We start from the raw sequence: 56509 nt of genomic DNA on the forward strand, positions 1-56509 counted from the left end.
AGCCGAAGTTGCCCACTCCCGAACCGCCGTAGATCTCGGCGTCCGTGTTCAGCAGCTCCTCCCAGCGACCGGCGACCGGCAGGCTCACGCGGTAGCCGTGCACCGGCGACCCCGAGAAGTTGACGATCACCGCGACGGGTCGGCCCTGCTTGTCCTTGCGCAGGAACGAGATGACGTTCGGAGCGGCCGAGCCGCCGTCGATCCACTCGAAGCCGGCCTGGTCGAAGTCGAGCTCCCAGAACTGCGGCGACTCGCGGTAGACGCGGTTCAGAGCGCCGACCAGGTCGAAGAGGCCGCGGTGAGCGGGCTGGTCGAGGATCCACCAGTCCAGGCCCCGCTCCTCCGACCACTCGGAGTACTGGCCGAACTCCTGGCCCATGAACAGCAGCTGCTTGCCCGGGTGCGCCCACATGAAGGCGAGGTAGGCCCGCAGGTTCGCCCGCTGCTGCCAGTGGTCGCCGGGCATCTTCTGGATCAGCGAGCCCTTGCCGTGCACGACCTCGTCGTGGCTGATCGGCAGGACGAAGTTCTCGCTGAACGCGTAGACGAACGAGAAGGTGATCTCGCCCAGGTGGTACTGGCGCCACAGCGGGTCGTTCGCCATGTAGTCCAGCGAGTCGTGCATCCAGCCCATGTTCCACTTGAGCCCGAAGCCGAGCCCGCCCGAGACGGTGGGCTGGGTGACGCCCGGCCAGCTCGTCGACTCCTCGGCGATCATCATGATGCCGGGGTAGAGCTTGTAGGCCGTGGCGTTCACCTCCTGCAGGAAGCTGATCGCCTCGAGGTGCTCGCGTCCGCCGTGCTCGTTCGGCAGCCACTCGCCCTCCTTGCGGGAGTAGTCGAGGTAGAGCATCGATGCCACGGCGTCGACGCGCAGTCCGTCGACGTGGAACTCCTCGAGCCAGTAGAGCGCGTTCGCGACGAGGAAGTTGCGGACCTGCGTGTGACCGAAGTCGAAGACGTAGGTGCCCCAGTCCATCTGCTCGCCACGGCGCCAGTCCGGGTGCTCGTAGAGCGGCTCGCCGTCGAAGCGGGCGAGCGCGAAGTCGTCCTTGGGGAAGTGTCCGGGGACCCAGTCGACGATGACGCCGATGCCGGCCTGGTGCAGCCGGTCGATCAGGTACTTGAGGTCGTCGGCGGTGCCGAAGCGGCTGGAGGCCGCGTAGTAGCCGGTGACCTGGTAGCCCCACGAACCGCCGAAGGGGTGCTCGGCGAGCGGCATGAACTCCACGTGGGTGAAGCCCAGCTCGGTCACGTACTCGATCAGCGGATCCGCGAGGTCGCGGTAGCCCAGGCCGGGGCGCCAGGAGCCGAGGTGGATCTCGTAGACGCTGAGCGCCTGCCCGTGCGGGTCGACAGCGGCGCGCTGCTCCATCCACGCGGAGTCGCTCCACTCGTGGTGCGAGACCGGGATCCGCGAGGCGGTCGCGGGCGGGACCTCCGTGGACCGCGCCATCGGGTCCGCCTTGCGGACCCAGCGGCCGTCCCGCGAGAGCAGGTCGAACTTGTACGGGGCACCGGGCTCGAGACCCGGGACGAAGATCTCCCAGACGCCGGTGACCCCGAGGTTGCGGAGGGAGTGGCCCTCGCCGCTCCAGTCGTTGAAGTCGCCGACGACGCGCACGGCCTGGGCGTGCGGTGCCCAGACCGAGAACGACGTGCCCCAGACGCCCTCGTGCTCGCGGTGCCGTGCACCGAGAGCCTCCCAGAGCCGCTCGTGGCGGCCCTCGCCGATCAGGTAGAGGTCGAAGTCGCCGACCGTCTTGGTGAACCGGTAGGGATCCTCCGCGGTCCACTCGCCGCCGTCGCCGTAGCGCGCCTCGATCGTGTACGGCTGCGGGCCGAGGATGTGGAAGCCCTGCCAGATGCCGTCGTGCAGGTGGGTCAGCTCGACGCGCGCTCCGGTGGAGAGCACGGCGACGACCTTCTCGGCGAGCGGGCGGCGCACGCGCACGACCGTCACCGGATCCACGACGCCCGGCGCCGCGACCACGTGCTGTCCGAGCACGTGGTGGGGGAGCGCGTTGCTGCCCGTCGCGAGCTGCTGCAGGATCCACTCCTCGATCACGGGGAGCTCGATCGCGGCGGAGCCCTCGATCACGGAGTCGGAATCAGCCGCGCCGGACGCGCCGTCCGCCACCTGCGGACCGTCGACGGAGGCGCCGCCGTCCGGCGCGTCGTCCGATCCGGTCGCCGCGGCCGGGACCGGCGCCCCGTCGATGCCGGTGCCGGTGGTCGTCGCCGAGCTCGTGCCCGTGGTCACGACCGACTCGGCACGCGGCTCGAGTCCGGCCTCGTCGGCCGGGGTGGGGACGTCTCCGCCGGGAACAGTGCCGCTCATCGCTCGTCCGCCTTCACGCTCAGGATGTGCACCGGCTCGACGAAGGAGTCCAGGCGCACGTAGTTGTCGCTCGACCAGGTCCAGACGGCCCCGGTGATCAGGTCCTCGACCTCGTAGCTGTCCCCCCACTCGAGCCCCAGGGAGGGGAGGTCGAGGTGCACCGTCGTCTCGCGGGCGGAGTGCGGGTCGGTGTTGACCACGACGATCAGGGTGTCGGCCGTGCCTGTCCCCGTGAACTCCTTCTGCAGGTGCTTCGTGTAGACGATGATCGCGTCGTCGTCGCTGCCGTGCACCTGGAGGTTGCGACGCTGCGCGAGCGCCGGGTGGGCCTTCCGGATCTCGTTGAGCCGCATGATGTACGGCGCGAGCGAGCGTCCGGAGGCCTCGGCCGCCTCCCAGTCGCGCGTCTTGTACTCGAACTTCTCGTTGTCGATGTTCTCCTCGGCGCCCGGACGGGCGACGTTCTCGACGAGCTCGTAGCCGGCGTAGACGCCCCAGAGCGGCGAGGCCGTCGCGGCGAGGGCCGCACGCACCTTGTACGCCGCCGGGCCGCCGTACTGCAGGTACTCGGTGAGGATGTCCGGCGTGTTCACGAAGAGGTTCGGCCGCATGTAGTCGGCCGTCTCGTGCGAGATGCTCGTGAAGAACTCGGCGAGCTCCTCCTTGGTGTTGCGCCAGGTGAAGTACGAGTACGACTGCTGGAAGCCCACCTTGCCCAGAGCGCGCATGATCGCCGGCCGGGTGAACGCCTCCGCGAGGAAGACGACGTCCGGGTGCTCGGCGTTGACCTCGTGGATGATCCACTCCCAGAAGTCGAGCGGCTTCGTGTGCGGGTTGTCGACGCGGAAGATCTTCACCCCGAGCGAGATCCAGTGGCGCAGGATCCGCAGCGACTCCTGGCGGATGCCCTGGGGGTCGTTGTCGAAGTTGATCGGATAGATGTCCTGGTACTTCTTCGGCGGGTTCTCGGCGTAGGCGATGGTGCCGTCGGGGAGCGTCGTGAACCACTCCGGGTGGCTCGTCACCCACGGGTGGTCGGGCGACGCCTGCAGGGCGAAGTCGAGGGCGAGCTCGAGGCCCGCCTCCTTCACGGCGTCGTGGAACGCGGTGAAGTCCTCGACCGTGCCGAGGTCCGGGTGGATCGCGTCGTGCCCGCCCTCGGCCGCGCCGATCGCCCAGGGCGAGCCGGGGTCGGAGGGGCCGGCGTCCAGCGTGTTGTTGGGCCCCTTGCGGAAGGTGCGCCCGATCGGGTGGATCGGCGGCAGGTAGAGCACATCGAAGCCCATGGCCGCGACGGCCGGGAGGCGCTTCGCCGCCGTGCGGAACGTGCCGCTCGCGACGGTGCCGTCCTCGTGGCGCACGGCGCCCTCGGAGCGGGGGAAGAACTCGTACCAGGCGCCGACGCCCGCCCGGGTGCGCTCCACGTGCACGGTGCGCGGCTCGGAGAGGCTCGAGAGGCTCATCACCGGACGCTGGGCGAGAGCGCCGTGGACCGCCGCGTCCTCGGCGGCGGCGAGTCGCTCCTCCGGGGACAGCGAGGTGTCGCCGACGCTCGAGGCGGCCTCGGCGAGCAGCGAGCGCTCGGCGCCGGAGCGCGTGGCGTCGTCGGCCGCCGTTCCGAGCAGCTGAGCGCCGACCGCGAAGGTCACGTCGATGTCGAGACCGGCCGGGATCTTGATCTCGGCGGTGTGCAGCCAGGTCGCCCAGTCGTCGGCGAACGAGCGGATGCGGTAGGTCCAGTCGCCTTCGGCGTCCAGGAGCACCAGGCGTCCGTACCGGTCGGTGCCGGTGGCGAGGAGCGCCATGCGGTGCTGCGACTCGGCGCCGGAGGGCGAGGTCAGGAGGAGGTCCACGCCGATGAGGTCGTGGCCCTCGCGGAACGCGGTGGCGGCGAACGGGACGACCTCGCCGACGAACGCCTTCGCGGGCCAGCGGTCGTCCTCGAGCCTCGGCTGCGGGTCGATGATCGGGATGCGCTCCGCGCGGGTGCGGTAGCCGCTGCCCGCCGGGACCGGTGCCTGTACCGCGGGCGGTGCCTGCTGCTCCGCGACGGGCGCGGGTTCGGGAGGCGTCACCGCCTGCTCGGTCGGGGCGGGACGGCCGCGGGCCGCTCGCCGTGCGTCTTTGCCGTGTGAGGACGTGCCGAAAGGTGTCTGAGCCACGTCACGACAGTAGCGACCCCGGCGCGCATCGGCATGCCGGTTGCGCCCGCCCGCAGCCCTGTGCAAATGCGCCGCGCGGAAGCCCGCGACGAGTCCGCTCGCGGGCCGATCCGGTCCGCTAGGGTGTGCGAGCGCGCGAGAGCCCGGCGCTCTGCGCCCGTGCACGCCGGGGTCCGCGGAGAGTCGAGGAGTCCCGTGAAGGCCATCCGTCGTTTCACCGTCCGATCGGTCCTGCCGCCCGAGCTCGCCGCTCTCGGCGAGCTGGCCGGGAACCTGCGCTGGGCCTGGCACGAGCCCACCCGCCGCCTGTTCGAGCGCGTGGATCCCGAGCTCTGGCGCCGCGGGGGAGCCGACCCCACCGCTCTGCTCGGCGCGGTCAGCCCCGAGCGCCTCGCCGAGCTCGCCGGCGACCGCGGCTTCGTCGAGGACGCGTGGCGGCTGCGCGAGGAGCTCGAGCGCTACCGGAGCGAGCCGCGTTGGTACCAGTCGCTGCCCGCGACGGCCCCGCGCTCCATCGCCTACTTCTCGCCCGAGTTCGGCATCGCGGCCGCGCTGCCCCAGTACTCCGGCGGTCTCGGGATCCTCGCGGGCGACCACCTCAAGGCGTCGTCCGACCTCGGAGTCCCACTGACGGGTGTCGGCCTCTTCTACCGCTCGGGCTACTTCTCGCAGGGCCTCTCGGCCGACGGCTGGCAGATCGAGTCCTACCCCTCCCTCGACCCCGACGGGCTGCCGCTGCGCGTCGTCCGCCTCGCCGACGGCTCGGCCGCCCGGATCGTGCTGGCGCTGCCCGAGGGCCGAGCGCTCTACGCCCGCGTCTGGCGGGCCGAGGTCGGCCGGGTGACGCTGCTCCTGCTCGACACCGACATCCCCGAGAACGAGGACTCGCTCCGCTCGGTCACCGACCGCCTCTACGGCGGCGGAGGCGAGAACAGGCTGCTGCAGGAGCTCCTGCTGGGCATCGGCGGCGTCCGCGCGCTCGAGCTCTGGGCCGAGGTGTCGGGGACCGCGCTGCCGGAGGTGTTCCACACCAACGAGGGTCACGCGGGCTTCCAGGGGCTCGAGCGCATCTCGGGCCTGATCGGCTCGGGGCTCGCGTTCGACGAGGCGCTCCAGGTGGTCAGGGCGGGGACCGTCTTCACGACGCACACCCCCGTGCCGGCCGGCATCGACCGGTTCGACCTGTCGCTGGTGCGGGAGTACTTCTCGACCGAGCTCCTGCCGGGCGTCCAGGTCGACGACGTGCTCGCCCTGGGGGCGGAGTCGTACGACGGCGGCTCCGAGCGGATGTTCAACATGGCGGTCATGGGGCTGCGCCTCGCGCAGCGCTCCAACGGCGTCTCCCAGCTGCACGGCGAGGTCAGCCGCGGCATGTTCTCGGGGCTGTGGCCCGGTTTCGACACCGCCGAGGTGCCCATCGGATCGGTCACCAACGGCGTGCACGCGCCGACCTGGACCGACCCCGTCCTGACGTCCCTGGCCCGCGAGCGGCTGGGCACTGAGGACACCACACGGGCCGACTGGTCCTCGGGCGCGCTCAGCGACTACGACCTCTGGGCGGCAAGGCGCACGATGCGCGAGCAGCTCGTCCGCGACGCCCGGATCCGCGCCGCGCGCTCCTGGGCCGAGCAGAACCCGGGCGGCCTGCCCCCGGCCTGGCTCGACGAGCTCCTGGACCCGGACGTGCTGACGATCGGATTCGCCCGTCGCGTGCCGACGTACAAGCGCCTGACGCTGATGCTCCACGACCCGGAGCGGCTGCGCGCGCTGCTCACGCATCCCGAGCACCCGATCCAGATCGTGATCGCGGGCAAGTCGCATCCGGCCGACGAGGAGGGCAAGCGGCTGATCCAGCGTCTCGTCCGCTTCGCTCAGGAGGCGGACGTCCGGCGCCGCATCGTCTTCCTCCCCGACTACGACATCGCCATGGCGCAGCTGCTCTACCCGGGCACCGACGTGTGGCTGAACAACCCGCTGCGCCCGCTCGAGGCCTGCGGCACCTCCGGCATGAAGGCGGCGCTGAACGGCTCGCTGAACCTGTCGATCCTCGACGGCTGGTGGAACGAGTACTTCGACGGCGAGAACGGCTGGGCGATCCCCTCCTCCGATCGCGCCCTCGACCCCGAGGCGCGCGACACCCTCGAGGCCGATGCACTGTACGAGCTGCTCGAGACGGAGGTCGTGCCGCGGTTCTACGAGCGCGACCACGACGGCGTCCCGAGGCGCTGGGTCCGCTCGATCCGGCACACCTTGGCGACGCTCTCGCCCGAGCTGTCGGCCGAGCGGATGGTGCAGCAGTACGTCGACGCCCTCTACCGGCCGGCGGCCGAGGCGGGCCGCGAGGTCGCCGTCGACCACTTCGAGCCCGCGAAGGAGCTGTCGGCGTGGAAGTCGCGCGTCCGCGCCGGATGGCCGGGAGTGGCGGTCGCCTCGGTCGAGTCGGGCGGGATCGACGCGGTCCCGCAGCGCGGTGATCGGCTGGCGGTGCGCGCCGGGGTCCTGCTCGGCGATCTCGCGCCCGAGGATGTCACGGTGCAGGTCGTCTACGGCACGACCGCGTCGGACGGCTCGCTCACCGATGTGCGCAGTCAGGACCTCGAGGTCGCCGAGGCCGCCGGAGCGGTCGTCCCCGCCGACGCGGTCGGCAGGACCCCCTACGCCGGTGTGGTGGAGCTCGATCGCAGCGGCACCTTCGGCTACACCGTCCGGGTCGTCCCGAAGCACCGTCTGCTCGCCCGCGCGGCGGAGCTCGGGCTGGTCGCGGCCGCCGGCTGAGGCGTCAGCGGCCGATGGCGGCCGTGATCGCCCCGGTCGCCGCGATCAGGTCGGCCGGGGCGAGTTCGATGTCGAAGCCACGGCGCCCGCCCGAGACGAGGACCGTGTCGAAGAGCTCGGCTGTCTCGTCGAGCACCGTGCGGTGGCGCGTCTTCTGGCCGATCGGCGAGATGCCGCCGAGCACGTAGCCGGTGCGGCGCTGCGCGAGAGCCGGGTCGGCCATCGCGGCCTTCTTGCCGCCGACCGCCGCCGCGAGCTCCTTGAGATCGAGCGATCCGGTGACCGGCACGACGCCGACGACGAGCTCGCCGTCGACATCGGCCAGCAGCGTCTTGAAGACGCGGTCGGGCTCGACGCCGAGCGCCTCGGCCGCCTCGGTGCCGTAGCTGGTCGTGGACGGGTCGTGGCGGTACTCGCGCGGCGTGAACGGGATGCCGGCCGTCGTCAGCGCGACGGTCGCCGGCGTGCCGGGGCCGCTCCTGGCCGCCATCAGCCGGCTTCCCCGGTCATCGCTCCGTGCGCCGCGAACAGCTGCATCGACGTCCCCGCGACGCGGATGACCTGCCCGGGCTCGAACGTCTCGCCGTGCTCGAGGGGCACGGCCTCGTCGCTGTTCCAGAGGCGGGTGTACCCGGTCACGCCCTCGCTCTCGGCGAGCACGACGCTCGTCTCGTGCTCGACGCCGTGAACCACGAGCAGCACCCGGTCCAGCTCCTCGGTCTCGGGGGTGGAGGTGGCGAGGTACTGCATCGTCCGGTTCTCGGCCGAGGTCCAGTCGTGCTCGGACATCCGCCGGCCGTGCACGTCGAACCAGTGCATCGTGCTCGCGCTCGGCGTCACCTCGCCCTCCCTGCCGTAGCGGGAGGGTCGCAGCGCCGGGTGCTCGCGGCGGAGCCGGATCAGAGCGCGGGTGTGCTCGCGCAGGTCGAGCTGCCAGTCGCTGCGGCTGTCCCAGCGGAGCCAGGTGAGGTCGGAGTCCTGGCAGTAGGCGTTGTTGTTGCCGCGCTGACTGCGGCCGAACTCGTCGCCCGCGGTGATCATCGGCACTCCGGCCGAGAGCAGGAGCGTGCCCAGCAGATTGCGCATGGCCTTGCGGCGCGCGAGCGTGACGCCCTCGTCGGGAGTGGGCCCTTCGAAACCGTGGTTGAAGGAGCGGTTGTTGTCCGACCCGTCCCGATTCGACTCGCCGTTGCCGATGTTGTGCTTGACGTTGTACGAGACCAGATCGGCGAGGGTGAAACCGTCGTGCGCGGTGACGAAATTGACGGAGGCGAGCGGTCCGCGCTCGGTCGAGAACGTGTTGGAGGACCCGGTCAGTCGGGTGGCGAAGCCGCCGATGCCGACGGGGGCCGTGCCGGCGCGGCGGGCGTAGTCGATGTCCGACAGCCAGAAGTTGCGGACCCGGTCGCGGTAGCGGTCGTTCCACTCCGACCAGCCGGTCGGGAAGTTCCCCGTCTGCCAGCCGCCCATGCCCACGTCCCACGGCTCCGCGATCATCTTGACGTCGGCGAGCTCCGGGTCCTCGACCGCGGCGACGAGCAGCGGGTGATCGGAGCGGAAGTGAGCGTTCTCGTCGCGGCCGAGCGTCGCGGCCAGGTCGAGCCGGAAGCCGTCGATGCCGACCTCGGAGGACCAGTACCGGAGGGAGTCGAGCACCATGCGCTGCGCGACGGGCCGCCCGAAGTCGATCGTGTTGCCGCAGCCGGTGACATCGACGTAGTGGCCCTCGTCGGTCTGGCGGTACCAGCTCGCGTCGTCGATGCCGCGCAGACTCGAGCGCGGGCCGTTCGGACCCTCCTCGGCCGTGTGGTTGTAGACGACGTCGAGGATCACCTCGAGCCCGGCCTCGTGCAGCAGCTTCACCATGCCCTTGAACTCGCGGAGCACGGCCGTCGGTCCGCCGCGCTGAGCGGAGGGGGAGGCGTAGGCGGCGTGCGGGCTGAAGAAGTTCAGCGTGTTGTAGCCCCAGTAGTTCGTCAGGCCCTGACGCAGCAGGCGCTGCTCCGAGACGAAGGCGTGCACCGGCAGCAGCTCGACGGCCGTCACTCCGAGCTCCAGGAGCGAGGACACCGTCGACTCGTGCGCCAGCCCCGCGTAGGTGCCGCGGAGCTCGACGGGCAGAGCCGTGTTGAGCTTCGTCAGTCCCTTCACGTGCGCCTCGTAGATCACGGTGCGGTCCAGCGGAGTGCGCGGCTTCGCGGAGGAGCCCCAGTCGAAGGAGTCGTCGACGACGACCGAGCGCCACTCGTTCTCGGCGACCCGGAGCAGTCCCTTCGAGTACGGCTCGAGGAGGGCGGTGCGCGGATCGAAGCGGTGGCGCGGACCCTCGGGACCATCCACCCGGATCGCGTACCGGCGGCCGATGCTCAGCAGGGCGGACCGGGCGGACCACACGTCGTCCTCGCCGCGCGCGAGCGGCACGGTGCGGGTGACCCAGGCGGGGTCCTTCTCGTCGTAGAGCAGGAGGTCGATCGCGCTCGCGTTCGCCGACCACACGCGCAGCTCGCCGCCCTCCGCGTCCACCCTCACGCCGAGCCGGGACAGAGGGTCGTGAGAGTTCATGCGACTTACAGTAGTGAAGGCCCGGAGACCTCCTCCGCGGCCGCACGCGGACGGGGGACAGCGGTGATCTACCTCGACCACGCCGCGACGACTCCGCTGCGACCCGCGGCGCTCGCCGCCTTCGTCGAGGCGTCCCGGCACTCCGGCAACCCGTCGTCGGTGCACGGCGCCGGCCAGGAGGCGCGCCGCCGGCTCGAGGACGCCCGCCAGGTCCTCGCCGACGCTCTGGGCTGCGAGCCGATCGAGGTGATCCTGACCGCGGGGGGCACCGAGGCCATCAATCTCGCGCTCAAGGGCCTCTACTGGCAGCGCCGGAGCGAGGACGCGACGAGGCGGCGCATCCTGGTGCCGGCCGGCGAGCACCACGCCACGATCGACAGCGTCGAGTGGCTCGCCCGTCACGAGGGGGCGGACGTCGAGTGGCTCCCGCTCGATGCCGAGGGGGTGCTGCTGCCGGAGGTGCTGGCGGCCGCGATCGCCCGCGACCCCTCCTCCGTCGCCCTGGTCTCGGCACTGTGGGTCAACAACGAGATCGGCACGATCGCCCCGGTCGTCGAGCTCGCCGCCGTCTGCGCGTCGGCGGGCGTGCCGCTGCATCTGGACGCCGTCGCCGCGTTCGGCCACCTGCCCCTGGATGTCCGCGCGGTGCGCCGCGCCTCCGGCTCGGGCGGGGGAGCGGGGCTCGCGGCGGTCAGCGTCTCCGGGCACAAGGTCGGCGGGCCGGTCGCGACCGGGGCGCTCGTGCTCGCCCGGGACGCCCGGGTCGTCCCGATCCTGCACGGCGGCGGCCAGCAGCGCGGCGTCCGCTCCGGCACGCAGGACGTGCCGGGAGCGGCCGCGTTCGCCGCGGCGGCCGCGGAGGCGTCGGCCGAGATCGCCTCGGAGTCGGTGCGCCTGGCCGCCCTCCGCGACCGACTCGTCGCGGGCGTGCTCGCGGCGGTGCCGGGGGCGAGCCTCACCGGTCCCGCCGTCGACTCCGGACGCCGCGTGGCGAACAACGCGCACCTCGCGTTCCCCGGCGCCCAGGGCGACTCCCTCCTCCTCCTGCTCGACATGGCCGGCGTCTCCGTGTCGACGGGCTCCGCCTGCACCGCGGGGATCCCCGAGCCCTCCCACGTCGTGATGGCCCTCGGCCGGAGCGAGGACGAGGCCAGGGGCGTCCTGCGGCTGACCCTCGGCCGCACCACGACCGACGCCGACATCGACGCGGTGCTCGCGGCTCTCCCCGCGGCCTACACGCGGGCGGCCCGCGCCGGCCTCTCGAACCGGGCGGTCCTGCCCGCGACCTGAGTGCTCGGACTGCGCGCGCCGCCCGCCCGCTCGTAGACTCGGACGGTGAAGGTTCTCGCGGCGATGAGTGGTGGAGTGGACTCGGCGGTGGCCGCGGCCCGGGCAGTGGAGGCGGGGCACGACGTGGTCGGCGTCCACCTCGCGCTCAGCCGCATGCCGGGCACGCTCCGGACGGGCAGCCGAGGCTGCTGCACGATCGAGGACTCGATGGACGCGCAGCGCGCCGCGAACGTCCTCGGCATCCCCTACTACGTCTGGGACTTCTCGGAGCGCTTCAAGCTCGACGTCGTCGACGACTTCGTGGCCGAGTACTCCGCGGGCCGGACGCCCAACCCGTGCATGCGCTGCAACGAGCGGATCAAGTTCGCCGCCCTGCTCGAGAAGGCGCTCGACCTCGGCTTCGACGCCGTCTGCACCGGCCACTACGCGTCGCTCGTCATCCTGCCGGACGGCGGCCGCGAGCTTCACCGCGCCAGCGACGAGGCGAAGGACCAGTCCTACGTACTGGGTGTGCTGACCGCCGAGCAGCTCGCCCACTCGATGTTCCCGCTCGGGACGACGCCGTCGAAGGCGGTCGTGCGCGCCGAGGCCGCCGCTCGGGGTCTGAGCGTCGCGAACAAGCCCGACAGCTACGACATCTGCTTCATCCCCGACGGCGACACCCGCGGCTGGCTCTCCGAGCGCGTCGCTCCGGAGTCGGGCCCGATCGTCGACCGCGACGGAGCGGTGGTCGGCGCGCACGAGGGCGCGCACGGGTACACCGTGGGCCAGCGGCGGGGACTCCGCCTCGGAGTGCCGGCCGCCGACGGGCGACCCCGCTTCGTGCTCGAGGTGCGGCCGAAGACCAACGAGGTGGTCGTGGGTCCGCGCGAGGCCCTGCGCATCGGGCGGATCGCCGGCTCCCGGTTCACCTGGGCCGGCGCAGCGCCCGAGGACGCCGCCACCCCCTTCCGCTGCGACGTGCAGATCCGCGCGCATGCGGATCCGGTGCCGGCCACCGCCGTGGTGTCGGAGGTCGATGGCAGTGTCGAGCTCGTGATCACCCCCGACTCCCCGCTCGACGGCGTCGCTCCCGGGCAGACCGCCGTCGTCTACCTCGGCACGCGCGTCCTCGGCCAGTGCACGATCGACCGCACCGTCGCCGCCGACCTCGTGGGCGCGCTCTGATGGCCGCCGACGTCCCAGTCGGTCAGCGGGTCGACGAGCTGCGCGAGCGGATCCGCACCGCGAGCGAGAACTACTACGCGGCCGACGCCTCGGTGCTCTCGGACGCCGAGTACGACGCCCTGGTGCGCGAGCTGGCCGCGCTCGAGGCCGAGCACCCCGAGCTCGCCACCGAGGACTCCCCGACCGTGACCGTCGGCGGGATAGCGGCCGCGGGCCTCGCTCCGATCGACCACGCCGAGCGGATGCTGTCGCTCGACAACGTGTTCTCGGCCGACGAGCTGCGCGAGTGGTGCGAGAAGACGGTCGCGTCCGCGGGCCGCGCGATCTCGTGGCTCACCGAGCTGAAGATCGACGGGCTCGCCATCTCGCTCCGCTACGAGCACGGTCGTCTCGTCACCGCCGCCACCCGCGGCGACGGCCGCACCGGCGAGGACGTCACCGTGAACGCGGTGCGGCTGGCCGGCATCCCGGAGCACCTCTCGGGGGAGGGCCACCCGGCCCTCGTCGAGGTGCGCGGCGAGGTCTTCATCCCGGTGAAGGCCTTCGCCGAGCTCAACGCGCTGCAGGAGCGGCTGCGCGAGGAGGCCGTCGAGGAGTCGCGGGCCCGCTGGGCGGCGCGCCCGGAGGCGACCCGCAAGCCGTTCGAGGAGGAGAAGGCCCGCGACAGCGCGCTGCGCCGCTTCCCGACCTTCGCCAACCCGCGCAACGCGGCGAGCGGCGGCCTGCGCCAGCAGCTCGACAAGAAGTCGGGCCTCGATCTGCGGGCCGGCGAGGCGCGGGTGCAGTCCCTCGCGCTCTACGTGCACGGCCTCGGCGCCTGGCCCGATCCGCCGGTGGCGGCGCAGTCCGAGGTCTACGGACTCCTCGCCTCGTGGGGCCTCCCGGTCAGTGCGCACAACCGCGTCTCCGAGTCGGTCGACGACGTTCTCGCCTTCGTCGAGAAGCACGGTCGCGAGCGGCACTCGGTCGAGCACGAGATCGACGGAGTGGTCGTCAAGGTCGACGAGCTCGCCCTGCACGACGAGCTCGGCGCCACCAGTCGTGCCCCGCGCTGGGCCATCGCCTACAAGTACCCGCCCGAGGAGGTGCACACGAAGCTGCTCGACATCGTGGTGAGCGTCGGCCGCACGGGTCGTGCCACTCCGTTCGCCGTGATGCAGAAGGTCAAAGTGGCGGGCTCCGAGGTGCGCCAGGCCACGCTGCACAATGCCGATGTCGTGAAGGTCAAGGGCGTGCTGATCGGCGACACCGTGGTGCTGCGCAAGGCCGGTGACGTGATCCCCGAGGTGCTCGGGCCGGTCGTCGAGCTGCGCGACGGCTCCGAGCGCGAGTTCGTGATGCCGACGGCCTGCCCGGAGTGCGGCACGACCCTCGCCCCCTCCAAGGAGGGCGACGTCGACCTGCGCTGCCCGAACGCCGAGTCCTGCCCCGCCCAGGTGCGCGGGCGCGTCGAGCACATCGGCGGCCGCGGTGCCCTCGACATCGAAGCGCTCGGCGAGGTGAGCGCCGCCGCGCTGACGCAGCCGCTCGTCCCGGCGGAGCCTCCGCTGCGCACCGAGGCGGGCCTGTTCGAGCTCACCCTCGCGGACCTCTTCCCGATCGAGGTCGTCGTCCGCGACTCCGAGACCGGTCTCGAGAAGCTCGACGCCGCCGGGCGGCCCAAGGTCGTCCGGCCCTTCCAGCGCAAGCGGCAGGTCGCGAAGGACGGGCCGTTCGATCCGGCCGCGTCCGTCTTCGCCGGCGACGAGACCTCGGTCCCGTCCACGAACGCGACGCGCCTGATCGAGAACATCGACAGGGCGAAGACGAAGGAGCTGTGGCGACTGCTCGTCTCGCTGAGCATCCGGCACGTCGGGCCCGTGGCCGCTCGGGCGCTCGCGGGATACTTCGGCTCGCTCGACGCGATCCGGGGGGCGAGCCGCGACGAGCTCGCGGCCGTCGACGGGGTGGGCGGCATCATCGCCGACGCCCTCCTCGACTGGTTCGACGTCGACTGGCACCGCGAGATCGTCGACCGCTGGGCGGCCGCGGGAGTGCGGTTCTCGACCCCGGGCCACCCCGGTCCGGGAGCAGCGGAGGCGGCGGGCGGCGTTCTCGCCGGGCTCACCGTCGTCGCGACCGGGTCCCTCGAGGGCTACTCGCGCGAGGGCGCTCTGGAGGCGATCATGCAGGCGGGCGGCAAGGCCGGCTCGAGCGTGTCCAAGAAGACCGACTACGTCGCGGCCGGACCGGGAGCCGGGAGCAAGCTCGGCAAGGCGGAGCAGCTCGGCGTGCGGATCATCGACGCGGCGCAGTTCCACCTGCTCGTGACCGAGGGGCCCGCCGCGATCGCCCTCCCCGAAGCGGAGGAGCCCGAGGGGGCGGTCGCCGAGGACCTCGCCGCTGAGGACGCCGCCGCTCGGGAGCCCGTCGCCGGAGGGTCGGCGCCCGCCGCCGAGGAGCCCCCCGCCGAGACCGCCTGAGCACCGGGCGGACGGCCCGATCGCTGCTGCGGCCGCGTGGTCGGGGCCGTGCGCCCTGGCCGGGCGGCCGGGAGCCGCTCGGTAGACTGGTCGCCGCATCCTCACGAACCACCGATGGAGACGAATGTCCGAGATCACGGCCGAGACGGTCGCCCATCTGGCCCAGCTGGCCAGGATCGACCTCACACCCGAGGAGATCCAGAACATGACGCGGGAGCTCGGCCAGATCGTCGACTCCGTGGCCGCGGTCCAGGCCGTCGCCACCCCCGACGTCCCGGCGACCAGCCACCCCATCCCGCTCGAGAACGTCTTCCGCCCCGACGTGGTCGGCGAGACGCTCACCCGCGAGCAGGCCCTCTCCGGCGCCCCCGAGCACGACGGCAGCCGCTTCCAGGTGTCCGCGATCCTGGGGGAGGAGCAGTGAGCGCGCACGGCCAGGAGATCATCCGCCTGAGCGCCTCGGCGCTCTCCGAGAGGCTCGTCGACGGGTCGATCTCGTCCACGGAGGCGACCCGCGCGCACCTCGACCGCATCGCGTCGGTCGACTCCGCGGTGCACGCGTTCCTGCACGTGGCCGAGGAGGCCGCGGTCGGCACCGCCGCCGAGATCGACCGCCGCCGCGCAGCGGGGGAGTCCCTCCACTCGCTCGCCGGGATCCCGCTGGCCGTCAAGGACGTCATCGTCACGAACGACATGCCGACCACCAGCGGCTCGCGGATCCTCGAGGGCTGGCGCCCGCCGTACGACGCGACCGTCATGACGAAGGTCCGCGCCGCCGGGCTGGTGCCGATCGGCAAGACCAACATGGACGAGTTCGCGATGGGCTCGACCACCGAGCGCTCCGCGTACGGACCCACGCACAACCCGTGGGACCTCGATCGCATCCCCGGCGGCTCCGGCGGAGGCTCCGCCGCGGCCGTCGCGAGCTACGAGGCGCCGCTCGCCCTCGGTTCCGACACCGGTGGCTCGATCCGCCAGCCCGCGCACGTCACCGGCACCGTCGGCGTCAAGCCGACCTACGGCGGCGTCTCGCGCTACGGAGCGATCGCACTCGCGTCGAGCCTCGACCAGATCGGCCCCGTCTCGCGGACCGTCCTCGATTCCGCCCTGCTGCACGACGTGATCGCCGGGCACGACCCGCGCGACTCCACCTCCCTCCGCGACACCTGGCCCTCCTTCGCCGACGCGGTGCGCCGCGCCGACGTCACGGGGATGCGCATCGGCGTCCTCAAGGAGCTCGACGGCGGCGAGGGCTTCCAGCCCGGTGTCCTCGCGCGCTTCCACGAGGCCCTCGCGGTGCTCGAGAAGGCCGGAGCCGAGATCGTCGAGGTGAGCGCCCCGAGCATCGAGCACGCGGTCGCCGCCTACTACTTGATCCTGCCGGCTGAGGCGTCCAGCAACCTCGCGAAGTTCGACTCCGTCCGCTTCGGCCTCCGGGTCACCCCGAAGGGCGGCGGCACGGTCGAGCAGGTCATGGCGGCCACCCGTGAGCAGGGCTTCGGACCCGAGGTCAAGCGCCGCATCATCCTCGGCACCTACGCGCTCTCGGCCGGCTACTACGACGCCTACTACGGCAGCGCCCAGAAGGTGCGCACGCTCGTCCAGCGCGACTTCGACGCGGCGTTCGCCTCCGTGGACGTCATCGCGTCGCCGACCGCGCCGACCACCGCCTACCGTCTCGGCGAGAAGCTCGACGATCCGCTGGCGATGTACCGCGGCGACATCGCGACCATTCCCGCCAACCTCGCCGGCATCCCCGGCATCTCCGTTCCCGCGGGACTCGCCGACGAGGACGGGCTGCCGGTCGGCATCCAGTTCCTCGCCCCCGCCCGCGAGGACGTCCGTCTCTACACCGTCGGTGGAGCGCTCGAGGCCCTGCTCGAGGAGCACTGGGGTCACCCGCTCCTCGCGAAGGCCCCCGATCTCGCTCCCGCCGAGCAGTTCGCCTCCGAGGAAGGTGCCGTCTGATGGCCTCCGCGCACACGTCCGTCCCCGAGCTCATGGACTACGACGAGGTCTTCGAGCGCTTCGAGCCGGTCCTCGGCTTCGAGGTGCACATCGAGCTCAACACGAAGACCAAGATGTTCTCGGACGCGCCGAACGAGTTCGGCTCCGAGCCGAACACGAACGTCACCCCGGTCGACCTCGGGCTCCCGGGTTCGCTCCCGGTCGTCAACGAGCAGGCCGTCCGGTACTCGATCAGCCTGGGGCTGGCCCTCGGCTGCTCGATCGCGCCGTCGAGCCGCTTCGCCCGGAAGAACTACTTCTACCCTGACCTCGCGAAGAACTACCAGATCTCGCAGTTCGACGAGCCGATCGCGTTCGAGGGCTCGGTCGAGGTCGAGCTGGCCGACGGCACGCTCGTCGACATCCCGATCGAGCGCGCGCACATGGAGGAGGACGCCGGCAAGCTGACGCACGTCGGCGGGTCCACCGGCCGCATCCAGGGTGCCGAGTACTCGCTCGTCGACTACAACCGCGCGGGCGTCCCCCTCGTCGAGATCGTCACCAAGCCGATCTTCGGTGCCGGGAAGAACGCCCCGGAGTTCGCCAAGGCCTACGTGGCGACCATCCGCGACATCGTCCTCGCGCTCGGGATCTCCGACGCGAAGATGGAGCGCGGCAACCTCCGCTGCGACGCCAACGTCTCGCTCCGCCCCTGGGGCCAGGAGAAGCTCGGCACCCGCACCGAGACGAAGAACGTCAACTCCCTCCGCTCCGTCGAGCGCGCGGTCCGCTACGAGATCCAGCGCCAGGCGGCGATCCTCGCCGCCGGCGGCACGATCACGCAGGAGACGCGCCACTGGCACGAGGACACCGGCCGCACCTCGGCCGGTCGCCCCAAGAGCGACGCGGACGACTACCGCTACTTCCCGGAGCCCGACCTGCTGCCGGTCGTACCCTCGCCGGAACTGATCGAGGAGCTGCGCGCCGCGCTCCCCGAGAAGCCGGCCGCCCGCCGTCGCCGCCTCAAGGCCGACTGGGGCTTCACCGACCTCGAGTTCCAGGACGTCGCGAACAGCGGTCTGCTCGTCGAGATCACCGAGACGGTCGCCGCCGGAGCGACTCCGCAGGCCGCCCGCAAGTGGTGGACCGGGGAAGTCGCTCGGCTCGCCAACGCGGCGGGTCAGGATCCGTCCGCGCTCGTCACGCCGACGCAGGTGGCCGAGCTGGCCGGGCTCGTCGAGAGCGGGACGCTCACCGACCGCCTCGCCCGCGAGGTGCTGCAGGGCGTCGTCGCCGGCGAGGGCACGCCCCAGGAGGTCGTCGACGCTCGCGGGCTCGCCGTCGTCTCGGATGACGGAGCGCTCATCGCGGCCATCGACACGGCCCTGGCCTCGCAGCCCGACGTGCTCGCCAAGATCCGCGACGGCAAGGTGCAGGCGGCCGGTGCCGTGATCGGCGCCGTGATGAAGGCCATGAAGGGCCAGGCCGACGCCGCTCGCGTGCGCGAGCTGGTGCTGGAGCGCGCCGCCGGCTGAGCCGGTGCGCGAGGAGCGGAGGAGACGATGAGCGACGAGCCCGAGGTCTCCTCCGTTCCCGCGCGGCTCGATCTGCCGAGCGGAGGCTTCCTGCGTCCGCTGGTGTCCAGCGATGCCGAGCTGCTCCGCGGAGTGATCGGGGAGCGGCGGGCGTGGCTCGCGGCGCTCCTCCCCGAGGGCTCCGAGGCCGCCGAGCCCGAGGACGACGTCCGTGCGCTCCGCTCCCTCGAGTCCGCTGCCCGGGACGGACGCGTGCACGCCTTCCTCCTGGTCGACGAGACCTGGACCACAGCGATCGGCGCGCTGAGCGTCGTCCCCGGGCCGGGGCGGACCGCGTCGGCGTCTTGGTGGGTGGTGCCCGAGCTGCGCGGCTCCCGGGTGGAGGAGGAGCTCGACGCGTTCACGCGGCGCTGGCTCCTCACCCGCTGGCCGTTCGACGAGGTCGAGACACCCGACAACCACCCTGAGGATCCGGCCGCCCTGGCCGGCGCGAACCTCCTCGCCGTCCTGCCGGACGAGCCCGAGCGCACCCCGCTGCCCGAGCCCGACCTCGAGGCGGCTCGGCGACTGTGGTCCGAGTACCCCGGCTCCGGGCCCTCGCCCCTGCCTCCCGTCGAGTCGTTCGGCGACTCCGTCCAGCTCGCGGACGAACTCCTCGAGCTGGTCCGGCGCGGGGTCAAGACGGCCACCGCGTCGCTCGTCGGCCAGGAGCCCGTTCCCGCGGCGGGGGACCACTGGATCGTCTGCGACGGCGCGGGCGTCCCCCGCCTCGTGCTGCGCAGCGACGAGGTGCGGGTCGCTCCGCTCGACTCGGTCGACGACGTGTTCGCCTGGGCCGAGGGGGAGGGCGACCGCTCCCGGGAGTCGTGGCTGCAGGGGCATCGCCGGTACTTCGCCCGCGAGGACCCGGAGTCGCCCCTCGACCGGGTCGTCTTCGAGCGCTTCCGCGTGGTCTGGCCCCAGGGCGATGCCGACCGAGCGGCGGCTTTCCTCCGAAGCCCGGCGGCGACCTCCCCGGATCGACGCCCGCCCGGCTGATCTCGGGGTGGCGCACTCGTCTCTCGGGGGTTCCCCGGATGCCGCTCCCAGCGGCCCTGCGCCAGAGTGGAGTCATGTCCACTCTCGTTCGCCCTCGTCAGGGCAAGATCATCGCCGGCGTCTGCGTCGGACTCGCGAACCGCTTCGGCTGGAGCCCGTTCCTCGTCCGACTCCTCTTCGTGCTCTCCTGCCTGCTCCCCGGCCCGCAGATCATCGCTTACCTCATCATGTGGATCGTCATCCCGAAGAAGTGACCGACGGCGGCCCCGCGTGGAGCGTGCACTGAGCGGATGCTCAGGACACGTGGGTGCGCGGGGCCTACGGTGGCGGTGTGCGACCGCCTCCCGGCGGCGCCGAGGAGGAGATCATGGGATTCCTGGACCGACTGCTGGGGCGCGAGGAGCGCCCCGAGGACGCGCGACGCGACTCCGGCTACGGCGCGGCGGCCAACGGGCGGCAGCCTGCGTACGGCACCCCGCCCGGCCGTCCTGCCCGCAGCGAGGACGACATCGCGATCGAGCGCTACCGCTATCTGCTCCGCACAGCCCCGCCCGAAGCGCTCGAACAGGTGCACCGCGAGGCCTTCGAGCAGCTGACCCCCGAGCAGCGCAAGCAGGTCTTCCGCGAGCTCAGCGAGGGCGCTCCCGTGGGCGACGCGCCGCGCAGCGACGACCCCCAGGCCCTCGCACAGTCGGCCACGCGGAGCGAGCTGCGCCAGCCCGGCTTCATGGAGCGCCGCTTCGCCGGCGGTCAGGGCGGCGCGATGGGCGCCGGAGGCATGGGCTTCGGCGGGGTCCTCGCCTCGTCGATGCTCGGCACCATCGCGGGCTTCGCGATCGGATCCGCGATCGCCGGTGCGTTCCTCCCGGACGCCGGCGGCGAGTACGCGGGTGGTGAGGGCGGCGACGGCGGTGAGGGCGGCGACGGCGGTGAGGGCGGCGACGCTGGAGCCGAGGGCGGCGACGCCGGAGCCGGAGCCGACGGCGGTGGCGACTACGGCGGGGACTTCGGGGGCGGTGGCGACTTCGGCGGCGGCGACTTCGGCGGATTCGACATCTGACCCGGCCGCGCCCCAGGGCGAACGACGAGGCCCCCGGCCCGCGCGAGCGGAACCGGGGGCCTCGCGCCGTCCCGCCGGGAGGTTCAGCTCTCGTCGACGAGGCGGGCCTTCACCTCGCGGCGCAGCACCTTGCCGATCATGTTCGTCGGCAGCTCGTCGATGACGACGATCCGCTTCGGCACCTTGTACGGAGTCAGCGCCTCCCGGACCACGGCCCGGGCGTGGGCCTCGTCGAAGTCCGCGCCGGGCTCGAGGACGACGGCCGCGGCGACGATCTCGCCGCTGCGCGCGTCGGGCAGTCCCACGACGGCCGCGTCGTGCACGGACGGGAGCCGGCGCAGCACCTCCTCCACCTCGGACGGCGAGACGTTGAAGCCGCCGGTGATGATCAGCTCCTTGATGCGGTCGACGAGGCTGACGAAGCCGTCCTCGTCGATCGTGGCGATGTCGCCCGTGCGGAACCAGCCCTCGCTCGTGAACGCGTCGGCGGTCTCCTCGGGCTTGCGGTGGTAGCCGCGGAACACCTGCGGTCCGCGCACGATCAGCTCGCCCTGCTCCCCGGGGGCGACGTCGACGGTCGAATTCTCGGGATCGACGATGCGGACGTCCGTCCCGGGCAACGGCAGACCCACGGTGCCTGCACGGCGCGAGGTGCTGACGGGATTGGCCATGAGCACCGGAGAGGTCTCCGACAGTCCGTACCCCTCGACGAGCGTGCCGCCGGTCTGCTCCTCGAAGCGGGCGACCAGCGACGGGTCGAGCGGCATCGCGCCCGAGATCGCGATCTCGATGCCCTGCAGCGAGACGCCCTTCTCCCGGGCCCGGGCGGCCAGGCGCTCGGCGATCGGGGGAACGGCGGGGAGGAACGTCGCCGGGTGCTTCCGCACGACCTTCAGCACGAGGTCCGGGTCGAACTTGGGGAACAGCACGAGGCGCGCCCCCATGCTCATCGCGAACGTGAGGCAGAGGGTGAGCCCGTAGGCGTGGAACATGGGCAGGACCGCGTAGACGACGCAGTCGCCCCGACGCACCTGCGGCACCCATGCGCGCGACTGCGCCGCGTTGGCGGTGAGGTTGCGGTGGGTGAGCTCGGCACCCTTGGGCGTTCCGGTGGTGCCGCTCGTGTACTGGATCACCGCGAGGTCGTCTGCAGTGGGCCGGGGATGGGCGGGATCGATCCTGCGGCGGAGCAGGGAGTCCCACTCCACGGCGCCGCGCACGCGTCCGGTCAGCGCGGCCCGCGATTCCCGTGCCTTGCGGATCGGCAGGCGGAGAGCCGCGCGCATCGGAGCGGGCATGGCGCGCGTGAGGTCGACCGCGACCACGGTCTCGACCCCGAGGTCGGCGGGCAGCTCCTGCACCAGGGGCGCCACGCGGTCCCACGCGATGGCGACGCGGGCTCCATGGTCCTCGAACTGGTGGCGCAGCTCCCGCGGCGTGTAGAGCGGGTTGTGCTCCACGACGACAGCCCCCAGCCGGAGGACCGCGTAGAAGGCGATCACGTGCTGAGGGCAGTTGGGCAGGATGAGCGCGACCGGATCGCCCTCGCGGACGCCGAGTCGGCGCAGACCCTCCGCGACGCGCTCCACGTCGTCGGCCAGCTGCGCGTAGCTGGTGGACCGGCCGAAGAACTCGAGGGCCACCTTCTCGGGATAGCGCTCGGCCGACTCCGTGACGATGTCGAGGAGCGAGCCCTCGGGAGGCTCCAGCTCGGTCGGCACGCCGGGTGCGTAGCTCCGGATCCAGGGACGGGGCGCGTGGCTGCTCACCCGCACCACTCTAGGTGCACGGGCCGGCGCCGCCCCGAGGGCGGACGCCGGCCCGGAGTGGTCAGGCGGTCTGCGCGACGGCGTCCTCGATGGGCACGTCGCCCGAGACCAGCTCCCAGGTCCGCCCGATCGAGGACGGCTGCTCGAGGACGGCGACCACGACGGCGGCGACGTCCTCGCGGGGGATGCTGCCGCGCTCGACCTCCTCGCCCAGCGCGATGCGGCCGGTGCCCTCGTCGGTCGTGAGTCCGCCGGGCCGGAGGATCGTCCAGTCGAGGTCGGTGGCCTTCAGCGCGGTGTCGGCGTCGCGCTTGGCCTCGACGTAGGCGCGCCAGACCTCCTCGGTGTCGTCCGCGAGCGGCTCGTCCACTCCGATCGCGCTGATCTGCACGAAGCGGCGGATCCCGGCGGCGGCGGCGGCCTCCTGGCTGAGGACCGAGGCGCCGAAGTCGACGGTGCGCTTGCGCTCGATGCCCGAGTCCGGGCCGGCGCCGGCCGAGAAGACGAGGGCGTCGACGCCCTCGAGCAGTGCGGCGAACTCCTCCGGTGTCGAGCTCTCGAGGTCGTGCACGAGCGGCTCGCCGCCCAGGCGCACGATGTCCTCGGCGTGCTCGGGATTGCGGATCACTCCGACGGACTCGTGCCCGGCGTCGTACAGCAGGTGCAGGATCTGCTGCCCGACCTTGCCGTGGGCTCCGATGACGGCGACGCGTGTCATGGTCGTTCCTCTCCTCGTCGGGGCGCTGGGCCCCTCTCCTCGTCCGCGCGAGCGGTGGTCCCCTCATCCTGCCCGCGGCGGATGGGAGCGGCGTTCAGGCTGCGAGGCGGTCGTCGCGCCCGGTGATCGCGAGCAGGCGGCGCTGCAGCGGCGCGTCCTCGCCGACGGGCACCGGCGCGGCGAACAGCCCACTGGCCCGCAGGGTGTCCTCCTGCGGGGCGAAGAGCTCCCAGACGGCCGCGACGAGCTCCTCGTCGAGGGTCTCGTCCGCCCCGGTCGCGCGCGCCAGGTCCCACGTGTGGATCGTGACGTCCGAGACCTGCTCCCGGACCAGCTCGAGCGCCGTGACGGAGTCGCGTCCGAGGCGCAGGACCGCGTCGGGGTGGGCGGACGCGGCGGAGGCGCGCGCGTCGGCGGTGACGCGGGTCCACTCGCTGCGGAGATCGCTGGCGACGGGCTCCAGGCGGATCGGGGACTCGTCCCCGCCGGACAGGAGCGTGTGCGCCCGCTGCTGCTCGCGGACCACGTGCAGCACCAGCGCGCGGGTGTCCCACTCGGTGTCGGGAGTCGGGGCGGACCAGTCCTCGACGGCGGCCAGGCGGCTCTCGAAGGCGGCGTGGGCGCGCTGCTGGAGGTCGAGCCAGCGGCTCATCTCGGTGGCGGTGGGGGAGGCGGGCTCGTGCGTCATGTCTTCTCCGGAGCGTCGTCGTCGGTGCTCGGGACAACCGGCGGCGGCCCCGCGCCATTCCCTCGGAGCGGTCGCCGACCGCTCGGGTCCACGATGTCGGGGGTGCGTGCGAGCATGGCAGGAGGGAACGGCGCAGCGGGCAGGACGGTACGTGAGCAAACAGGACGGCAGCGGGCGGCAGGTCACGATCGAGCCCGTCGACGACCCGGGCGCCAGCATCATGCACATCGACATGGATGCGTTCTTCGCGTCGGTCGAGCTCCTCGAGCGTCCCGATCTCCGCGGCCGCCCGGTGATCGTCGGGCACATCGGCTCGCGGTCCGTCGTGACGGCGGCGACCTACGAGGCGCGTCGGTTCGGGGTGAACTCCGCGATGCCGATGGCCGTCGCCCTCCGCAAGTGCCCGCACGCGGTGGTCCTCGAACCGCACATGGACCGCTACCGCGAGGCGTCGCGTCGCGTGATGGCGATCTTCGACTCCTTCACCCCGCTGGTCGAGCGCCTGAGCATCGACGAGGCCTTCCTCGACGTGGCCGGTGCCCGCCGGATCTCCGGCTCGCCCTTCGCGATCGGCACCGCGATCCGCGAGCGGGTGCACTCCGAGCTCGGGTTGACCTGCTCCGTCGGCATCGCGAGCACCAAGTTCGTCGCCAAGCTCGCCTCCGGCCGCTCCAAGCCCGACGGCCTCCTGGTCGTCCCCTCCGACGGCGTGCGCGAGTTCCTCGACCCGCTCCCCGTGAGCGCGCTCTGGGGCGTCGGAGCGAGCACCGAGGAGGCGCTGCTCAAGCGCGGACTGCGGACGGTCGCCGACGTCGCCTCGACCCCGCTGCCCGTGCTGATCGGCTCGCTCGGCGACGCGACCGGGCGTCGGCTGCACGCCCTCTCGAACGGAGTCGACCCGCGGCCGGTCGACACCCGCCAGGTCGAGAAGAGCGCGGGTCACGAGATCACCTTCGCCGACGACGTCGCCGATCCCGAACTGGTGCGTCGGGAGCTGCTGCGACTGTGCGACAAGGTGGCGGTGCGCCTGCGCCGCTCGGGCGTGCGGTGCCGCACGGTCGCCGTCAAGGTCCGCTTCGGCGACTTCAGCACGCTCACCCGGTCCCGCACGCTGCCCGAGGCCACCGACGTGGCGCGGGTGCTCTACGAGGCCTCGTCCGCACTGCTCGAGGCGGCGAACCCCCTGCGCCGACCGGTCCGCCTGATCGGCGTGCGCGGCGAGCAGCTCGTCGACGGCGACGAGGTCGCCTTCTCGCTCTGGAACGACTCCGACGACTGGCGCGACGCCGAGCTCGCGGTCGACGGAGTCGCGGCGCGGTTCGGGTCGGGGGCCGTGCGTCCCGCATCGCTGCTGTCCCGCTCGGCACCGGAGTCGGCGAAGGGGATCGACCTCAGCGACAGCCTCGCTACGCGGAGCCGATCGTCAGACTGACGGGCCGGTGGTCCGACCCGTTCGGCGGCAGCACCTCCACGGTCGAGGCGGGGACGCCGTCGGCGAGAGCGTGATCGAGGCTCACGAGCGGGAGCAGCGCGGGCCACGTGGCGGGGAAGCCGATCCCCGAGGTCCGCACGAGTGCTGCCTGCTCGAGGACCGGGGCGAGGAGGTGGTCGTCGGGAGCCGTGTTGAAGTCGCCGATCACCAGGGTGCGCTCCGACTCGTCCTGAGCGAGGACGTCCGCCAGTCCGCCGAGCATCACGTCCCGCTCCTCGTGGTCGCCGAGGCGGAACGAGGCCAGGTGGACGACGAAGAGCCGGGTCGAGCCGACCGTCGTCCCGATGTCGACCGCGAGGGCGCGGTCCCAGCCCAACCCGAGGTCGAGCGGCTCCGCGTTCGACAGCTCCTCCCGGCTCCACACGCCGACGGTGCCGACGACGAAGGAGTGCGGGTAGGTCCCGGACAGCTCCGCGTCCACCGCGTCGCGCGCGTCGCCGTCGAGCTCCTGGAGAGCGATCACGTCGGGCTCCCGCGAGGCGAGCTCGAGGGCCAGGGCACCCGCGTCCGCACTCGCGGCGATGTTCTGGCTGACGACGGTGAAGGATCCCGAGCGCACGAGGGGGCCGGGCACGGCCACCGGCAGCACGAGCACGCCGTAGACGGTCGCGAGCACAGTGGCAGCGGCCCCCGCGGCGCGCGAGCGCAGGCCGACGGCCGCGGTGATCAGCAGGAGGACGACGAGGCCGGTCCACGGGATCGCGGTCTCGAGCACGGAGAGCCAGCCCGCCGACTCCGGCAGCAGCCGATGGACGGCGAGGAACGCCGCGAGCACGGCGCTCGCACCCACGACGACGGCCGCCCGGAGAGGGTGACGTCGGCGGGGGCGCTGCGGCATCCGTCGAGTATGACCGCTGCCCCGGTGACCGGGGTGGGGGAGTCCTGAGCGAGCCCGCGCGGCGGTTGTCCCCCCGTCGAGCCCGGGAGTAGCGTTCGGGCATGCCCAACATCGCCGTGTCCCTGGCCGACAAAGTCACCTCCGCGGGAGCCGCGACGATCTACGGGGAGCCCGTGGACGTCGACGGCGCCACGATGGTGCCCGTCGCACTCCGCTGGTTCGGCTTCGGCGGCGGCAGCGGCTCCGAGGAGGGCCAGGAGGGCGGCGGCGGTGGTGGCGGCGGTGCCGTCGTCCCGATCGGGGCCTACATCAAGGACGACCTCGGACTGCGCTTCCAGCCCAACATCGTGTCGGTCCTGGCCGTGGGCATCCCCTTCGTCTGGGTCACCGGCAAGGCTCTCGCCCGTCTCGTCCGCGCACTCAAGAAGTAGGCGGTCGCGCCGTCCTCAGCGCAGGCGCTGAGCGGCGTCGTGGTCCTCAGCGAAGGCGCTGAGCGGCGTCCTGGTCCTCAGCGCATGCGCTGAGGGCGAGCGGTGAACCACTTCTTCTGCGTGCGGCCGAATCCGACGATCAGTCGCTCGGCGTCGCCCGGGTGTCGCGGATCGTAGACGACGGCGACCGGCTCACCGGCCATCCAGGCGTCTCCCCGACGCTGGGGGACCTTCAGGGCGCGTCGCTCCTCGCCGTTCTCGAGGCGGTACGAGACGAGCAGCCGCCCGGCATGGCTGCCGCGTGCGCCCGGCATCGATGCGCCGTCGGGGAGCACGCGCCCCTGCACGCGCGTCCCGGAGCCCAGCAGCTCGCGCCGGATGCGCCGACGCCTCTGCCACAGGAGCGCGTGGAGCAGGACCAGCAGCACGACGGCGAGAACGACGACCACCGACCACGACATGCTGTCTATGATTGCTGACGAACACGGGAGTCCGGTGCACCGGACTGAGAGGAAGGCACGCAGCCTTCGACCGTCGAACCTGATCTGGGTCATGCCAGCGAAGGAACGTTTCGATCTCCTCTTCCTACCCGTGCCCTCCATTCGCTTCCACGAAAGGGCACGTCAGTGCAGAACTCCACCCTTCCCACCACCCGGCGCCGCGATCTCCGCTGGCGCGTCGTCGACATCGTCGTGGCGAGCGTCGTCGCCGTCGCGAGCGGCATCGTCTTCTGGGCCTGGGGCCTCGCGACCAACGTCCTCGGCCTCGCCTTCGAGTTCCTCCCCGGACTCGGCGGGATCCTCGGCGGCGGCTGGCTCTTCGCCGGCGTCCTGGGCGGCCTCATCATCCGCAAGCCCGGTGCCGCGCTCTACACCGAGCTGGTCGCCGCGGTCGTCTCCGCGCTGATCGGCACCCAGTGGGGCTACCTGGTCCTGCTGTCCGGACTGGTCCAGGGACTGGGCGCCGAGCTCATCTTCGCGCTCTTCCTGTACCGCAGCGGTCGGCCGATCGTGGCGCTGCTCGCCGGCGCCGGTGCGGGTCTCGCCCTCGCGATCAACGACCTGATCGTCTGGTACGCGGGTGTGGACGGACTCTTCGCCACCGTCTACATCGTCTCCTCGATCGTGTCCGGCATCGTCCTCGCGGGGCTCCTGCCCTGGCTCGCCGTCCGTGGACTGGCCGCTTCCGGCGCCCTCGACCGCTTCGCCTCGGGGCGCGAGGGCAGGGTGATCGATGCAGCCGGCGCGGGCGCTCGATGAGCGGTGCCGCCGTCTCGGCGCGCGGCTGGAGCTGGCGGCACGCCGGGCGCTCGCGGTCGGCCGTGTCCGGGCTCGACCTCGAGATCGGGCCGGGGGAGCGCGTGCTGCTCCTCGGCCCCTCCGGTGCGGGCAAGAGCACTCTGCTGCACGCTCTCGCCGGAGTCCTCGGCGGCGAGGAGGACGGCGCGTCGGCCGGTGAGCTGACCCTCGACGGCGAGTCCCCCCTCCGGCGCCGCGGGGTGGCGGGTCTGGTGCTGCAGGATCCGGACACCCAGGCCGTGCTGGCGCGGGTGGGCGACGATGTCGGCTTCGCGTGCGAGAACCTCGGCGTCCCCGCGGCCGAGATCCCGGAGCGCGTGCGGCAGGCTCTCGAGGACGTCGGGCTCGACGTGCCGCTCGACCGCTCGACATCGGCTCTGTCGGGCGGGCAGAAGCAGCGGCTCGCCCTCGCGGGCGTGCTGGCCATGCGACCGAGGCTCCTCCTGCTGGACGAGCCGACGGCCAACCTCGATCCGGTCGGCGTCCGCGAGGTGCGCGACGCCGTCGAGCGGAGCACGGAGGGCTCGGGAGCGACCCTCGTCGTCGTCGAGCACCGCGTGGACGTCTGGATCGACCTCGTCGACCGGGTCGTGGTGCTGGGTGCGGACGGAACCGTGATCGCCGACGGCGCCCCCGCGACCGTGCTCGTCGACGCGCGCGAGGTGCTCGTCACGGCGGGGGTCTGGCTGCCGGGGGAGGTCCCGGCGCGCCGCCACGGCCCGGAGGGATCCACCGCGGCCGCGTTGCGCACCTCCGCCCTCGCGCTGGCGCGTCCGGTCTTCGGCGTGCGCCGTCCGCCCCTGATCGCCTCCGGACTCGATCTCGAGATCGCCGAGGGGCGGGTCACCGCCGTGCTGGGCCCCAACGGAGCGGGGAAGTCGACGCTCGCACTCACGCTCGCCGGACTCCTGCCGCCCGCCGACGGGGAGGTCGTCGCCTCGGACGCGGTGCGTGCCGGAGCGTCACGGCACCCGCACCGCTGGCGCTCCGCCGAGCTCGCCGACCGCGTCGCGATGGTCTTCCAGGAGCCCGAGCACCAGTTCCTGACGGCGCGGGTGCGGCAGGAGCTGCACCTGGGCACGCGGAACGCGTCGGAGCGCGCCCGGGCCGACGCGATGCTCGACCGGCTCGGGCTGTCGACCCTGGCCGATGCCAACCCCTTCACCCTCTCCGGGGGCGAGAAGCGCCGGCTCGCCGTCGCCTCCGCCCTGGTGCGCCGCCCCGCGGTCGTCGTCCTCGACGAGCCGACCTTCGGCCAGGACCGCCGCACCTGGGACGTGGTGATCGACCTGCTGGCCGAGCTCCGCACCGAGGGCCGCGCGATCCTCGCCGTCACCCACGACGAGCACCTCGTGAGCGCCCTGGCCGACGCCGTCGTGCCGCTCGGTGCTCAGGAAGGAGTCCCGCGATGACGCTCCTCACGGCGCTCCCCGCCCGGGGGCGGATCGCTCGAGCGAATCCCGTCGCGAAGCTGCTCGCGAGCCTCGTGATCGCGGTCGTCCTCGTCCTCACCCTCGACTCGGTGTCGGCCGCGACCGCTCTGGCGCTCGAGCTGCTGGTCCTGCCCTTCGCGGGGCTGCGCCTCGGCGATCTCCTCCGCCGCACCGCGCCGGTGCTGATCGCCGCGCCCCTCGCGGGCATGACCACCGTCCTCTACGGTCGCGACAGCGGAGCCCTCCTAGCGGAGTTCCTGTTCGTGAGCGTCACCGAGGGGTCGCTGGCGCTCGGAGGGGCCATCACCCTGCGCGTGCTCGCGATCGGTCTGCCCAGCGTGGTGCTGATCGCGACCACCGACCCGACCGACCTCGCGGACGGTCTCGCACAGATCCTCCGCCTCCCCTCGCGCTTCGTGCTCGGCGGTCTGGCGGGCATGCGACTGGTCGGCCTGCTCGTCGAGGACTGGAGGACCCTGTCGATGGCTCGTCGCGCGCGCGGAGTGGCCGACGGGCGTGGACCGGTGCACGCCCTGCGGAGCCTCGCCGGCCGGACGTTCTCCCTCCTGGTGCTCGCCATCCGGCGGGGGAGCAGGCTGGCGACGGCGATGGAGGCGAAGGGCTTCGGAGCGCAGACGCCCCGGACCTGGGCCCGGGTGTCCCGCTTCGGCGGCGGAGACGTGCTGCTGGTCCTGGGCGGAGTGGTGATCGCCGGACTCTCCGTGACCGCGGCGCTGGTCGCCGGCACCTGGAGCTTCGTGCTCCGTGGCTGAGCGCCTGACGACGACGACCGCGCGGGCGCTCGCGCGGCGTCTCGTGGACAGGCGCGCTCGGACCGTCCTCGTCGACGGCCCGAGCGGCTCGGGCAAGTCGACCTTCGCCCAGGACCTTCTCGGGCAGCTGCGAGCGGTGCCCGGGGCGCCCGACTCGGTGCTGGTGCGGATGGACGACCTCTACCCGGGATGGTCGGGGTTGGAGCGAGCCGTCGACGACGTCGCCCGTCGGCTCGTCCGCCCGCACGCGCTCCACGGAGGAGGGCGGTGGCGGCCCTGGAACTGGGCGAGCGGGACGTCCGGCGGGCCGGTGCAGGTGCGCGAGCGGCTCCTCCTCGTGGAGGGCTGCGGTACCGCGTCCACGGCGAGCAGGGCCGTCGCCGACCTGACCCTCTGGATCGAGACGGACGACGTCGAGCGGCGACGCCGTGCGCTCCGCCGCGACGGTGCGCTCTTCGAGGCGCACTGGGACGAGTGGGACGAGCAGTTCCGGCGCTACCGCGAGCGCGAGCGGCCGCACGAGGGTGCCGACCTGATCCTGGACAGCAGCGGCTGATCCCGCTCGGTCAGGCCCAGCCGAGCTCGTGCAGCCGGTCGTCGTCGATGCCGTAGAAGTGCGCGATCTCGTGGACGAGCGTCACGTGGATCTCGTCGCGCAACTCGTCCAGGGTCGCGCACGCGGCGAGGTGCGGCTCGCGGAACAGCACGATGCGGTCCGGCATCTCGCCGAAGCCGTAGCGCTCGCGCTCGGTGAGGGCGACTCCGTCGTAGACGCCGAGGAGATCGAGGGACCCGTCCTCGGGGCGGTCCTCCACCACGAACACCACGTTCTCGAGTCCGTCGACCATGTCGTCCGGCAGGGCGTCGAGCTCGGCGACCACGAGGCTCTCGAACGCGTCCTCGTCCAGATCGAGCATCGGCGCCTCCTGCTGAAGAAGAAAGGGCCCGGAGTCGATGACTCCGGGCCCTCCTGGGGTGAGTAACGGGGCTCGAACCCGCGACCTCCTAGACCACAACCAGGCGCTCTGCCAACTGAGCTATACCCACCAGGACGGTGTTCCGAGAGGGTGTCCCTCTCGAAGCAACTGTACGAGACTACTACATCCGAGAGGCGAACTCGTCCACGACGGCGGCCGAGACGGCCTGCACGTCGGCGGTGGTCGGGCCGGGCTCGGCCACGAAGGCCGCCTTGCGGTAGTAGCGGAGCTCCCTAATGCTCTCGAGGATGTCGGCGAGGGCGCGGTGACCGCCGTGCTTCTTCGGCGCGTTGAAGTAGATCCGCGGGTACCAGCGGCGGGCGAGCTCCTTGATCGTCGACACGTCGACATTGCGGTAGTGCAGGTGCCCGTCGAGCCGCGGCATGAACTTGGCGAGGAACGCGCGGTCGGTGCCGATGGTGTTGCCGGCGAGCGGGGCGTGCTGCTCGCTCGGCACGTGCTTGAGGACGTACTCGAGCACCTGGTACTCGGCCTCGGCCACGCTCATCCCGGAGGGGATCTCCTCGAGCAGGCCCGAGGTCCGGTGCATGGTGCGGACGAAGTCGCCCATGCTCTCCAGCGCGGACGCGTCGGGCTTGATGACGATCGAGAGGCCCTCGTCGAGGGGCTCGAGGTCGAAGTCGGTGACGACGACGGCGATCTCGACGAGCTCGTCGACCGAGAGGTCGAGTCCCGTCATCTCGCAGTCGATCCACACAAGACGGTCGGGGGCGCTACTCATGCCGGGAAGTCTATCCGCGGGCGCCGACACGGCGGCCTCGAGCGCCTCGTAGGATCGACTCCCGTGATGACGCTCGTCTGCTGGATCCTGATCGCCAACGCCGTGTGGAACGCGGTGGTCTGGCCGCCGTTCCTCCGTCGGGTCCGCAAGGATCCGCGTGCGCGCGACGCCTCGGGGCGCGCGACGACGTTCCTCCGCGTCCACACGGTCCTCATCGGCGTCTCGCTGCTCCTGGCTGCGATCTCTCTCGTGGTCGGCGTCATCGGACTCGTCCAGGGCTGACCCGCTCCGCGTCGCTCGCGGTCCTCGTGGGCGACCCCGGGTACTCTGGAGGACGGACGCCCCCGTAGCTCAGCGGATAGAGCAGGAGCCTTCTAATCTCTTGGCCGCAGGTTCGATTCCTGCCGGGGGCACATCATCCGGGTCCGAGAACTTTCGAGCGGCGATCGCTCGAAGAGTCCGCGTCCCCGTGCGGTCTCGGCCGCGGCCCGACGGCCGCCCGCGTCCCGTGCTGCCGGGTGCGGCCACTCCTGCCCCCTGAAGGGTGGCGTGAAGTCCACTTCGCGCTCTAACACACTGCGATTTCCGGGGCAACATCGGCGTGTTTTCGAGGTTTGACCGTTCTGCTTGTCTGGGGACACCTAGTCTGGGGGTGTCCGGAATTACAACGACGTAACGAACGGAGGTACGACCATGCTGCTCCTCGCCATTCTCGCTGGAATCGCGGTTGCGTGGACGATCATCGCGGCGCCCCTCGCCGTACTGGTCGGCCGGGTTGCGCGTGCACGTGACGCGCACAGCTGAAGACGTATGACCCGCACCAAGGAAAGGGCCCCGACCGCATCAGCGGTCGGGGCCCTTTCTGCAGGACGGGCGGTCAGTCCGCCGGACGCGCGGTGGCGGTGTTGCGGGCCTCGTCCGGACGGTCGTCGTCTGCGGGCACCACGGCGGTCGGTGCAGCGGACTCCTGCTCGCGCTCGACCGGCGGGAGCTCCTCGACCGGGCGCTCGCGGGAGGGGACGTCGAGGCGGTCGACATCGGCCAGAAGTCGGCGCGTTTCGTCGTTCGCGGCGTTCTCGGACGCGGGCGGCAGGACGATCGTGGGCGGCGTGACCGGACGCTGGTAGTCGGTGGCGCCCTCCGTCGATCCGACGATCACGGGACCGGCCGGAGTGGTCCTCTCGGGCTCCGGCGCCGCCGTACGGGTCGACGAGGGCGCGCCCGCGGCCTCTCCCTTCGGAGCCTCGCCCTTCGACGTCTCGCCCTTCGAGGTCTCCGAGAAGCGCCAGCGCTCGAGGTCCGCGAGGAACGCCTTCCGCGCCCGCCCGGGCTTGTCGCGCCACAGGACGAGACGATCGCGGAACTCGCCCACGCTCGCCTGGGTCTGGTAGCCGCCCGTCGCGGAGGAGTGCTTGAGATCGGCGAGTTCGTGGGCGGCCCAGTTGGCCGCGACTCCGGAGCCCTTGATGGGGAGCAGGCGCAGATGCGTCTCGGCCTGGGCCGACGCGCGGTCGCTCAGGATGCGCTCCGACTGGCTGAGCACGTTCCAGGCGGAGGCGTCCACGGCGGCATCGATGAGAGTCGCGATGACCGCGTTCTTGCGCTCGTGCTCCTGCTGCCGGATCAACCTGGCGATGGACGCCCGGAAGACGGCCGCCGTGATGACCACTCCGATCACCACCGCGAGCAGGATGATCGCGGCGAGGAACACCGACCGGTGCCCGTCCGTCGTCTGGATCCAGTTCACGAATTCGTTCCACCACTGCATGTGCCGAACGTTAGCCCGACCCTGCAACGGCGGGCCATCGCCGCGCCGACCGCCCGCCGATCGGCCGGATCATGCGACCCGGAAGACCTCGATCGCGTCATCGACGCTCCAGAACTCGCCCAGCTGGGCGCCGGCGGGCATCCCCGCTCGCAGCAGTCGCGCGCGGTACTTCTCGCCCTGCGGATCGTCGACCAGCTCGATGTGGCCGACGATCGCGCCGGAGGCGGTGCTCACCCGCCAGAGGCGCCCGTTCACCCGGGTCAGCCTCGGGGGAGTGCGGGTCGCGTGCAGAGTGGACAGGGACATCGGTTCCTCCTGCTCGGATCGGGGAGCACCCACCGGCCGAGGTGCTCTCGCAGACTACGAGCGACCACCGACATCCCCGCCGGTCCCCGGGGATCAGCGCAGAGCGGTCCCGTGCACGGCGAACTCCTCGATCGCGGCGGTCTCGGAGACGGTCAGCGGCCCGGCTGCCAGGGCGGCGACGTTCTGCTCGAGCTGCGCGACGCTCGAGGCGCCGATCACCGCGCTCGTCACCGTCGGCACCCGGAGGACCCAGCTCAGCGCGAGCTGCGCGAGCGTCTGGCCGCGACCCTCCGCGATCGCGTTCAGTCCGCGCGCACGGGCGAGGTAGTCCTCGTCGATCCGGTCCGAGGAGAGGAAGCGCGAGGTCGCGGCGCGCGATCCGTCCGGAACGGTCCCGTCGAGGTAGCGGTCCGTCAGGAGACCCTGCGCCAGCGGGGAGAACACGATGCACCCTGTGCCGAGCTCGTCGAGGACGGGGAAGAGGCCGTCCTCGATGTGCCGGTCGAACATGGAGTAGCGGGGCTGGTGGATCAGGAGGGGCACCCCGCTGGCTGCGAGAGCGGCCTCGGCGGCACGGGTCTGCTCGGGGTCGTAGTTCGAGATGCCGACGTACAGGGCCTTGCCCTGCTGGACGGCGGAGGCGAGCGCCCCCATGGTCTCCTCGATCGGCGTCTCGGGATCCGGGCGGTGCGAGTAGAAGACGTCGACGTAGTCCACGCCGAGGCGCTCGAGGCTCTGATCGAGGGAGGAGAGCAGGTACTTGCGCGAGCCCCCGTCGCCGTACGGGCCGGGCCACATGTCGTAGCCGGCCTTGGACGAGAGGACGATCTCGTCGCGGTAGGGGCGCAGGTCCTCGGCGAAGATCCGGCCGAAGGCGGTCTCGGCGGCGCCGTAGGGCGGGCCGTAGTTGTTGGCCAGATCGAAGTGGGTGATGCCCAGATCGAAGGCGCGGCGCAGGATCGCGCGCTGGGTGTCGAGAGGGCGGTCGGATCCGAAGTTGTGCCAGAGGCCGAGGGAGAGGGCGGGCAACTTGAGCCCGCTCCGTCCCACGCGTCGGTAGTCCATGGCGTCGTAGCGGTCGGGGGCGGCGTCGTAGCTCACTCCTGGACTCTATGCCAGCCGCCCGCGGCCGCGGAATGCCTCGACGCGGCAGGGTGTTGACTCAGGTGACGCGCCCGGCGCCCCGGACGTGTCGCCGCGACAGGAAGTGAGTCACACGCACATGCGCACATTCGTACTCGCCGGAGGATGCTTCTGGTGCCTCGATGCCGTCTACCGCGTCCTCGACGGGGTGAGCGACGTCGTCTCCGGCTACACCGGCGGATCCACCGTCGATCCCGACTACGAGGACGTCTGCACGGGCCGCACCGGCCACGCCGAGGCCGTCGCCGTCACGTTCGACCCGGACGTCATCCCGGAGCAGGTGATCCTGGACGTCTTCTTCACCCTCCACGACCCGCGTCAGCTCAACCGCCAGGGCAACGACGTCGGAACCCAGTACCGGTCGGCCATGTACTACTCCACCGACGAGGAGAAGGAACTGTTCGAGGCCGCCCGCGACCGCGCGTCGGAGTGGTGGGACGGCTCGATCGTCACCGAGATCTCGCCGCTCGGCGTCTACTACCCGGCCGAGGACTACCACCAGGACTTCTTCGCCAAGAACCCGGGCCAGGGCTACTGCCTCGCCGTCGCCCTCCCCAAGGTGAACAAGATCCGCAAGTCGTACTCGAAGTACATCACCGCCTCCTAGCGGTCCTCCCCAGGCGCTGATCCCGCCGCTTCTCCACAGACGTGCCCGTCTCCACCTCGGAGGCGGGCCCGCCGTCACCACACTGTCCTCACGGCATCCGGGCGGTACCAGCCCCCTCCGCCCGGGTGCCGCTCCGGTCGCGACCGCGACCACCGACGAGAGGACACACCATGACCGACACCCTCACGCTCATCGGAGTCATCGGCACCGATCCGCGCAGCATCGACACCGCGAACGGCACGACGATGGCGAGCTTCCGCCTCGCCTCGGCGCAGCGCCGCTACGACCGCGCCGAGCAGCGCTGGGTCGACGGCGCGACGAACTGGTACACGGTCAACGCCTTCAACGGGCTGGCGGGCAACGCGCTCGCCTCACTCGCCCGCGGCGACCGCGTGGTCGTCACCGGCCGGCTCACCGTGCGCTCCTGGGAGAGCGGGGGCAAGTCGGGGACCGACGTCGCGCTGACGGCCGAGGGCATCGGCCACGACCTCGCCTGGGGGACGACGCGGTACACCAAGACGGTCGGGCGCTCGGCTCCGGTGGCCGCTCCCACGGCTCCCGAAGCGTGGAGCGAGGAGGCGCCGAAGGCGGCCGGAGGGCCGGCGGGCGGGGACTGGGGAGCGGCGACCTCTCCGTCCGAGCCCTCGGTAGAATCGGTCGACGCCCCGTTCTGAGCGGTGCGTCCGGCGCGAGATGCGCAGCCGTCGGAGGGAGCCGAGTGAGCACACGGATCGCGGTCGCCGATCGGGCAGGGCGTTTCGCCGCCGTCGTCGCGGCCGGTCTGCTCCTGGCGGGCTGCACCGCACCGGCCGCCCCCGAGCAGCCCTCGGCGTCGTCCTCGCCGCAGTCGACGAGCGAGGCCCCGCAGGCGCCCGCGGCCGCGGCGCTCGTCCCCGGCGGCACCGCCGAGGAGAACCTCCCCTACTTCGAGCAGGTCATCGACGCGGTCGTCGCGGCGGACGCCGAGGCGCCCGGCACGAGTGTCGTGGATGCTCTCGTCGCCGGCGGCTTCGCGAAGGAGTCGATGCAGCTCACCGCCGACGAGACGTCGATCGGCCTGGATGCGGACACCGTCGTCGTCTCGGTGAAGCTGGGCGAGTCGTGCCTCCTCGGGCAGTACGGGCCCAAGAGCGACGGGGTCCACGCCGTCGTCGCGGCACCCATCGCCACGGGCGCCTGCCTGGTCGGTCGGACGGTCCCGCTCCAGGGCTGATCCGCGCGCTCCCAGCCGGTACCCTGGAGTCGGCCCGGGCCTCCGGTCACGCCTGCGCGCGCTGACGAACGGAGGCCGACGTCCGGCCGAGGATCTCCCGGTCACGGGGTGGGTCCGGCGGAACGCGGGGCTCCGAGAACGTACGAGCGGTTGAGGGACAGAAGTGGCTGAATACATTTACTCGATGGTGCGCGCCCGCAAGGCGGTCGGCGACAAGCTGATCCTGGACGACGTCACGATGTCGTTCCTGCCGGGCGCGAAGATCGGCGTGGTCGGCCCGAACGGCGCCGGCAAGTCGACGATCCTCAAGATCATGGCCGGGCTCGACACCCCGAGCAACGGCGAGGCGCGGCTGAGCCCGGGCTACTCCGTCGGCATCCTCATGCAGGAGCCCGAGCTCGACGAGACGAAGACCGTGCTCGAGAACGTCCAGGAGGGCGTGGGCGAGATCAAGGGCAAGATCGACCGGTTCAACGAGATCTCGCTGGCCATGGCCGATCCGGACGCCGACTTCGACACTCTGCTGGCCGAGATGGGGACCCTCCAGGAAGCCATCGACGCCGCCGACGCGTGGGACCTCGACTCCCAGCTCGAGCAGGCGATGGACGCACTGCGCACGCCCCCGGGCGACTCGCTCGTCACGAACCTCTCCGGAGGAGAGAAGCGCCGAGTGGCGCTGACCAAGCTCCTCCTGCAGAAGCCCGACCTGCTGCTGCTCGACGAGCCCACCAACCACCTCGACGCCGAGAGCGTGCTCTGGCTCGAGCAGTTCCTCTCGAAGTACCCCGGCGCCGTTCTCGCCGTGACCCACGACCGGTACTTCCTCGACAACGTCGCGGAGTGGATCGCCGAGGTCGACCGCGGCCACCTCTACCCCTACGAGGGCAACTACTCGACCTACCTCGAGAAGAAGCGCGCGCGCCTGGAGGTCCAGGGCAAGAAGGACGCCAAGCTCGCCAAGCGCCTCACCACCGAACTCGAGTGGGTCCGCAGCAACGCGAAGGGCCGTCAGGCCAAGTCCAAGGCGCGCCTCGCCCGCTACGAGGAGATGGCGTCGGAGGCCGAGAAGACGCGCGTGCTCGACTTCGAGGAGATCGTGATCCCCGTCGGGCCCCGCCTCGGCGCGCAGGTCATCGACGCGAAGAAGCTGCACAAGTCGTTCGGCGAGCGCGTGCTCATCGACGACCTCAGCTTCACCCTCCCGCGCAACGGCATCGTCGGCGTCATCGGCCCGAACGGCGTGGGCAAGACGACGCTCTTCAAGACGATCGTCGGCTTCGAGCCCCTCGACGGCGGCGACCTGAAGATCGGCGAGACGGTCGACATCTCGTACGTCGACCAGAGCCGCGGCGGCATCGACCCCAACAAGAACCTGTGGGAGGTCGTCTCGGACGGGCACGACTACATCACGGTCGGGAAGACCGAGATCCCCTCGCGCGCCTACGTCTCGCAGTTCGGCTTCAAGGGCCCGGACCAGCAGAAGAAGGCGGGCGTCCTCTCTGGTGGAGAGCGCAACCGCCTCAATCTCGCGCTGACCCTCAAGCAGGGAGGCAACCTGCTCCTGCTCGACGAGCCCACCAACGACCTCGACGTCGAGACCCTGGGCAGCCTCGAGAACGCTCTGCTGGAGTTCCCGGGCTGCGCCGTGGTCATCACCCACGACCGGTGGTTCCTGGACCGGATCGCGACCCACATCCTGTCCTACGAGGGCACGGAGGAGGACCCGGCGAACTGGTACTGGTTCGAGGGCAACTTCGAGGCGTACGAGGAGAACAAGATCGAGCGCCTCGGCCCCGACGCCGCGAAGCCGCACCGCTCCGCCTACCGCAAGCTCACGCGCGACTGATGCGCCTGCACGTCGCCATCCCCCTGCGCTGGTCGGACTTCGACGCCTACGCGCACGTCAACAACGCCGAGATGCTGCGCCTGCTCGAGGAGGCGCGCATCCAGGCCTTCTGGCGGCCGGACTCCCCGGGCACGGCGGGGATGGCGACGGCGGTGCTCGATGCGCGACCCGGCGCGCGCACGATCAGCCTGATCGCCCGTCAGGAGATCGAGTACCTCGCTCCGATCCCGTACATGCGCGCCCCGCTCGACATCGAGATGTGGATCGGGCGGATGGGAGGCGCCAGCCTCGAGATCTGCTACGAGCTGTACTCGCCCGCCGGCGTCGAGCCCCGGGTGCTCTACACCAAGGCCGCGACCACGCTCGTCATGGTGACCGCGGCGACCGGACGGCCGGAGCGCATCCCCGACGAGCTGCGCGAGGTCTGGGCGCCGTACGTCGACGAGCCCGTGCAGTTCTCGAAGCGCGGCTGAGCGCGCGCGTCCCGCTCAGTGCAGCGGGACGCGCACCATGCCCTCCTGGGCGACGCTCGCGACCAGCAGGCCGTCGCGGGAGTAGATGCGGCCGAGCGAGAGCCCTCGGCCGCCCGATGCGCTCGGCGCCTCCTGGACGTAGAGCAGCCACTCGTCGACCCGGGCCGGACGGTGCCACCACATCGCGTGGTCCAGGCTGGCGATCCGCAACCCCGGGGTGACCCACGCCGCGCCGTGCCGACGGAGGGTCGACTCCAGGATCGTGTAGTCGCTCGCGTACGCGAGAGCCGCGCGGTGCAGCATCGGGTCGTCCGGCAGCGCGCCGAGGGAGCGCATCCAGACGCTCTGGTGCGCGACGCGATCCGGGTCGGCGCGCAGGTAGACGGGCTGCTCGACGTGACGCACGTCGAACGGCCGCTGGGTCGCCCAGAAGCTGCCGACCGGGTGGTCGACGCCCGCCAGGACGTCGGCCGTGCTCGGGAGCGACTCCGGATCGGGCACGCCCTCGGGCATCGGGGCCTGGTGGTCCAGCCCTTCGTCCTCCGTCTGGAAGGACGCGATCATCGAGAGGATCGGCGCACCGTTCTGGTAGGCCTGCGTGCGCCGGGTGCAGAACGAGCGTCCGTCGTGGATCCGGTCGACCGAGAAGGTGATGGGGAGGTTCACATCGCCGGGACGGAGGAAGTAGCCGTGCATCGAGTGCACGCTGCGCTCCTGGACGGTCCGACCGGCCGCGATCAGCGACTGCGCGAGGACCTGGCCCCCGAAGACGCGCCCCTCGGGCATCCACTGCGACGGACCCGTGAAGATGTCCTCGCTGGTCCGCGCCCCCGTGTCCGTCAGATCGAGCGCGGTGAGGAACGAGGACAGGGGATCGGGCACGGTGCCTCCGGATGTCGGCGGGTGGGTCGAGCGGCGAGGTAAGTTTATCGATGCGATGACTGCGTCCTTCTCCCTCGCCGATCCGCCCAGCCTCTCGGATCTGCGGGTCTTCCTCGGCCGATCCGCCCGCGTCGACGACGGCGCGGTGCGGCTCGTCGCCGACGATCACGTCCTGGCCGCCTACACCGCGATCCTGCAGCCCCGCGGGATCCTCGACCGCTCCTCGACGGTCCTCGGGCTCCGCGTGTTCGCGCTCGAGCAGCCCGCCGGCTTCGACCGGGTGATCCCGATCCGCGCTCTCTCGGACCGCCTCGCGCGCCTGCAGTGGGAGCCGGGCGGAGCCGACGGCAAGCCGGTGACGCTGCCCGACGGCGACGACGCCACCGCGGGCGCCTGGGCCGGCATCGCGCCGCCCCGCGGCGGCTGGCTGCGACGGGAGCCGGTCGATCCGGTGTTCCTCGAGAAGGTGGCGCGCGACGGCATCGACGAGATCGCGGCGGCCGTGGGCTCGGCGACCGGTGAGCAGATCGTCGGCCGCGTGCGCTCCTCGGTCTGGGGACGACCGCTCGACGGGCTGGAGGACGTGCCGGCCGGCGCCGCCTTCGCGCTCTTCGCGCTGGGCTTCCTCGGTGCCGACGACCCGGTCGCCCTCCTCGAGAGCGGTCCGTGGCGGCGCCTCACCTCGCGTCGGGGGCACGTGCTGGTCCGCACCCCCGCGTAGTCCGGCCTACTCCTCGAAGGTGTTGACCATGGCGTGCGCGGCGCGCTCCAGGTAGTCCCACAGCAGAGCGTCGTCCGCCGGTGCCAGCTCGAGCTCGTCGACGGCGACTCGCATGTGCAGGAGCCACCGGTCGCGGGCCTCCGGATTCACGCGGAACGGCTGATGGCGCATCCTCAGCCGCGGGTGCCCGCGCTCCTGGCTGTAGGCCGTCGGCCCGCCCCAGTACTGCTCCAGGAAGCCGGTCAGGCGCTGGATCGCCCCCTCGAGGTCGTGCTCGGGGTACATCGGCCAGAGCACGTCGTCCTCGCGCACGCCCTCGTAGAACCGGCGCACCAGGCGCTCGAAGGTCGGACGGCCGCCCACGTGCTCCCAGAAGCTCCGGAGCGGTGGTGTGCCGCCGATCTGCAGTCCGCTCACGAGCGGGGTCCTTCCGTCGGGGGAGTGGCGTCGCCGTCGCGGGGACGCGGGCGCAGAGCGCGGGGGAGCCGGACGGGCTTGCCGTGCTCCGTGGTGACGGTGGGCGACGGGGTGGTCCGCGGCGGCTTCGCACCGCCGACGCTGGTCGCCCCCTCGAAGCCGCTCAGCACGACAGCGTTCAGCGACGGCAGCTTCACGTCGAGGGCGTCGAGCGCCCGCTTCAGCCGCAGTCGCAGCTCGCGCGCGACGTCGTCCTTGGCGGTCGTGCGCGTCTTGATCACGAGGCGCACCACGAGGGCGTCGTCGGCGATCGACTCCAGGCCCCAGAGCTCGGGCTTGTCGATGATGCGCGCGCGCCAGCGGCTGCTGGCCGCGAGTTCGTTCGCTGTGGCCAGGACGGTGCTCTGCACCTGCTCCAGATCCGTCTCGTACGGCACGGCGAGATCGATGATGACGCGGGACCACCCCTGCGACATGTTGCCGACCCGTGTGATCTCGCCGTTGCGGACGAACCACAGCGTGCCGTTGACGTCGCGGATCTGCGTGATGCGGACGCCCACGGCCTCGACGACTCCGGTCGCCTGCCCCGTGTCCACGACGTCTCCCACGCCGAGCTGATCCTCCGCGACCATGAACAGGCCGTTGAGCACGTCTTTGACGATGTTCTGGGCGCCGAAGCCGAGGCCGGCGCCGAGCGCCGCGGTCAGCAGGGCGAACGAGCCGATCAGCGATTGGTCGATCGTGTTGACGATCATCACGAGCGCGATGACGACGATCAGGATCGAGCTGATGTTGTTCAGGATCGAGCCGAGGGTGCGGGTGCGCTGCACGACGCGGACGGCGGCGAGCGGCGAGGCCGCGATCGACTGGGTGTCCTCGACGCGCTGGCGCCTCTTCACGCCCGAGACGATCTGGTCGACGACGCGGCCGACGAGGAAGTGCGCGATGACCCTGGCGATCAGGGCCCCGAGCACGATCGCGAGGACCGCGACGCTCTTCCAGAAGACGGGGGTGTCGAAGAACGAGATGGTGGCGGAGACGGGATTCGGGGTGGAGGTCTCGAAGAGCAGCATGACCCGTCCAGGCTACGCGACGCCTCCTGACCGGTCCCGTGGTCCCGGCCCCCGGATCGCGGGAGGTGTATAGATTCGAGGACAGGGTCGGAGCACGGCCCGCCGAGGGAAGGACCTCCGTTGCTGCACTCGACCCGGACCCCCGCCGACAAGCGCCGGCTCTTCCGCGAGCGTCTGGCCACGGGCGAGCTGCTCCAGCTGCCCGGCGCGTTCACCCCGCTGTCGGCCCGCCTGATCCAGGAGAAGGGCTTCGACGGCGTCTACGTGTCGGGGGCGGTGCTGTCGGCCGAGCTCGGACTGCCGGACATCGGTCTCACGACACTGTCGGAGGTGGCAGGTCGCGGGCAGCAGATCGCCCGGATGACCGACCTGCCCGTCCTGGTCGACGCCGACACGGGCTTCGGCGAGCCGCTGAACGTCGCCCGCACCGTGCAGATGCTCGAGGACGCCGGAGTCGCCGGCCTGCACATCGAGGACCAGGTCAATCCGAAGCGGTGCGGGCACCTCGACGGCAAGGCGGTCGTCGACGAGAGCACCTCCGTCCGCCGCATCGCGGCCGCGGTCGACGCGCGTCGCGATCCGGACCTCGTCATCATGGCGCGCACGGACATCCGGGCGCTCGAGGGCCTGCAGTCGGCGATCGACCGGGCGAAGCGCCTGGTCGACGCGGGAGCGGATGCGATCTTCCCCGAGGCCATGCGCGATCTCAGCGAGTTCGAGGCCGTGCGCGCCGCCGTCGACGTGCCCGTGCTCGCGAACATGACCGAGTTCGGCAAGAGCGAGCTCTTCACCACGCAGCAGCTCGCCGACGTGGGGGTCAGCATCGTGATCTACCCCGTGTCGCTCCTGCGCATCGCGATGGGCGCGGCGATGAGAGCGCTCGACGCGCTGAAGGCCGAGGGATCGCTCCGCTCGGAGGTGCCGCGGATGCAGACCCGGGCCGAGCTCTACGAGCTGCTCGACTACGAAGCCTACGGCCGGTTCGACGACGGCGTCTTCGACTTCAGCCTGGCCGACCACTACGGCGCCTGAGCGCCCGCACTCCCCGGTGCAGCGCCGCGCCGGGTCCGTCTCGCGAAGGAGCGACGCATGAGCACGACGAGTCAGGACATCAGGAAGGGGCTCGCGGGGGTCGTGGTCGACACCACGGCGGTGTCGAAGGTGGACCCGGAGTCGAACTCCCTGCTCTACCGCGGGTACCCCGTGCAGGAGCTCGCCGCCTCGCGATCGTTCGAGGACGTCGCCTGGCTCCTCTGGCACGGCGAGCTGCCCTCCCCGGACGAGTCGGCAGCGCTCTCGGCGCTCGAGCGCTCGCACCGCGCCCTGGATCCGGCCGTCCGGTCGGTCGTCGACCTGCTGCCGCTCGGCGCCCATCCGATGGACATCGTGCGCACCGCGGTGAGCGTCCTCGGCACGCTCGATCCGGAGCCGGACGCCTCCGGCCCGGAGGACATCCTGGAGCGCTCGGTGCGGCTCTGGGCCGCTCTGCCCGGGATCGTCGCGTACGCCCAGCGGCGGCGGCGCGGACAGGAGCCCGTCCCTCCGCGCGACGACCTCGACTACTGCCGGAACTTCCTCTGGACGACCTTCGGCGAGATCCCGGACGACGTGGTGATCGACGCGTTCCGCGTCTCGCTGATCCTCTACGCCGAGCACTCGTTCAACGCCTCGACCTTCACCGCCCGGGTCGTGACCTCGACGCTGTCCGATCTGCACTCCGCCGTGACGGCCGCGATCGGGGCGCTGAAGGGCCCGCTGCACGGCGGCGCGAACGAGGCGGTGCTGCACGTCCTCGACGAGATCGGAGTCGGACCGGACTCCCGCGCCCGGTCCGAGGAGTGGCTCTCGACGGTGCTCGCCGCCCGGGGCAAGGTGATGGGCTTCGGGCACCGGGTCTACAAGTCGGGGGACTCCCGCGTGCCGACGATGGACGCCGCGATGCGCCGACTCGCCGAGCACGAGGGCCGGACCGACCTGGTCGAGCTGTACGACGCCCTCGCCGAGGCGATGGCGGAGCGGACCGGGATCCTGCCGAACCTCGACTACCCCTCCGGCCCGGCGTACCGGCTGATGGGCTTCGACACCGCGGTCTTCACTCCGCTGTTCGTCGCCGCCCGGGTCGTGGGCTGGACCGCGCACGTCATCGAGCAGCGCGGTGCCAACGCGCTGATCCGGCCGCTCTCGCAGTACGACGGCGAGCCCCGACGAGCGGTGCCGGAGCAGTAGGCACGACGGAGGGGGCGCCGGATCGCTCCGACGCCCCCTCCGAGGCCGATCAGCTCCTGCCGGGGATCAGCGCGCGTCGCGCTCCTGGGCCCGGAGCGCCCGCTCGACGCCCGCCAGGTTCTCGATCACCAGACGGCGCAGCGCCGGGACCTCGGGGTTCGCGTCGAGCCACTCCCGAGTGGCGTCGACGATCGCCTGAGAGGGCTCAGCGGCCGGGTAGAAGCCGACGACGAGGTACTCGGCGATCTTGTAGCTCTTCGCCTCCCACAGCGACCGGAGGGCTCCGAAGTAGACCGGCACCATCGCGTCGAGCAGACGCGGGTCGGCCGTGCGCTGGAAGCCCAGGCCGGTCGACCGGACGATCGTGTTCGGTGCGGAGTCGTCGGTCGTGACCGACTCCCAGGCCGCGCGCTTGGCCTCGGCCGTGGGCAGGGCGGCGCGGGCGTGCGCGGCCGACTGCTGTCCGGTCGCCGTGTTGTCGGCGGCCAGCGCGGAGTCGATCTCGTCGGTGCCCGCGCGACCGCCGGCGACGAGCGCGATCAGGAGCTCCCACGAGAGGTCCGTGTCGATCTCGAGGCCCTCGAGCGCGGCGGCTCCGCTGCGGAGAGAATCGACAGCGTCGAGGTGAGTCGGCGTCGAGGCCACGGCCGCGAAGAACTTGACGAACTGGAACTGGGCGTCGCTCCCGGCCGCGGCGCTCTGCGCCAGGCTCCAGAGCCGGTCGCCGACCTCCGCGACGGTCGTCTCGCGGTGCTCGGGGGCCACGTACTGCGTGGCGGTCGTGACCAGCTGGCCGAGCACGGTGCGCAGCGTGGTCGACTCCGTCTCGGTGGCGATGTTGCCCAGCACCAGGCGGACGAAGTCGCGCGGAGCGGACTCGGCGTCGCGCGTCGCGTCCCAGGCGGACCCCCAGACCAGCGAGCGCGCGAGCGGGCTCTCGATGCTCGCGAGGTGCTCGATCGCGACGGCGAGCGAGGCGTCGTCGAGACGGATCTTCGCGTACGCCAGGTCGTCGTCGTTCAGAAGCACGAGAGCGGGACGCGTGCGTCCGATGAGCTCCGGAACCTCGGTCCGCTCGCCGTCGACGTCGAGCTCGAGGCGGTCGACACGCACGAGACGGTCGCCCTCGAAGTCGTAGAGGCCGATCGCGAGGCGGTGCGGGCGGATCGTCGGGTACTCCTCGACGGCGCTCTGCAGGATCGCGAAGGAGGCGATGGAGCCGGACTCGTCGACGACGATCTCGGGGCGGAGCGTGTTGACGCCGGCCGTCTCGAGCCACTGCGCCGACCACTCCGACAGGTCGCGGCCGCTCGTGGCCTCCAGCTCGACCAGCAGGTCGTTCAGCTCGGTGTTCGAGAAGGCGTGCTTGACGAAGTACTCGTGCACTCCGGCGAGGAACTCCTCCTCGCCGACCCAGGCCACCAGCTGCTTCAGCACCGAGGCGCCCTTGGCGTAGGTGATGCCGTCGAAGTTGACCTGCACGTCCTCGAGGTCGTTGATGGTCGCGACGATCGGGTGGGTGGAGGGGAGCTGGTCCTGCCGGTAGGCCCAGCTCTTCTCCATGGCGGCGAAGGTCGTCCACGCCTCGGTCCACTCCGTCGCCTCGGCGGTCGCGAGAGTGGAGGCGTACTCGGCGAACGACTCGTTCAGCCAGAGGTCGTTCCACCACTTCATCGTGACGAGGTCGCCGAACCACATGTGCGCGAGCTCGTGCAGGATCGTGACGACCCGGCGCTCCTTGATCGCGTCGGTGACCTTCGAGCGGAACACGTACGTCTCGGTGAACGTGACGGCTCCGGCGTTCTCCATCGCTCCGGCGTTGAACTCGGGGACGAAGAGCTGGTCGTACTTGTCGAACGGGTACGGGACCCCGAACTTCTCCTCGTAGAAGGCGAAGCCCTGCTTGGTCTTCTCGAAGACGTAGTCGGCGTCGAGGTGCGGCGCGAGCGAGGCGCGGGCGAAGACGCCCAGCGGCACCGTGCGGCCGTCGGAGGAGACGAGCGAGTCGCGCTCCACGACGTACGGGCCCGCGATGAGGGCGGTGATGTAGGACGAGATGCGCGGGGTGGGCTCGAAGCTCCAGGTCGCGGTTCCCTCGCCGGTCGGGACCGGCTCGGGCGTCGGCTGGTTCGAGACGACCTGCCAGGCGGAGGGCGCGGTGACCGTGAAGCGGAACGCCGCCTTGAGGTCGGGCTGCTCGAACACGGCGAACATGCGCCGCGAGTCCGGCACCTCGAACTGCGAGTACAGGTACACCTCGCCGTCGACGGGGTCGACGAAGCGGTGCAGGCCCTCGCCGGTGTTCGTGTACAGCGCGTCGGCGACGACGGTGAGCTCGTTCTCGGCCGCGAGCGAGTCGAGGCGGATGCGGACGCCGTCGGCGACGTCGGCGGGGTCGAGCTCGACGCCGTTCAGCACCACCGAGTGGACCGCGCTCGTGATCGCGTCGATGAAGGACGAGGCGCCCTCGCTCGCGGTGAAGCGCACGGTCGTCGTGCTGAGGAACGTCTCGGCTCCCCGGGTGAGGTCGAGGGTGACGTCGTAGTCGATGACCTGGATCAGCGAAGCGCGCTCCTGCGCTTCGGTCCGGGTGAGGTTGTCTCCTGGCACGGGGTGCTCCATCCGTTCGTCTCGGGCGCGGCCGGTGGGCGCCGGGGTGCGGGCGCCGACGATCCAGCCTAGGGCCGCGGCGCCCGGTCGCACCCGAGCGGCGCTCAGGCGCACCGGGGGTGCGGACGGCGGCGTAACGTGAGGGCATGACCTCCGTGGATTTCTGGTTCGACCCCTCCTGCCCCTGGGCCTGGATGACCTCCCGCTTCGTCGACGAGGTGACTCCGGCCCGTGACCTCGACGTCACGTGGCGCATCATGAGCCTCGCGGTCCTGAACGAGGACAAGGACGTCGACGACTCGTACCGCAGCTTCCTCCCGCGGGCGCTGCGCTACACGCGCCTCGTCGCCGCCGTGGGCGAGCGCGAGGGCCGCGAGAAGGTCAAGCCGCTCTACGACGCGCTGGGCACCCGGATCCACGTGGGCGGCCGCACCGACGTCGATGCCGTCATCGCGGAGTCCCTCCAGGAGCTCGGGCTGCCCGCCGAGCTGGCCGCCTACGCGGACTCCGACGAGTACGACGCCCCGATGCGCGCCTCGCACTTCGAGGGCATCGACCGTGTCGGCCAGGACGTCGGCACCCCCGTCATCGCCATCGGAGACGTCGCCTTCTTCGGGCCCGTCCTCTCGCCCGCTCCGCGCGGCGAGCAGGCGCTGACCCTCTGGGACGGCATCGTCGCCGCCGCCTCGTACGACGGCTTCTTCGAGCTCAAGCGCTCGCGGACCCGCGACCCGCAGTTCGACTGAGGTCCGCCGCCCTCCCCGGGCGGTACTCTGACTCCCGGCCCGCTCGAGCGGGCATCGATTCGGCACTCTCAAAGGACGAGCGCGTGCGCATCCACATCGCAACGGACCACGCCGGGCTGGACTTCAGCCGGCACCTGATCGAGCACCTCGGTGCGGCCGGGCACGAGGTCGTCGACCACGGCCCGACGTCGTACGACCCGCTCGACGACTACCCCTCGTTCTGCATCAACGCCGCCGCCGCGGTCGTCCGCGACCAGGAGGCCGGCGTCCAGGCGCTCGGAGTCGTCTTCGGCGGTTCCGGGAACGGCGAGCAGATCGCCGCGAACAAGGTCGCCGGCGTCCGCGCCGCCCTGGTCTGGAACCTCAGCACCGCCGTGCTCGCCCGCCAGCACAACGACGCCAACGTGATCTCGATCGGCGCGCGCCAGCACACCGTCGACGAGGCCACGGGCTTCATCGACGCGTTCGTCGCCGAGCCCTTCACCTTCGAGGAGCGCCACGTGCGCCGCATCGCCCAGCTCGCCGAGTACGAGGCGACCGGCGACATCGTCGGCCGCGTCGTCGACTCGAGCGCGAAGAGCCTCTAGGTGCCGGAGGGGCACTCCGTCCACCGCATCGCGCTCCAGTTCGAGCGCGACGTGGTCGGGCACGCCGTCGCGGTGAGCAGTCCGCAGGGCCGCTTCGCCGAGGGCGCCGCCGTTCTCGACGGGCGGACGGTCCTGGAGTCCACGGCGGTCGGCAAGCACCTCCTGCTGCGCTTCGACGGCGATCTGCTCCTGCACGTCCATCTCGGCCTCTACGGGGCGTGGGACTTCCTCGGGCACGTCTCGCCGCTCTTCCCCGACGGGAAGGCGGGCAGCAGCATCGGTGCTCCGCGGCGACGCCGCGCCGTCCGCCTCTCCGAGACCGAGCACGAGACCGACACCGATCTCGACGAGTTCCCGCCCCCGCCGATCGGGGCGGTCCGTGTGCGCCTGCAGACGGAGGAGACGGTCGCCGACCTCCGCGGTCCGACAGCCTGCGAGGTGATGGACCCGTCGCAGGTCGAGACGCTGCTCGCGCGTCTGGGCCCGGACCCGGCCGCGGACGACTCCGACGCCGCCCGCGACCGCTTCGTGACGAGGCTGCGCAAGACCGCGACCCCGGTCGGCCTCGTGCTGATGGATCAATCCGTCGTCAGCGGCATCGGCAACATCTACCGGGCGGAGCTGCTCTACCGCGCGGCCCTCGACCCCCACACTCCCGGCAAGCAGGTGCCGCTCGAGCTCGCGAACGAGCTCTGGGCCGACTGGGCGCTGCTGCTGGAGGACGGGATCCGCACGGGGATGATGATCACCCGGCGCGGGCTCACCGCGACGGAGCGTTCGAAGGCCGTCCGCAGCCGCGCCGAGCGCAACTACGTCTACAAGCGGGAAGGGCTGCCCTGCCGGGTCTGCGGCACGAACGTCCTGCTCGAGGAGATCGGCGCGCGCAAGCTCTACTGGTGCCCGGTGTGCCAGTCGTGAGCGAGACGGACGCGCGATGAGCGCACCACTGCTCCTGCGCGGAGCGAGACTGCTCGGCTCGGCGGAGCCCGTCGACGTCCTGGTGCGAGAGGGCCGGATCGACGCGGTCGGGGCCGTCGACGACCCGGCCGCCGAAGTCCACGAGCTCGACGGCCGCTGGCTCCTGCCGGGGCTCTGGGACGAGCACGTGCACTTCTCCCAGTGGTCCATGACGGCGCCGCGGCTGGACGTCTCGAGCGCCGGCACCGCGGACGACGTCGCCGCGGCGGTCCGCGATCGTCTCGCCGTGTCGCCCGCCGGGGCGGTGCCGACCCTCGTCGGATTCGGCTACCGGGACGCTCTGTGGCCCGATGTCCCGTCGACCGCGCTGCTGGACCTGGTCGCTCCCGACCGCCCGGTGGTGCTGGTGGGCGGGGACCTCCACTCGGCCTGGCTGAACTCGGCCGCCCTCCGCCGCTACTCGGTGCCGTGGACGGACGACCTCCTGCGCGAGGAGGCGTGCTTCGAACTCGTGGCGGCGCTCGGCGCGATGACGGACGCGGAGCTCGACGACCTGGTCGACGCGGCGGCCCGGCAGGCCGCCTCGCGCGGAGTCGTCGGTGTCGTCGACCTCGAGATGCGGTGGAACATCGGCGACTGGCCGCGTCGCGTCGCACAGGGCATCCGGTCCCTCCGAGTGGAGACGGGCGTCTACCGCGACGACCTCGATCGGGCGATCGAGGCGGGGCTGCGGACCGGCGACGAGCTCGTCGGGGGAGAGGGCCTTCTCCGGATGGGTCCGCTCAAGGTCCTGATCGACGGCTCCCTCAACACCCGGACGGCGTACTGCGACCACCCCTACTCCGGTGCCGACGGCGGCCGCGGGGTCCTGACCGTCGACCCCGACGAGCTCGACGCCCTCCTGCACCGCGCCGTGGCCGCCGGGATCCGCCCGACCGTGCACGCCATCGGCGATGCGGCGGCCGCGGTCGCACTCGACGCGCTCGGCCGGGTCGGCGGCGGGCGGATCGAGCACGCGCAGCTGCTGGCGGACGCCGACATCCCGCGGTTCGCCCGCCTCGGCGTCGTCGCCGGAGTGCAGCCCGAGCACGCTCTGGACGACCGCGACGTCGCCGACCGCTACTGGGCGGGGCGCACCGGGCGGGCGTTCGCGCTGCGGTCACTGATCGACTCCGGAGCGACCGTCGTGCTCGGCTCGGACGCGCCCGTGGCTCCGCTGGACCCGTGGGTCGCGATGGCGGCTGCCGTGGCCAGGGCCCGGCCCGGCGACGAGCCCTGGCACCCCGAGCAGCGGCTGAGCGTGCAGGAGGCGATCACCGCCTCCACCCGGGTGCGCCGGCTGCAGCCGCAGGCGGGGGATGCCGCGGATCTGGTCGTCGTCGAGCGCGATCCGCTCACGGCCACCCCCGAGCAGCTGCGCGGGATGCCCGTTACGGCCACCCTCCTGGCCGGGCGCTTCACGCACTGGAGCTGAGTGCGCGAACGCCGACGGCCCGCCGATCCGAGGATCGAGCGGGCCGTGGAGGCGGTGAGGGAGCGGGGCTCAGCTCTCGCTGACGTGGGCGAAGAGGAACCAGCGGTCCTTCTCGAGACCGCGGCCGATCTCGATGGCGACGTCCTGGCTGCTCGCGTCGATCTCGGCGAGCTCGGCGATGGCGGTGTTGACCGTGGCGATCGCGACGTCCATCTGGGTGATGATCTCGACGATGGCGATCTCGGAGCGCTGGAAGCCGGGGGTGAGCGGCTGCGTCCTCGTCGCGGAGGCGACGGTCTGGATGCGGGCGTCGACCGGGAGGCCGAGGGCGACGACGCGCTCCGCCGCGAGGTCGGCCCACTCGATCGAGTGGGCGACGATCGTGTCGAGGAGCTCGTGGACCCCGATGAAGTTGGCACCGCGGACGTGCCAGTGCGCCTGCTTGCCGTTGACGGCCAGCGCGGTCATCTCGACGACGACGGGGCTGAGGAACTGAGCGACTCCGGATGCGACATCCGGGTTCGACGAGGTGAGCGACGTGACGGATGCAGTGGACATCGATCGGGTCCTTTCGAGAGGGGGTGACTGATCGTCAACTGTACGCCGCAGCCGCGCCGCCGCAAGGAAGCGGAGGCTCCGCTAACGCGGGTGAAGGACAGGCTGGCCTGGGCTTCAGGGGCCGTCCCTCGGCACGCAACGGGGGTCCGCCCCCGGGTCCACGCGACGTCGCGCCGATACGCTCGAAGACGCGCTCCGCTCCGAGGTCGGGCGCGGAGGAGGTCGGATGAGCGCCGCGACGACACCGCTCGCGGAGGCGACCCGCGCGTACCTCCGTCTGTGGCGCGACGTGCCGAGGGAGGCCCTCGCGCTCGTGATCGCCGTCCCGTTCACCCTCGCAGGAGCGCTCGCGGTCGGTCTCGCCCTGGTCGCGGCGCTGGGACTGATCGGCGTGCTGATCGGGCTGGTCTTCCTCCCGGTCGCCCTGATCGTCGCCCGCTTCTTCGCGCGCGGGACCCGGGGGATCAACCGGATCGCCGGCCGGCCCGACATCCCCGAGCCGCGCACGCGTCGGGCCCCGCCCGGTGTCGCTCCCGCGACCCACGCTCTCTACGGGCCTGTCATCGACGGCCACTACTGGCTCGCGCTGCTGCACGCACTGGTCGTCGCTCCTCTGCTGGCCGTCGTGTTCGGCGCCGTCCTCGCCCTCTGGACCTGGGCCGGCGTCGGCACCCTGGTGTCGGCGCTGGACGGCTCGGGTGCGGGCTCGGCCACCGCTGCCCGCTGGATCGTCTCGCGAGCGGCCTCGCTGCTCGGAGTGCCGGAGCCGCCGGCCGTGCTCGTGACCCTCGCGGCGATCGCGGTGGTCGTTCTCTTCGTCTCGACGCTCCCCTTCGCCACCCGCGGTCTCACCCTCGCGCGGTACCTCGTCGACCGGCTCCTGCTCGGCCCCTGGGGATCGGAGGCGCTCCAGCGCGAGGTCGAGGAGCTGAGCGCCTCGCGCGGCGCCGCGGTCGCCGCCGAGGACCGGGAGCTGCGTCGACTCGAGCGCGACATCCACGACGGACCGCAGCAGCGCCTCATCCGCGTCCAGATGGATCTGGCCTCGGCGGAGCGCCGTGTCGTGTCGGATCCGGAGTCGGCCGTCGCACTCCTCGCGCAGGCCCGCGAGCACGTGCGCACCGCGCTCGACGAGCTGCGTGCGCTGTCCCGGGGAGTGGCGCCGCCGATCCTGCAGGACCGCGGATTCGAGGCCGCCGTGCACTCCCTCGCCGCACTCAGCCCGGTGCCGGTGGACGTCCTGGTCGACCGCCCGGTCGAGGGAGTGCCGCCGGAGGTCGAGCGCAGCGTCTACTTCGTCGTCGCCGAGCTGCTCGCCAACGCGACGAAGCACGCCTCCGCGCAGCGGGTGCGCGTCCACCTCGACGTGCGCGAGGCGCGCACGACCGGCGAGCGGTGGCTCGACGCGTGGGTGATCGACGACGGAGTCGGCGGCGCGGGCGCCGTGCCCGGTCACGGTCTCGAGGGCGTCGAGGGAAGGCTTCGGGGACTTCGCGGCGTGCTGCGCGTGGACTCGCCGATCGGGGGAGGGACGACCATCGGGGTCCATGTGCCCTTCCGGGCGCGGGACGCCGCGAGCCCGGGCTGACGGATCCGCCGCCCTAGGCTGAGGGAGTGCCCTCCTCCTCCGTGATCCGCGTCGCCGTCGCCGAGGACTCCGTCCTCCTGCGCGAAGGGCTCGTCCGCCTCTTCGAGGACGCGGGTCTCTCCGTCGTCGGTTCGTTCGGGGACGCCGAGGGCCTCGTCGCCCGGCTCGCCGAGGACCCCGCGTCCATCGATGTGGCGGTCCTCGACGTGCGGATGCCGCCGACCTTCCGCGACGAAGGCGTGCGCGCCGCGATCGGGATCCGCAGCGCCCACCCCTCGGTCGCCGTGCTGCTCCTGAGCCAGTACGTCGAGGTGACCTACGCGCACGAGCTCCTCGGATCGGGGGAGGGCGGTATGGGCTACCTCCTCAAGGACAGGGTCGCGTCGGTCGACGAGCTGCGCGACGCCGTCGAGCGCGTCGCGGCGGGCGGGACGGTCCTGGATCCGCACGTCGTCGCCTCCCTCCTGCAGCGCCAGCGCGATCCCCTCGCCTCGCTGACTCCGCGCGAGCGCGAGGTGCTCGAGGCGATGGCCCAGGGGCGCACGAACGCGGGCATCGCCTCCTCCCTCTTCATCGGAGTGGGCGCGGTCGAGAAGAACGTCACGGCGATCTTCCAGAAGCTCGGCCTGGAGGACTCCGGGTCGGACCACCGGCGGGTCCTGGCCGTGCTGGCCTGGCTCCGCGCCGGTCGCTGACGGGCGGCCTCAGCCGAGGAGGCTCGTCGGGCGCTCCGCCTCGTAGAGGGCGCGCACCTCGTCGGCGCTGAGCGCACGATCCCAGACCCGGACCTTCGCGAGGGTGCCGATCGCGTAGTTGCCCGGCCCCCTCGTGAGCTCGACCCCGCCGACGGTGAAGTCGCCGGGCACCGGATTGAGCCCGTCGGGGAAGAGATACGGGTTCTTGGCGTACGAGGCGCCGGTGCTGTCGGTGTACGAGGGGTAGGCCACCGCCGCGCCGTCGAGGTACGAGACCGCGGCGGCGCCGTCGTAGGTGCCGACGTGCAGCTGCCAGACGTTCCGGGTGAAGGTGCTGCCCGAGGCGGCGTAGTCGCGCGAGTACGGGTAGCCCGGCGTCGGACCGCCGGAGCGCGAGACGTGGAAGGCCGCTCGCTCGTTCCCGCCGTACGTCCCCAGGTCGTAGAACAGCCCGTACGAGCGCGTGGGTCCCGCCGCGGTCTCCTTCCAGGAGCCCGCGACGAAGCCGGTGTCCAGGTCGGCCATCCGGACCCAGCTCGCGACCGAGACCGCGTTCCCCGTGGCGCCGATCGTCAGGCGCCCGGTCTGCGCGGCCGGGATGCGCAGGTAGCTCGTGCCCGTCATCGTCACCCCTGTTCCCCACGGCGTGGTCGCCCGGGTCGCCGAGGTGCGCCCCGCCTGCAGGAGCGGCAGATCCCCGCTCGTGGAGTAGTACGGGGCGAACGGCTCACTGAAGTCCCAGGCGGCCAGGGGAGGGGATCCCGGGGCGGTGGTCGAGGGCGGCGGGGTCGGCGATCCGGTCGGAGTCGGCGAAGGGGTCGCGGTGGGCGACGGAGTCGGGTCGGGGGTCGCGGTGGGCGACGGAGTCGGATCGGGGGTCGCCGGCGGAGAGACGATCGGCGTCGGCTCGGGGGTCGGCTCGGTGGTGACGATGGGAGTCGGAGGCACGATCGGACCGGACGTCCCCGGGGCGGTCGGCTCGTCGCTCGGAGTCGCGCTGGGCGTCGACGTGGCCTCCGGGGTCGCGGTGGGGGTCGCGATCGGCGTGGGCGACGGCGTCGCGATCGGGGCGGGCGGACCCTCGCCGCTGGGCGTCGGGCTCGGTGCGGACGTCGGCGCGGTGGTGGCGGCGGGAGGAGCCGCAGTGGGAGTGACGACGACCGGTGGGTCCGCGGTCGGAGCGGCCGAGGATCCGGGAGTCGTCGCCGTCGCGGTCGGCGTCGCGGTGCTGCCCGGGCCCGGGCTCGCAGACGGAGCTGTCTGGACGGCGACCGCCTCGATCGTGACGCTGCGACTGCTGCCGATGTTGCCCGCGGCGTCCCGCGCCTTCGCGACGAGGACGTGCCTGCCCGGGGCGAGGGCGGTCGCGGGGGTGACGAGCGTCCACGCGCCGCCGGCATCGGCGGTGGCGTTCCCGAGCCGGGTCGTGCCCGACCAGAACGAGAGGTTCGTCACGCCGTGCGCGTCCGTGGCGGTCGCGACCAGGGTCGCACTGCCCGCGACGGTCGCGCCGTCCTTCGGAGTGGTGATGACCGCGAGCGGCTTGACCACGTCCGGCAGTGGGGGAGCGGTGGACGAGGACGGCTCCGGTGCGCGCGTCGGCGACGAGGTCGGCACGGGGTCGGGTGCCGGTGAGCTGCCGCTCGGAGGCGCGGGGGTCGCGGTCGGCGCAGCGGACGCGGTGGTGGGGGGAGGTGTCGGAGATGCCGCTGGATCGGGCGGAGTGCTCGTCGGCGCGGGCGAGGCCGTGGACGGAGTGCTCGTCGGCACGGACGGAGCCGGTGAGGCCGTCGACAGCTCGGGCGACGGGCTCGCTCCGGTCTGCGAGACGGTCACCGTGACCGAGGCGCTGCTCCCGATGTTGCCCGCCGCATCGCGCGCCTTCGCCACGAAGACGTGCGACCCGGCGGGGAAGGACCGGGTGTCGATCGGCAGAGTCCAGCCCTCGGATCCCGCCACGCCGTAGCCGAGGCGCTTCGAGCCCTCCCAGAACGACACCTGGGTCACCGCGACGTCGTCCTTCGCGGAGGCGAGGAACGTCGTCGTGCCCGAGACCACGGCACCTCTCGTCGGCGCGAGGAGCGAGACGATCGGCTTCACCGCGTCCCCCGCGGCGGCCGCCGAGGACGCCGGAGCCAGCGCGGCGCTCCCGGGGGCGGTGAAGGCGGCCGCGACGAGCGCGAGGACCAGGACCGTCGCGAGTCGGCCTCGTCGACCTGAGGCGTTCCCCACCGTGTGCTCCGCTCGTAAGTCATCGGGACGGTCCTCGTCCCAGCCACTGATCATCGGAGTCTACGGACCCCCTTTCCCCTCGCTGAGCCCGTACCGGGGACACCCCGAGAGCAGCCTCACAGCTCGCCCCGGCCGCGCGGGCGCCCGGCGTCAGCCGCCGACGACCGCGCCCCGCTCCGCCTCGTAGAGAGCCCGCACCTGATCCGGGGTGAGCGCACGATCCCAGACCCGGACCTTGGCGAAGGTCCCCTTCGCGTAGTTGCCCGGGCCCGACGTCAGCTCGACGGCCCCGACGGTGAAGTCCGCCGCCTTGGGGTTCAGGCCGTCCGGGTAGTAATAGGGGTTCTTCGCGTACGTGTTCCTCTGGTTGTCGACGAACCGCGGGTACGCGACCGCGCTGCCGTCGAGGTAGGACGTGGCGTACGTGCCGTCGTAGGTCCCGACGTGCAGCTGCCACACGTTGCGCGTGAACAGGTTCCCCGAGGCGGAGTAGTCGCGCGAGTAGGGGTAGCCGGGGGTAGGTCCGCCCGTCCTCGAGACGTGGAACACGCTCCGCTCGTCACCGCCGTAGAGGCCGAGGTCGTAGAAGAGCCCGTACGAGCGGCCCTGGACGGTGCCGTGCTCGTTCCACGCACCCGCCACGTAGCCGGTGCTGCTGTCGGTCATGTAGACCCAGGTGGCGACCGTGACCGCGTTCCCTGTCCTGCCGATCGTCAGGCGCCCCGCGTTCTCCGCCGGAACGCGCAGGAAGCTGGTCCCGGTCATGTTCACTCCGGTGCCCCAGGGCGTCGCCGCACGGGTCGCGACGGTCTTGCCCGCCTGCAGGAGCGGGAGGTCGCCGGCCGTCGAGTAGTAGGGACCGCTGGGCTCCGTGAAGTCCCAGGCGGCCAGGGGCGCCGGGACCCCCGCCGCGGGAGGGGCGGGCGTC

Annotated in this window: 52 protein-coding genes, 2 tRNA genes and 1 riboswitch (1 of these 55 cut by a window edge); of the genes, 32 read left to right on the forward strand and 22 right to left on the reverse strand. The window is 72.1% G+C overall.

From position 1 onward, the window contains the following. Together glgB and IOC53_RS10595 are read right to left on the reverse strand one after the other, a co-directional pair. Positions 1-2341: 1,4-alpha-glucan branching protein GlgB (glgB, locus tag IOC53_RS10590; protein ID WP_207405530.1), on the reverse strand; the 2341-nt coding region annotated here is incomplete at its 3' end. Then, positions 2338-4416, reverse strand: coding sequence for an alpha-1,4-glucan--maltose-1-phosphate maltosyltransferase (locus tag IOC53_RS10595; protein ID WP_207405622.1), 2079 nt, complete (start codon positions 4414-4416; stop codon positions 2338-2340). The genes glgB and IOC53_RS10595, both read right to left, overlap by 4 nt. 282 nt (positions 4417-4698) lie before the next feature. Between IOC53_RS10595 and glgP the strand changes: the two genes are divergently transcribed. After that, positions 4699-7278, forward strand: coding sequence for an alpha-glucan family phosphorylase (gene glgP / locus IOC53_RS10600; RefSeq protein WP_207405532.1), 2580 nt, complete (start codon positions 4699-4701; stop codon positions 7276-7278). Positions 7279-7282: 4 nt separating this feature from the next. Here glgP and ybaK read toward each other — a convergent pair whose 3' ends face one another. Both ybaK and glgX read right to left on the reverse strand, forming a co-directional pair. Then, positions 7283-7768 carry a Cys-tRNA(Pro) deacylase gene (gene ybaK, locus IOC53_RS10605; RefSeq protein ID WP_207405534.1) on the reverse strand — a complete coding sequence of 162 codons (486 nt, stop codon included), beginning with the start codon at positions 7766-7768 and terminating at the stop codon, positions 7283-7285. Next, entirely contained in the window at positions 7768-9840 is a 2073-nt protein-coding gene (gene glgX / locus IOC53_RS10610; RefSeq protein ID WP_207405536.1) for a glycogen debranching protein GlgX, read from the reverse strand. Before glgX ends, ybaK begins: the two co-directional genes overlap by 1 nt. 63 nt (positions 9841-9903) lie before the next feature. On the opposite strand from glgX, the gene IOC53_RS10615 reads away from it, so the two are divergent. The 9 genes from IOC53_RS10615 (at position 9904) to IOC53_RS10655 (ending at position 20339) form a co-directional block, all read left to right on the forward strand. Next, a complete protein-coding gene (locus tag IOC53_RS10615; protein ID WP_207405538.1) occupies positions 9904-11130 on the forward strand; it encodes a cysteine desulfurase family protein in 1227 nt (408 codons plus the stop codon). 45 nt (positions 11131-11175) lie between these two features. Continuing rightward, entirely contained in the window at positions 11176-12297 is a 1122-nt protein-coding gene (gene mnmA / locus IOC53_RS10620; protein ID WP_307786156.1) for a tRNA 2-thiouridine(34) synthase MnmA, read from the forward strand. Beyond that, on the forward strand, positions 12297-14759 hold the full coding sequence (ligA, locus tag IOC53_RS10625) for an NAD-dependent DNA ligase LigA (RefSeq protein ID WP_207405540.1): 2463 nt from the start codon (positions 12297-12299) through the stop codon (positions 14757-14759). Before mnmA ends, ligA begins: the two co-directional genes overlap by 1 nt. 124 nt (positions 14760-14883) lie before the next feature. Next, positions 14884-15183 (forward strand): Asp-tRNA(Asn)/Glu-tRNA(Gln) amidotransferase subunit GatC, encoded by a 300-nt coding sequence (gene gatC, locus IOC53_RS10630; RefSeq protein ID WP_173892315.1) that lies wholly within the window; start codon positions 14884-14886, stop codon positions 15181-15183. Further along, positions 15180-16727, forward strand: a complete 1548-nt coding sequence (gatA, locus tag IOC53_RS10635; protein WP_207405542.1) for an Asp-tRNA(Asn)/Glu-tRNA(Gln) amidotransferase subunit GatA — start codon at positions 15180-15182, stop codon at positions 16725-16727. Before gatC ends, gatA begins: the two co-directional genes overlap by 4 nt. Beyond that, positions 16727-18241, forward strand: a complete 1515-nt coding sequence (gene gatB / locus IOC53_RS10640; protein ID WP_207405544.1) for an Asp-tRNA(Asn)/Glu-tRNA(Gln) amidotransferase subunit GatB — start codon at positions 16727-16729, stop codon at positions 18239-18241. Before gatA ends, gatB begins: the two co-directional genes overlap by 1 nt. Before the next feature lie 27 nt (positions 18242-18268). Beyond that, the gene (locus IOC53_RS10645; RefSeq protein WP_207405546.1) at positions 18269-19279 is read left to right on the forward strand and encodes an ASCH domain-containing protein; all 1011 of its coding nucleotides are present in this window, start codon (positions 18269-18271) and stop codon (positions 19277-19279) included. A 74-nt stretch (positions 19280-19353) separates the two neighbouring features. Continuing rightward, entirely contained in the window at positions 19354-19533 is a 180-nt protein-coding gene (locus tag IOC53_RS10650) for a PspC domain-containing protein (RefSeq protein ID WP_207405548.1), read from the forward strand. A 113-nt stretch (positions 19534-19646) separates the two neighbouring features. Continuing rightward, on the forward strand, positions 19647-20339 hold the full coding sequence (locus tag IOC53_RS10655; protein ID WP_207405550.1) for a hypothetical protein: 693 nt from the start codon (positions 19647-19649) through the stop codon (positions 20337-20339). 83 nt (positions 20340-20422) lie between these two features. Here IOC53_RS10655 and IOC53_RS10660 read toward each other — a convergent pair whose 3' ends face one another. The 3 genes from IOC53_RS10660 to IOC53_RS10670 all read right to left on the reverse strand — a co-directional run bounded on the left by IOC53_RS10660 (position 20423) and on the right by IOC53_RS10670 (position 23514). Next, the gene (locus IOC53_RS10660; RefSeq protein ID WP_207405552.1) at positions 20423-22108 is read right to left on the reverse strand and encodes a long-chain-fatty-acid--CoA ligase; all 1686 of its coding nucleotides are present in this window, start codon (positions 22106-22108) and stop codon (positions 20423-20425) included. Between the two features lie 61 nt (positions 22109-22169). Further along, entirely contained in the window at positions 22170-22826 is a 657-nt protein-coding gene (locus tag IOC53_RS10665; RefSeq protein WP_207405554.1) for an SDR family oxidoreductase, read from the reverse strand. Between the two features lie 94 nt (positions 22827-22920). Beyond that, positions 22921-23514 (reverse strand): TIGR03086 family metal-binding protein, encoded by a 594-nt coding sequence (locus IOC53_RS10670; protein ID WP_207405556.1) that lies wholly within the window; start codon positions 23512-23514, stop codon positions 22921-22923. Between the two features lie 151 nt (positions 23515-23665). Here IOC53_RS10670 and dinB point away from each other — a divergent pair, with 151 nt between their 5' ends. Continuing rightward, positions 23666-24946: a DNA polymerase IV gene (gene dinB / locus IOC53_RS10675; protein ID WP_207405557.1), complete on the forward strand. Its 1281-nt coding sequence runs from the start codon at positions 23666-23668 to the stop codon at positions 24944-24946. Here dinB and IOC53_RS10680 read toward each other — a convergent pair. Beyond that, positions 24921-25844 carry an endonuclease/exonuclease/phosphatase family protein gene (locus tag IOC53_RS10680; protein ID WP_207405559.1) on the reverse strand — a complete coding sequence of 308 codons (924 nt, stop codon included), beginning with the start codon at positions 25842-25844 and terminating at the stop codon, positions 24921-24923. The genes dinB and IOC53_RS10680 overlap by 26 nt on opposite strands. 101 nt (positions 25845-25945) lie before the next feature. Here IOC53_RS10680 and IOC53_RS10685 point away from each other — a divergent pair, with 101 nt between their 5' ends. Next, positions 25946-26275: a hypothetical protein gene (locus IOC53_RS10685; protein WP_207405561.1), complete on the forward strand. Its 330-nt coding sequence runs from the start codon at positions 25946-25948 to the stop codon at positions 26273-26275. A 77-nt stretch (positions 26276-26352) separates the two neighbouring features. Here IOC53_RS10685 and IOC53_RS10690 read toward each other — a convergent pair whose 3' ends face one another. Continuing rightward, positions 26353-26736 carry a DUF3592 domain-containing protein gene (locus tag IOC53_RS10690; RefSeq protein ID WP_207405563.1) on the reverse strand — a complete coding sequence of 128 codons (384 nt, stop codon included), beginning with the start codon at positions 26734-26736 and terminating at the stop codon, positions 26353-26355. Between the two features lie 14 nt (positions 26737-26750). Continuing rightward, a riboswitch (TPP riboswitch) is annotated at positions 26751-26859 on the forward strand. Between the two features lie 42 nt (positions 26860-26901). On the opposite strand from IOC53_RS10690, the gene IOC53_RS10695 reads away from it, so the two are divergent. From IOC53_RS10695 to IOC53_RS10710, 4 genes are read left to right on the forward strand one after another with little or no spacing between them, the layout of a single operon-like run. Continuing rightward, positions 26902-27534, forward strand: coding sequence for an ECF transporter S component (locus tag IOC53_RS10695; protein ID WP_207405565.1), 633 nt, complete (start codon positions 26902-26904; stop codon positions 27532-27534). Next, a complete protein-coding gene (locus IOC53_RS10700; RefSeq protein ID WP_207405567.1) occupies positions 27531-28985 on the forward strand; it encodes an ABC transporter ATP-binding protein in 1455 nt (484 codons plus the stop codon). Before IOC53_RS10695 ends, IOC53_RS10700 begins: the two co-directional genes overlap by 4 nt. Further along, a complete protein-coding gene (locus IOC53_RS10705; RefSeq protein ID WP_207405569.1) occupies positions 28982-29779 on the forward strand; it encodes an energy-coupling factor transporter transmembrane protein EcfT in 798 nt (265 codons plus the stop codon). The genes IOC53_RS10700 and IOC53_RS10705 overlap by 4 nt, the downstream gene beginning before the upstream one ends. Next, complete coding sequence (locus tag IOC53_RS10710; RefSeq protein ID WP_207405571.1) at positions 29772-30335, forward strand: ATP-binding protein; 564 nt, start codon at positions 29772-29774, stop codon at positions 30333-30335. Before IOC53_RS10705 ends, IOC53_RS10710 begins: the two co-directional genes overlap by 8 nt. A 10-nt stretch (positions 30336-30345) precedes the next feature. On the opposite strand, the gene IOC53_RS10715 is transcribed toward IOC53_RS10710, so the two are convergent. The 3 genes from IOC53_RS10715 to orn form a co-directional block, all read right to left on the reverse strand. Continuing rightward, complete coding sequence (locus IOC53_RS10715; protein WP_207405573.1) at positions 30346-30696, reverse strand: metallopeptidase family protein; 351 nt, start codon at positions 30694-30696, stop codon at positions 30346-30348. A 54-nt stretch (positions 30697-30750) separates the two neighbouring features. After that, a tRNA-His gene (locus IOC53_RS10720) sits at positions 30751-30826 on the reverse strand. Between the two features lie 51 nt (positions 30827-30877). After that, on the reverse strand, positions 30878-31498 hold the full coding sequence (gene orn / locus IOC53_RS10725; RefSeq protein ID WP_207405575.1) for an oligoribonuclease: 621 nt from the start codon (positions 31496-31498) through the stop codon (positions 30878-30880). Between the two features lie 66 nt (positions 31499-31564). Here orn and IOC53_RS10730 point away from each other — a divergent pair, with 66 nt between their 5' ends. Continuing rightward, entirely contained in the window at positions 31565-31780 is a 216-nt protein-coding gene (locus IOC53_RS10730) for an SCO4848 family membrane protein (protein ID WP_374070676.1), read from the forward strand. A gap of 58 nt (positions 31781-31838) precedes the next feature. Next, positions 31839-31911, forward strand: a tRNA-Arg gene (locus IOC53_RS10735). Positions 31912-32375: 464 nt separating this feature from the next. Here the strand turns inward: IOC53_RS10735 and IOC53_RS10740 are convergent. The 3 genes from IOC53_RS10740 to IOC53_RS10750 all read right to left on the reverse strand — a co-directional run bounded on the left by IOC53_RS10740 (position 32376) and on the right by IOC53_RS10750 (position 34673). Beyond that, on the reverse strand, positions 32376-33266 hold the full coding sequence (locus IOC53_RS10740) for a hypothetical protein (protein WP_207405580.1): 891 nt from the start codon (positions 33264-33266) through the stop codon (positions 32376-32378). Between the two features lie 69 nt (positions 33267-33335). Continuing rightward, positions 33336-33572 carry a hypothetical protein gene (locus IOC53_RS10745; protein ID WP_207405581.1) on the reverse strand — a complete coding sequence of 79 codons (237 nt, stop codon included), beginning with the start codon at positions 33570-33572 and terminating at the stop codon, positions 33336-33338. Between the two features lie 93 nt (positions 33573-33665). Next, positions 33666-34673, reverse strand: a complete 1008-nt coding sequence (locus tag IOC53_RS10750) for an aldo/keto reductase (protein ID WP_207405583.1) — start codon at positions 34671-34673, stop codon at positions 33666-33668. A 121-nt stretch (positions 34674-34794) separates the two neighbouring features. On the opposite strand from IOC53_RS10750, the gene msrA reads away from it, so the two are divergent. The 5 genes from msrA to IOC53_RS10775 all read left to right on the forward strand — a co-directional run bounded on the left by msrA (position 34795) and on the right by IOC53_RS10775 (position 38854). Further along, positions 34795-35322: a peptide-methionine (S)-S-oxide reductase MsrA gene (gene msrA, locus IOC53_RS10755; protein ID WP_055792452.1), complete on the forward strand. Its 528-nt coding sequence runs from the start codon at positions 34795-34797 to the stop codon at positions 35320-35322. A 170-nt stretch (positions 35323-35492) separates the two neighbouring features. Further along, positions 35493-35996, forward strand: coding sequence for a single-stranded DNA-binding protein (locus IOC53_RS10760; RefSeq protein ID WP_207405585.1), 504 nt, complete (start codon positions 35493-35495; stop codon positions 35994-35996). Positions 35997-36040: 44 nt separating this feature from the next. Further along, positions 36041-36535 (forward strand): hypothetical protein, encoded by a 495-nt coding sequence (locus IOC53_RS10765; RefSeq protein ID WP_207405587.1) that lies wholly within the window; start codon positions 36041-36043, stop codon positions 36533-36535. 163 nt (positions 36536-36698) lie between these two features. Further along, positions 36699-38381 carry an energy-dependent translational throttle protein EttA gene (gene ettA, locus IOC53_RS10770; RefSeq protein WP_207405590.1) on the forward strand — a complete coding sequence of 561 codons (1683 nt, stop codon included), beginning with the start codon at positions 36699-36701 and terminating at the stop codon, positions 38379-38381. Next, positions 38381-38854 carry a thioesterase family protein gene (locus IOC53_RS10775; RefSeq protein WP_207405592.1) on the forward strand — a complete coding sequence of 158 codons (474 nt, stop codon included), beginning with the start codon at positions 38381-38383 and terminating at the stop codon, positions 38852-38854. The genes ettA and IOC53_RS10775 overlap by 1 nt, the downstream gene beginning before the upstream one ends. 15 nt (positions 38855-38869) lie before the next feature. Here IOC53_RS10775 and IOC53_RS10780 read toward each other — a convergent pair whose 3' ends face one another. Next, positions 38870-39736, reverse strand: a complete 867-nt coding sequence (locus IOC53_RS10780; protein ID WP_307786157.1) for an acyl-CoA thioesterase II — start codon at positions 39734-39736, stop codon at positions 38870-38872. Between the two features lie 55 nt (positions 39737-39791). Between IOC53_RS10780 and IOC53_RS10785 the strand changes: the two genes are divergently transcribed. Beyond that, positions 39792-40457, forward strand: a complete 666-nt coding sequence (locus IOC53_RS10785; RefSeq protein ID WP_207405594.1) for a hypothetical protein — start codon at positions 39792-39794, stop codon at positions 40455-40457. 6 nt (positions 40458-40463) lie between these two features. Here IOC53_RS10785 and IOC53_RS10790 read toward each other — a convergent pair whose 3' ends face one another. Both IOC53_RS10790 and IOC53_RS10795 read right to left on the reverse strand, forming a co-directional pair. Beyond that, complete coding sequence (locus IOC53_RS10790) at positions 40464-40874, reverse strand: globin (protein ID WP_307786158.1); 411 nt, start codon at positions 40872-40874, stop codon at positions 40464-40466. Then, positions 40871-41947 carry a mechanosensitive ion channel family protein gene (locus IOC53_RS10795; RefSeq protein WP_207405597.1) on the reverse strand — a complete coding sequence of 359 codons (1077 nt, stop codon included), beginning with the start codon at positions 41945-41947 and terminating at the stop codon, positions 40871-40873. Before IOC53_RS10795 ends, IOC53_RS10790 begins: the two co-directional genes overlap by 4 nt. Positions 41948-42067: 120 nt before the next feature. Between IOC53_RS10795 and prpB the strand changes: the two genes are divergently transcribed. Together prpB and IOC53_RS10805 are read left to right on the forward strand one after the other, a co-directional pair. Then, the gene (gene prpB, locus IOC53_RS10800) at positions 42068-42979 is read left to right on the forward strand and encodes a methylisocitrate lyase (protein ID WP_207405599.1); all 912 of its coding nucleotides are present in this window, start codon (positions 42068-42070) and stop codon (positions 42977-42979) included. A gap of 57 nt (positions 42980-43036) precedes the next feature. Next, positions 43037-44173 (forward strand): bifunctional 2-methylcitrate synthase/citrate synthase, encoded by a 1137-nt coding sequence (locus tag IOC53_RS10805; RefSeq protein ID WP_207405601.1) that lies wholly within the window; start codon positions 43037-43039, stop codon positions 44171-44173. A 66-nt stretch (positions 44174-44239) separates the two neighbouring features. Here the strand turns inward: IOC53_RS10805 and pepN are convergent, their stop codons facing one another. Then, the gene (pepN, locus tag IOC53_RS10810; protein ID WP_207405604.1) at positions 44240-46783 is read right to left on the reverse strand and encodes an aminopeptidase N; all 2544 of its coding nucleotides are present in this window, start codon (positions 46781-46783) and stop codon (positions 44240-44242) included. 146 nt (positions 46784-46929) lie between these two features. Here pepN and IOC53_RS10815 point away from each other — a divergent pair, with 146 nt between their 5' ends. The 4 genes from IOC53_RS10815 (at position 46930) to IOC53_RS10830 (ending at position 50508) form a co-directional block, all read left to right on the forward strand. Continuing rightward, positions 46930-47529 (forward strand): DsbA family protein, encoded by a 600-nt coding sequence (locus IOC53_RS10815; protein ID WP_207405606.1) that lies wholly within the window; start codon positions 46930-46932, stop codon positions 47527-47529. An 83-nt stretch (positions 47530-47612) separates the two neighbouring features. Next, positions 47613-48116 carry a ribose-5-phosphate isomerase gene (locus IOC53_RS10820; protein WP_207405608.1) on the forward strand — a complete coding sequence of 168 codons (504 nt, stop codon included), beginning with the start codon at positions 47613-47615 and terminating at the stop codon, positions 48114-48116. Further along, positions 48117-49034 (forward strand): Fpg/Nei family DNA glycosylase, encoded by a 918-nt coding sequence (locus tag IOC53_RS10825; RefSeq protein WP_207405610.1) that lies wholly within the window; start codon positions 48117-48119, stop codon positions 49032-49034. Positions 49035-49050: 16 nt separating this feature from the next. Then, a complete protein-coding gene (locus IOC53_RS10830; RefSeq protein ID WP_207405612.1) occupies positions 49051-50508 on the forward strand; it encodes an amidohydrolase in 1458 nt (485 codons plus the stop codon). A gap of 69 nt (positions 50509-50577) precedes the next feature. On the opposite strand, the gene IOC53_RS10835 is transcribed toward IOC53_RS10830, so the two are convergent. Beyond that, positions 50578-51066, reverse strand: coding sequence for a Dps family protein (locus IOC53_RS10835; protein ID WP_207405614.1), 489 nt, complete (start codon positions 51064-51066; stop codon positions 50578-50580). Between the two features lie 226 nt (positions 51067-51292). Here IOC53_RS10835 and IOC53_RS10840 point away from each other — a divergent pair, with 226 nt between their 5' ends. Both IOC53_RS10840 and IOC53_RS10845 read left to right on the forward strand, forming a co-directional pair. Further along, entirely contained in the window at positions 51293-52654 is a 1362-nt protein-coding gene (locus IOC53_RS10840) for a histidine kinase (protein ID WP_207405616.1), read from the forward strand. A gap of 26 nt (positions 52655-52680) precedes the next feature. Further along, positions 52681-53349 (forward strand): response regulator transcription factor, encoded by a 669-nt coding sequence (locus IOC53_RS10845; protein ID WP_307786159.1) that lies wholly within the window; start codon positions 52681-52683, stop codon positions 53347-53349. Between the two features lie 9 nt (positions 53350-53358). Here IOC53_RS10845 and IOC53_RS10850 read toward each other — a convergent pair whose 3' ends face one another. Continuing rightward, positions 53359-55581 carry an Ig-like domain-containing protein gene (locus IOC53_RS10850; RefSeq protein ID WP_207405618.1) on the reverse strand — a complete coding sequence of 741 codons (2223 nt, stop codon included), beginning with the start codon at positions 55579-55581 and terminating at the stop codon, positions 53359-53361. A 150-nt stretch (positions 55582-55731) separates the two neighbouring features. Next, positions 55732-56509, reverse strand: the 3' end of a protein-coding gene (locus IOC53_RS10855; protein WP_207405620.1) for an Ig-like domain-containing protein. It continues 929 nt past the right edge of the window; only the last 778 of its 1707 coding nucleotides appear in the window; the start codon falls outside the window, past its right edge; its stop codon occupies positions 55732-55734.

This window comes from Rathayibacter sp. SD072, from assembly GCF_017355185.1.
Lineage (GTDB): Bacteria > Actinomycetota > Actinomycetes > Actinomycetales > Microbacteriaceae > Rathayibacter.

What these genes read in the sequence shown, in the direction of transcription:
- ybaK (WP_207405534.1), bottom strand. Translation starts at nt 7,768, where the DNA reads ATGGCGGCCAGGAGCGGCCCCGGCACGCCGGCGACCGTCGCGCTGACG.
- glgX (WP_207405536.1), bottom strand. Translation starts at nt 9,840, where the DNA reads ATGAACTCTCACGACCCTCTGTCCCGGCTCGGCGTGAGGGTGGACGCG.
- ligA (WP_207405540.1), top strand. Translation starts at nt 12,297, where the DNA reads ATGGCCGCCGACGTCCCAGTCGGTCAGCGGGTCGACGAGCTGCGCGAG.
- gatC (WP_173892315.1), top strand. Translation starts at nt 14,884, where the DNA reads ATGTCCGAGATCACGGCCGAGACGGTCGCCCATCTGGCCCAGCTGGCC.
- gatB (WP_207405544.1), top strand. Translation starts at nt 16,727, where the DNA reads ATGGCCTCCGCGCACACGTCCGTCCCCGAGCTCATGGACTACGACGAG.
- IOC53_RS10645 (WP_207405546.1), top strand. Translation starts at nt 18,269, where the DNA reads ATGAGCGACGAGCCCGAGGTCTCCTCCGTTCCCGCGCGGCTCGATCTG.
- IOC53_RS10650 (WP_207405548.1), top strand. Translation starts at nt 19,354, where the DNA reads ATGTCCACTCTCGTTCGCCCTCGTCAGGGCAAGATCATCGCCGGCGTC.
- IOC53_RS10655 (WP_207405550.1), top strand. Translation starts at nt 19,647, where the DNA reads ATGGGATTCCTGGACCGACTGCTGGGGCGCGAGGAGCGCCCCGAGGAC.
- IOC53_RS10665 (WP_207405554.1), bottom strand. Translation starts at nt 22,826, where the DNA reads ATGACACGCGTCGCCGTCATCGGAGCCCACGGCAAGGTCGGGCAGCAG.
- IOC53_RS10670 (WP_207405556.1), bottom strand. Translation starts at nt 23,514, where the DNA reads ATGACGCACGAGCCCGCCTCCCCCACCGCCACCGAGATGAGCCGCTGG.
- IOC53_RS10680 (WP_207405559.1), bottom strand. Translation starts at nt 25,844, where the DNA reads ATGCCGCAGCGCCCCCGCCGACGTCACCCTCTCCGGGCGGCCGTCGTC.
- IOC53_RS10685 (WP_207405561.1), top strand. Translation starts at nt 25,946, where the DNA reads ATGCCCAACATCGCCGTGTCCCTGGCCGACAAAGTCACCTCCGCGGGA.
- IOC53_RS10690 (WP_207405563.1), bottom strand. Translation starts at nt 26,736, where the DNA reads ATGTCGTGGTCGGTGGTCGTCGTTCTCGCCGTCGTGCTGCTGGTCCTG.
- IOC53_RS10700 (WP_207405567.1), top strand. Translation starts at nt 27,531, where the DNA reads ATGAGCGGTGCCGCCGTCTCGGCGCGCGGCTGGAGCTGGCGGCACGCC.
- IOC53_RS10705 (WP_207405569.1), top strand. Translation starts at nt 28,982, where the DNA reads ATGACGCTCCTCACGGCGCTCCCCGCCCGGGGGCGGATCGCTCGAGCG.
- IOC53_RS10715 (WP_207405573.1), bottom strand. Translation starts at nt 30,696, where the DNA reads ATGCTCGATCTGGACGAGGACGCGTTCGAGAGCCTCGTGGTCGCCGAG.
- orn (WP_207405575.1), bottom strand. Translation starts at nt 31,498, where the DNA reads ATGAGTAGCGCCCCCGACCGTCTTGTGTGGATCGACTGCGAGATGACG.
- IOC53_RS10730 (WP_374070676.1), top strand. Translation starts at nt 31,565, where the DNA reads ATGACGCTCGTCTGCTGGATCCTGATCGCCAACGCCGTGTGGAACGCG.
- IOC53_RS10740 (WP_207405580.1), bottom strand. Translation starts at nt 33,266, where the DNA reads ATGCAGTGGTGGAACGAATTCGTGAACTGGATCCAGACGACGGACGGG.
- IOC53_RS10745 (WP_207405581.1), bottom strand. Translation starts at nt 33,572, where the DNA reads ATGTCCCTGTCCACTCTGCACGCGACCCGCACTCCCCCGAGGCTGACC.
- msrA (WP_055792452.1), top strand. Translation starts at nt 34,795, where the DNA reads ATGCGCACATTCGTACTCGCCGGAGGATGCTTCTGGTGCCTCGATGCC.
- IOC53_RS10760 (WP_207405585.1), top strand. Translation starts at nt 35,493, where the DNA reads ATGACCGACACCCTCACGCTCATCGGAGTCATCGGCACCGATCCGCGC.
- IOC53_RS10775 (WP_207405592.1), top strand. Translation starts at nt 38,381, where the DNA reads ATGCGCCTGCACGTCGCCATCCCCCTGCGCTGGTCGGACTTCGACGCC.
- IOC53_RS10785 (WP_207405594.1), top strand. Translation starts at nt 39,792, where the DNA reads ATGACTGCGTCCTTCTCCCTCGCCGATCCGCCCAGCCTCTCGGATCTG.
- IOC53_RS10795 (WP_207405597.1), bottom strand. Translation starts at nt 41,947, where the DNA reads ATGCTGCTCTTCGAGACCTCCACCCCGAATCCCGTCTCCGCCACCATC.
- IOC53_RS10805 (WP_207405601.1), top strand. Translation starts at nt 43,037, where the DNA reads ATGAGCACGACGAGTCAGGACATCAGGAAGGGGCTCGCGGGGGTCGTG.
- IOC53_RS10815 (WP_207405606.1), top strand. Translation starts at nt 46,930, where the DNA reads ATGACCTCCGTGGATTTCTGGTTCGACCCCTCCTGCCCCTGGGCCTGG.
- IOC53_RS10830 (WP_207405612.1), top strand. Translation starts at nt 49,051, where the DNA reads ATGAGCGCACCACTGCTCCTGCGCGGAGCGAGACTGCTCGGCTCGGCG.
- IOC53_RS10835 (WP_207405614.1), bottom strand. Translation starts at nt 51,066, where the DNA reads ATGTCCACTGCATCCGTCACGTCGCTCACCTCGTCGAACCCGGATGTC.
- IOC53_RS10840 (WP_207405616.1), top strand. Translation starts at nt 51,293, where the DNA reads ATGAGCGCCGCGACGACACCGCTCGCGGAGGCGACCCGCGCGTACCTC.